General features: G+C 33.0%; 62 protein-coding genes (2 of these 62 running past the window's edge). 36 read left to right on the forward strand and 26 right to left on the reverse strand.

The genetic code is table 11. From position 1 onward, the window contains the following. From AC2H4K_RS16385 to AC2H4K_RS16420, 8 genes are all read left to right on the forward strand, one after another. On the forward strand, nt 1-1,075 hold the 3' portion of the coding sequence (locus AC2H4K_RS16385) for a DUF2891 domain-containing protein (RefSeq protein ID WP_281139458.1). Its footprint begins 38 nt before the window's first position; 1,075 of the gene's 1,113 nt are visible here — the last part of the coding sequence; its start codon lies off the left edge, out of view; its stop codon occupies nt 1,073-1,075. Continuing rightward, nucleotides 1,075-2,298: an Nramp family divalent metal transporter gene (locus tag AC2H4K_RS16390; RefSeq protein WP_281139457.1), complete on the forward strand. Its 1,224-nt coding sequence runs from the start codon at nt 1,075-1,077 to the stop codon at nt 2,296-2,298. The genes AC2H4K_RS16385 and AC2H4K_RS16390 overlap by 1 nt, the downstream gene beginning before the upstream one ends. Further along, nucleotides 2,295-3,035: a 5-oxoprolinase subunit PxpA gene (gene pxpA / locus AC2H4K_RS16395; protein WP_281139456.1), complete on the forward strand. Its 741-nt coding sequence runs from the start codon at nt 2,295-2,297 to the stop codon at nt 3,033-3,035. The genes AC2H4K_RS16390 and pxpA overlap by 4 nt, the downstream gene beginning before the upstream one ends. A 6-nt stretch (nt 3,036-3,041) precedes the next feature. Further along, a complete protein-coding gene (gene pxpB / locus AC2H4K_RS16400) occupies nt 3,042-3,761 on the forward strand; it encodes a 5-oxoprolinase subunit PxpB (protein WP_281139455.1) in 720 nt (239 codons plus the stop codon). Between the two features lies 1 nt (nt 3,762). After that, complete coding sequence (locus AC2H4K_RS16405) at nt 3,763-4,608, forward strand: 5-oxoprolinase subunit C family protein (RefSeq protein WP_281139454.1); 846 nt, start codon at nt 3,763-3,765, stop codon at nt 4,606-4,608. An 85-nt stretch (nt 4,609-4,693) separates the two neighbouring features. After that, on the forward strand, nt 4,694-5,197 hold the full coding sequence (locus tag AC2H4K_RS16410) for a hypothetical protein (RefSeq protein ID WP_281139453.1): 504 nt from the start codon (nt 4,694-4,696) through the stop codon (nt 5,195-5,197). Between the two features lie 12 nt (nt 5,198-5,209). Then, nucleotides 5,210-5,905: a hypothetical protein gene (locus AC2H4K_RS16415; protein WP_281139452.1), complete on the forward strand. Its 696-nt coding sequence runs from the start codon at nt 5,210-5,212 to the stop codon at nt 5,903-5,905. Further along, a complete protein-coding gene (locus tag AC2H4K_RS16420; RefSeq protein WP_281139451.1) occupies nt 5,857-6,675 on the forward strand; it encodes a sensor histidine kinase in 819 nt (272 codons plus the stop codon). The genes AC2H4K_RS16415 and AC2H4K_RS16420 overlap by 49 nt, the downstream gene beginning before the upstream one ends. Nucleotides 6,676-6,677: 2 nt before the next feature. Here the strand turns inward: AC2H4K_RS16420 and AC2H4K_RS16425 are convergent, their stop codons facing one another. From AC2H4K_RS16425 to panB, 3 genes are all read right to left on the reverse strand, one after another. Continuing rightward, nucleotides 6,678-7,382 carry an RluA family pseudouridine synthase gene (locus AC2H4K_RS16425; RefSeq protein WP_281139450.1) on the reverse strand — a complete coding sequence of 235 codons (705 nt, stop codon included), beginning with the start codon at nt 7,380-7,382 and terminating at the stop codon, nt 6,678-6,680. A 1-nt stretch (nt 7,383) separates the two neighbouring features. Beyond that, entirely contained in the window at nt 7,384-7,740 is a 357-nt protein-coding gene (locus AC2H4K_RS16430) for a four helix bundle protein (RefSeq protein ID WP_281139449.1), read from the reverse strand. A gap of 111 nt (nt 7,741-7,851) precedes the next feature. Continuing rightward, entirely contained in the window at nt 7,852-8,670 is an 819-nt protein-coding gene (panB, locus tag AC2H4K_RS16435) for a 3-methyl-2-oxobutanoate hydroxymethyltransferase (protein WP_281139448.1), read from the reverse strand. A 108-nt stretch (nt 8,671-8,778) separates the two neighbouring features. Between panB and AC2H4K_RS16440 the strand changes: the two genes are divergently transcribed. Continuing rightward, complete coding sequence (locus tag AC2H4K_RS16440; protein WP_281139447.1) at nt 8,779-9,234, forward strand: nuclear transport factor 2 family protein; 456 nt, start codon at nt 8,779-8,781, stop codon at nt 9,232-9,234. Between the two features lie 77 nt (nt 9,235-9,311). Here the strand turns inward: AC2H4K_RS16440 and AC2H4K_RS16445 are convergent, their stop codons facing one another. Beyond that, the gene (locus AC2H4K_RS16445) at nt 9,312-10,736 is read right to left on the reverse strand and encodes an L-serine ammonia-lyase (RefSeq protein ID WP_281139446.1); all 1,425 of its coding nucleotides are present in this window, start codon (nt 10,734-10,736) and stop codon (nt 9,312-9,314) included. Nucleotides 10,737-10,854: 118 nt separating this feature from the next. Beyond that, nucleotides 10,855-11,358 (reverse strand): dihydrolipoamide dehydrogenase, encoded by a 504-nt coding sequence (locus AC2H4K_RS16450; protein ID WP_281139445.1) that lies wholly within the window; start codon nt 11,356-11,358, stop codon nt 10,855-10,857. A gap of 190 nt (nt 11,359-11,548) precedes the next feature. On the opposite strand from AC2H4K_RS16450, the gene dnaK reads away from it, so the two are divergent. From dnaK to AC2H4K_RS16475, 5 genes are all read left to right on the forward strand, one after another. Further along, nucleotides 11,549-13,468, forward strand: a complete 1,920-nt coding sequence (gene dnaK / locus AC2H4K_RS16455; protein ID WP_281139444.1) for a molecular chaperone DnaK — start codon at nt 11,549-11,551, stop codon at nt 13,466-13,468. A 229-nt stretch (nt 13,469-13,697) separates the two neighbouring features. Beyond that, nucleotides 13,698-14,219: a lipocalin family protein gene (locus tag AC2H4K_RS16460; RefSeq protein ID WP_281139443.1), complete on the forward strand. Its 522-nt coding sequence runs from the start codon at nt 13,698-13,700 to the stop codon at nt 14,217-14,219. A gap of 96 nt (nt 14,220-14,315) precedes the next feature. Next, entirely contained in the window at nt 14,316-15,545 is a 1,230-nt protein-coding gene (locus AC2H4K_RS16465) for a class I SAM-dependent rRNA methyltransferase (protein ID WP_493742628.1), read from the forward strand. Between the two features lie 155 nt (nt 15,546-15,700). Further along, nucleotides 15,701-16,486, forward strand: coding sequence for a glucose 1-dehydrogenase (locus AC2H4K_RS16470; RefSeq protein ID WP_493742629.1), 786 nt, complete (start codon nt 15,701-15,703; stop codon nt 16,484-16,486). A gap of 138 nt (nt 16,487-16,624) precedes the next feature. Further along, nucleotides 16,625-17,572 (forward strand): NAD(P)H-dependent flavin oxidoreductase, encoded by a 948-nt coding sequence (locus AC2H4K_RS16475; protein ID WP_493742630.1) that lies wholly within the window; start codon nt 16,625-16,627, stop codon nt 17,570-17,572. Here AC2H4K_RS16475 and AC2H4K_RS16480 read toward each other — a convergent pair. Then, nucleotides 17,561-17,935, reverse strand: a complete 375-nt coding sequence (locus AC2H4K_RS16480; protein ID WP_281139439.1) for a hypothetical protein — start codon at nt 17,933-17,935, stop codon at nt 17,561-17,563. The two genes, AC2H4K_RS16475 and AC2H4K_RS16480, sit on opposite strands and share 12 nt — an antisense overlap. 188 nt (nt 17,936-18,123) lie before the next feature. Between AC2H4K_RS16480 and AC2H4K_RS16485 the strand changes: the two genes are divergently transcribed. The 4 genes from AC2H4K_RS16485 to AC2H4K_RS16500 all read left to right on the forward strand — a co-directional run bounded on the left by AC2H4K_RS16485 (nt 18,124) and on the right by AC2H4K_RS16500 (nt 21,423). Then, a complete protein-coding gene (locus AC2H4K_RS16485; protein ID WP_281139438.1) occupies nt 18,124-19,401 on the forward strand; it encodes a hypothetical protein in 1,278 nt (425 codons plus the stop codon). Nucleotides 19,402-19,595: 194 nt separating this feature from the next. Then, nucleotides 19,596-20,039: a hypothetical protein gene (locus tag AC2H4K_RS16490; protein WP_493742631.1), complete on the forward strand. Its 444-nt coding sequence runs from the start codon at nt 19,596-19,598 to the stop codon at nt 20,037-20,039. 331 nt (nt 20,040-20,370) lie between these two features. Next, nucleotides 20,371-20,958, forward strand: a complete 588-nt coding sequence (locus AC2H4K_RS16495) for an ester cyclase (protein ID WP_493742632.1) — start codon at nt 20,371-20,373, stop codon at nt 20,956-20,958. Nucleotides 20,959-21,102: 144 nt separating this feature from the next. Then, complete coding sequence (locus tag AC2H4K_RS16500; protein ID WP_493742633.1) at nt 21,103-21,423, forward strand: YtxH domain-containing protein; 321 nt, start codon at nt 21,103-21,105, stop codon at nt 21,421-21,423. Between the two features lie 188 nt (nt 21,424-21,611). Here AC2H4K_RS16500 and AC2H4K_RS16505 read toward each other — a convergent pair whose 3' ends face one another. Beyond that, the gene (locus AC2H4K_RS16505) at nt 21,612-22,187 is read right to left on the reverse strand and encodes a GNAT family N-acetyltransferase (RefSeq protein ID WP_281139434.1); all 576 of its coding nucleotides are present in this window, start codon (nt 22,185-22,187) and stop codon (nt 21,612-21,614) included. A 141-nt stretch (nt 22,188-22,328) separates the two neighbouring features. Continuing rightward, nucleotides 22,329-22,967: an alpha/beta hydrolase gene (locus AC2H4K_RS16510; protein ID WP_281139433.1), complete on the reverse strand. Its 639-nt coding sequence runs from the start codon at nt 22,965-22,967 to the stop codon at nt 22,329-22,331. Between the two features lie 53 nt (nt 22,968-23,020). On the opposite strand from AC2H4K_RS16510, the gene AC2H4K_RS16515 reads away from it, so the two are divergent. The 5 genes from AC2H4K_RS16515 to AC2H4K_RS16535 all read left to right on the forward strand — a co-directional run bounded on the left by AC2H4K_RS16515 (nt 23,021) and on the right by AC2H4K_RS16535 (nt 27,720). Further along, complete coding sequence (locus tag AC2H4K_RS16515; protein ID WP_493742634.1) at nt 23,021-23,446, forward strand: PaaI family thioesterase; 426 nt, start codon at nt 23,021-23,023, stop codon at nt 23,444-23,446. A gap of 2 nt (nt 23,447-23,448) precedes the next feature. Continuing rightward, entirely contained in the window at nt 23,449-24,564 is a 1,116-nt protein-coding gene (locus AC2H4K_RS16520; RefSeq protein ID WP_281139431.1) for a chorismate-binding protein, read from the forward strand. A 32-nt stretch (nt 24,565-24,596) separates the two neighbouring features. Beyond that, nucleotides 24,597-26,357, forward strand: coding sequence for a 2-succinyl-5-enolpyruvyl-6-hydroxy-3-cyclohexene-1-carboxylate synthase (menD, locus tag AC2H4K_RS16525; RefSeq protein WP_493742635.1), 1,761 nt, complete (start codon nt 24,597-24,599; stop codon nt 26,355-26,357). Nucleotides 26,358-26,461: 104 nt separating this feature from the next. Then, nucleotides 26,462-26,800: a DUF2853 family protein gene (locus AC2H4K_RS16530; protein WP_281139429.1), complete on the forward strand. Its 339-nt coding sequence runs from the start codon at nt 26,462-26,464 to the stop codon at nt 26,798-26,800. A gap of 86 nt (nt 26,801-26,886) precedes the next feature. After that, nucleotides 26,887-27,720 (forward strand): CvfB family protein, encoded by an 834-nt coding sequence (locus tag AC2H4K_RS16535; RefSeq protein ID WP_281139428.1) that lies wholly within the window; start codon nt 26,887-26,889, stop codon nt 27,718-27,720. A gap of 3 nt (nt 27,721-27,723) precedes the next feature. Here the strand turns inward: AC2H4K_RS16535 and AC2H4K_RS16540 are convergent, their stop codons facing one another. After that, on the reverse strand, nt 27,724-28,155 hold the full coding sequence (locus AC2H4K_RS16540) for a hypothetical protein (protein WP_493742636.1): 432 nt from the start codon (nt 28,153-28,155) through the stop codon (nt 27,724-27,726). A gap of 110 nt (nt 28,156-28,265) precedes the next feature. On the opposite strand from AC2H4K_RS16540, the gene AC2H4K_RS16545 reads away from it, so the two are divergent. From AC2H4K_RS16545 to AC2H4K_RS16560, 4 genes are read left to right on the forward strand one after another with little or no spacing between them, the layout of a single operon-like run. Further along, nucleotides 28,266-29,105 carry a 1,4-dihydroxy-2-naphthoyl-CoA synthase gene (locus tag AC2H4K_RS16545; RefSeq protein ID WP_281139426.1) on the forward strand — a complete coding sequence of 280 codons (840 nt, stop codon included), beginning with the start codon at nt 28,266-28,268 and terminating at the stop codon, nt 29,103-29,105. Between the two features lie 15 nt (nt 29,106-29,120). Continuing rightward, nucleotides 29,121-30,026, forward strand: coding sequence for a 1,4-dihydroxy-2-naphthoate octaprenyltransferase (gene menA / locus AC2H4K_RS16550; RefSeq protein ID WP_281139425.1), 906 nt, complete (start codon nt 29,121-29,123; stop codon nt 30,024-30,026). A gap of 36 nt (nt 30,027-30,062) precedes the next feature. Then, nucleotides 30,063-30,740 carry a metal-dependent hydrolase gene (locus tag AC2H4K_RS16555; protein WP_281139424.1) on the forward strand — a complete coding sequence of 226 codons (678 nt, stop codon included), beginning with the start codon at nt 30,063-30,065 and terminating at the stop codon, nt 30,738-30,740. Between the two features lie 20 nt (nt 30,741-30,760). After that, nucleotides 30,761-31,969, forward strand: a complete 1,209-nt coding sequence (locus AC2H4K_RS16560; RefSeq protein WP_281139423.1) for an immunity 26/phosphotriesterase HocA family protein — start codon at nt 30,761-30,763, stop codon at nt 31,967-31,969. Nucleotides 31,970-31,989: 20 nt separating this feature from the next. Here AC2H4K_RS16560 and AC2H4K_RS16565 read toward each other — a convergent pair whose 3' ends face one another. Together AC2H4K_RS16565 and AC2H4K_RS16570 are read right to left on the reverse strand one after the other, a co-directional pair. Next, entirely contained in the window at nt 31,990-32,781 is a 792-nt protein-coding gene (locus AC2H4K_RS16565; RefSeq protein WP_281139422.1) for an SDR family oxidoreductase, read from the reverse strand. Beyond that, nucleotides 32,778-33,674: a sterol desaturase family protein gene (locus AC2H4K_RS16570; protein WP_281139421.1), complete on the reverse strand. Its 897-nt coding sequence runs from the start codon at nt 33,672-33,674 to the stop codon at nt 32,778-32,780. The genes AC2H4K_RS16565 and AC2H4K_RS16570 overlap by 4 nt, the downstream gene beginning before the upstream one ends. A 58-nt stretch (nt 33,675-33,732) precedes the next feature. Here AC2H4K_RS16570 and AC2H4K_RS16575 point away from each other — a divergent pair, with 58 nt between their 5' ends. From AC2H4K_RS16575 to AC2H4K_RS16585, 3 genes are read left to right on the forward strand one after another with little or no spacing between them, the layout of a single operon-like run. Then, nucleotides 33,733-34,767: an o-succinylbenzoate synthase gene (locus tag AC2H4K_RS16575; protein WP_281139420.1), complete on the forward strand. Its 1,035-nt coding sequence runs from the start codon at nt 33,733-33,735 to the stop codon at nt 34,765-34,767. Continuing rightward, nucleotides 34,764-35,729 carry a CPBP family intramembrane glutamic endopeptidase gene (locus AC2H4K_RS16580; RefSeq protein ID WP_281139419.1) on the forward strand — a complete coding sequence of 322 codons (966 nt, stop codon included), beginning with the start codon at nt 34,764-34,766 and terminating at the stop codon, nt 35,727-35,729. The genes AC2H4K_RS16575 and AC2H4K_RS16580 overlap by 4 nt, the downstream gene beginning before the upstream one ends. After that, nucleotides 35,730-36,812: an AMP-binding protein gene (locus AC2H4K_RS16585; protein ID WP_281139418.1), complete on the forward strand. Its 1,083-nt coding sequence runs from the start codon at nt 35,730-35,732 to the stop codon at nt 36,810-36,812. It abuts the gene before it with no gap. An 85-nt stretch (nt 36,813-36,897) separates the two neighbouring features. On the opposite strand, the gene AC2H4K_RS16590 is transcribed toward AC2H4K_RS16585, so the two are convergent. The 3 genes from AC2H4K_RS16590 to AC2H4K_RS16600 form a co-directional block, all read right to left on the reverse strand. After that, on the reverse strand, nt 36,898-37,755 hold the full coding sequence (locus tag AC2H4K_RS16590; protein ID WP_281139417.1) for an OmpA/MotB family protein: 858 nt from the start codon (nt 37,753-37,755) through the stop codon (nt 36,898-36,900). Nucleotides 37,756-37,860: 105 nt separating this feature from the next. After that, the gene (locus AC2H4K_RS16595; RefSeq protein WP_281139416.1) at nt 37,861-38,853 is read right to left on the reverse strand and encodes a glycosyltransferase family 2 protein; all 993 of its coding nucleotides are present in this window, start codon (nt 38,851-38,853) and stop codon (nt 37,861-37,863) included. Next, entirely contained in the window at nt 38,854-39,378 is a 525-nt protein-coding gene (locus tag AC2H4K_RS16600) for a type I restriction enzyme HsdR N-terminal domain-containing protein (RefSeq protein WP_281139415.1), read from the reverse strand. Between the two features lie 30 nt (nt 39,379-39,408). Here AC2H4K_RS16600 and holA point away from each other — a divergent pair, with 30 nt between their 5' ends. After that, on the forward strand, nt 39,409-40,416 hold the full coding sequence (holA, locus tag AC2H4K_RS16605; RefSeq protein WP_281139414.1) for a DNA polymerase III subunit delta: 1,008 nt from the start codon (nt 39,409-39,411) through the stop codon (nt 40,414-40,416). Nucleotides 40,417-40,431: 15 nt separating this feature from the next. Here the strand turns inward: holA and AC2H4K_RS16610 are convergent, their stop codons facing one another. The 9 genes from AC2H4K_RS16610 to AC2H4K_RS16650 form a co-directional block, all read right to left on the reverse strand. Beyond that, on the reverse strand, nt 40,432-41,523 hold the full coding sequence (locus tag AC2H4K_RS16610) for a T9SS type A sorting domain-containing protein (protein WP_493742637.1): 1,092 nt from the start codon (nt 41,521-41,523) through the stop codon (nt 40,432-40,434). A 37-nt stretch (nt 41,524-41,560) separates the two neighbouring features. Then, nucleotides 41,561-42,085 (reverse strand): GNAT family N-acetyltransferase, encoded by a 525-nt coding sequence (locus tag AC2H4K_RS16615; protein WP_281139412.1) that lies wholly within the window; start codon nt 42,083-42,085, stop codon nt 41,561-41,563. Between the two features lie 96 nt (nt 42,086-42,181). Beyond that, nucleotides 42,182-42,928: a YebC/PmpR family DNA-binding transcriptional regulator gene (locus tag AC2H4K_RS16620; RefSeq protein WP_281139411.1), complete on the reverse strand. Its 747-nt coding sequence runs from the start codon at nt 42,926-42,928 to the stop codon at nt 42,182-42,184. An 81-nt stretch (nt 42,929-43,009) separates the two neighbouring features. Next, the gene (locus tag AC2H4K_RS16625) at nt 43,010-44,035 is read right to left on the reverse strand and encodes an LIC11966 family surface protein (protein WP_493742638.1); all 1,026 of its coding nucleotides are present in this window, start codon (nt 44,033-44,035) and stop codon (nt 43,010-43,012) included. A gap of 13 nt (nt 44,036-44,048) precedes the next feature. Then, complete coding sequence (locus AC2H4K_RS16630; RefSeq protein WP_281139409.1) at nt 44,049-46,091, reverse strand: S41 family peptidase; 2,043 nt, start codon at nt 46,089-46,091, stop codon at nt 44,049-44,051. 11 nt (nt 46,092-46,102) lie between these two features. Continuing rightward, the gene (locus AC2H4K_RS16635; RefSeq protein WP_281139408.1) at nt 46,103-46,390 is read right to left on the reverse strand and encodes a 4a-hydroxytetrahydrobiopterin dehydratase; all 288 of its coding nucleotides are present in this window, start codon (nt 46,388-46,390) and stop codon (nt 46,103-46,105) included. A gap of 47 nt (nt 46,391-46,437) precedes the next feature. Further along, nucleotides 46,438-47,268 carry a sugar nucleotide-binding protein gene (locus AC2H4K_RS16640; protein WP_281139407.1) on the reverse strand — a complete coding sequence of 277 codons (831 nt, stop codon included), beginning with the start codon at nt 47,266-47,268 and terminating at the stop codon, nt 46,438-46,440. A gap of 26 nt (nt 47,269-47,294) precedes the next feature. Beyond that, a complete protein-coding gene (gene gcvT / locus AC2H4K_RS16645) occupies nt 47,295-48,377 on the reverse strand; it encodes a glycine cleavage system aminomethyltransferase GcvT (RefSeq protein ID WP_281139406.1) in 1,083 nt (360 codons plus the stop codon). A gap of 63 nt (nt 48,378-48,440) precedes the next feature. Beyond that, nucleotides 48,441-48,950, reverse strand: a complete 510-nt coding sequence (locus AC2H4K_RS16650; RefSeq protein WP_281139405.1) for a DUF421 domain-containing protein — start codon at nt 48,948-48,950, stop codon at nt 48,441-48,443. A 165-nt stretch (nt 48,951-49,115) separates the two neighbouring features. Here AC2H4K_RS16650 and AC2H4K_RS16655 point away from each other — a divergent pair, with 165 nt between their 5' ends. Both AC2H4K_RS16655 and AC2H4K_RS16660 read left to right on the forward strand, forming a co-directional pair. Continuing rightward, entirely contained in the window at nt 49,116-49,433 is a 318-nt protein-coding gene (locus tag AC2H4K_RS16655) for a four-helix bundle copper-binding protein (RefSeq protein ID WP_281139404.1), read from the forward strand. 11 nt (nt 49,434-49,444) lie between these two features. Further along, on the forward strand, nt 49,445-50,971 hold the full coding sequence (locus tag AC2H4K_RS16660; protein WP_281139403.1) for a GH3 family acyl-acid amido synthetase: 1,527 nt from the start codon (nt 49,445-49,447) through the stop codon (nt 50,969-50,971). Here the strand turns inward: AC2H4K_RS16660 and AC2H4K_RS16665 are convergent. Next, nucleotides 50,968-51,531, reverse strand: coding sequence for a hypothetical protein (locus tag AC2H4K_RS16665; protein ID WP_281139402.1), 564 nt, complete (start codon nt 51,529-51,531; stop codon nt 50,968-50,970). The two genes, AC2H4K_RS16660 and AC2H4K_RS16665, sit on opposite strands and share 4 nt — an antisense overlap. A gap of 199 nt (nt 51,532-51,730) precedes the next feature. Here AC2H4K_RS16665 and AC2H4K_RS16670 point away from each other — a divergent pair, with 199 nt between their 5' ends. Continuing rightward, a complete protein-coding gene (locus AC2H4K_RS16670; RefSeq protein WP_281139401.1) occupies nt 51,731-52,993 on the forward strand; it encodes a putative DNA modification/repair radical SAM protein in 1,263 nt (420 codons plus the stop codon). Next, nucleotides 52,994-53,767 carry a TIGR03915 family putative DNA repair protein gene (locus AC2H4K_RS16675; protein ID WP_281139400.1) on the forward strand — a complete coding sequence of 258 codons (774 nt, stop codon included), beginning with the start codon at nt 52,994-52,996 and terminating at the stop codon, nt 53,765-53,767. It begins immediately after the preceding gene. Here AC2H4K_RS16675 and AC2H4K_RS16680 read toward each other — a convergent pair. Together AC2H4K_RS16680 and AC2H4K_RS16685 are read right to left on the reverse strand one after the other, a co-directional pair. Further along, a complete protein-coding gene (locus AC2H4K_RS16680; RefSeq protein ID WP_281139399.1) occupies nt 53,764-55,485 on the reverse strand; it encodes an FAD/NAD(P)-binding protein in 1,722 nt (573 codons plus the stop codon). The genes AC2H4K_RS16675 and AC2H4K_RS16680 overlap by 4 nt on opposite strands. Nucleotides 55,486-55,551: 66 nt before the next feature. Beyond that, nucleotides 55,552-56,046 (reverse strand): hypothetical protein, encoded by a 495-nt coding sequence (locus AC2H4K_RS16685; protein WP_281139398.1) that lies wholly within the window; start codon nt 56,044-56,046, stop codon nt 55,552-55,554. A gap of 141 nt (nt 56,047-56,187) precedes the next feature. Between AC2H4K_RS16685 and AC2H4K_RS16690 the strand changes: the two genes are divergently transcribed. Next, nucleotides 56,188-56,740: the start of an FAD-binding and (Fe-S)-binding domain-containing protein gene (locus tag AC2H4K_RS16690; RefSeq protein WP_281139397.1), read on the forward strand. The gene runs 2,375 nt beyond the window's last position; 553 of the gene's 2,928 nt are visible here — the first part of the coding sequence; its start codon is at nt 56,188-56,190; its stop codon lies off the right edge, out of view.

The following is a 56,740-nucleotide window of genomic DNA, read 5'->3' on the forward strand; positions in this document are numbered from 1 at the left end:
TCTTAATTGTCAAAATTCTCATGAAACAAAAAGGGATATCGAAGTTGATACTAAAATCACTAAGGTTGAATCCCCAAAATTAAATTTGGAGCAAGCCAATCGCTTAGCACAATTGCCAATTCACTGTATCAATACTGAATATCCAAACAAGTTAGGGCAGACTATAGGAAGTGATGAGGATTTAAAATCACCTCAAGAATTGCATCCAGCGTTTTATGGTTGTTTCGATTGGCATTCTGCTGTTCATGGGCATTGGAGTTTAGTAAAACTGTTGAAGGAGTTTCCAAAGTTGAATAATCGTGATGAAGTCATTCAAAAATTATTAGCTAACATTTCAAAAGAAAATATTCAGCAAGAAGTTCTTTATTTTCAAGGAAAGCACAATACATCATACGAACGTACTTATGGTTGGGCTTGGTTGCTTAAACTGGCAGAAGAATTACATACTTGGAATCACCCTGAAGCTAAGGTTTTAGAAGAAAATCTTCAATCTTTAACAGATTTAATAATACAACGTTATTTAGAATTTTTACCAAAGCTAAATTATCCAATTAGAGTAGGAGAGCATCCTAATACTGCTTTTGGGTTAAGTTTTGCTTACGATTATGCGGTAGCCGTAAATCATGTAGAACTGAAAAACTTAATAGAAAAACGTGCTAAAGATTTTTATACAGAAGATCAAGATTGTCCTTTGGAATGGGAGCCGAGTGGTTTTGATTTTTTGTCGCCTTGTTTAGAGGAAGCTGCTTTAATGAGGCGCGTATTACCAAATGAAGAATTTTTAACTTGGGTAAACGATTTTCTTCCAGAGCTTAAAGATGAAAGCTTCAATATTGAAGTCGGTAGAGTTTCGGATAGAACCGATGGGAAATTGGTGCATTTAGATGGGGTTAACTTTTCAAGAGCATGGAGTTTAAATTATATTGCGAAAGACTTACCTGAGTTTGCTCATCTTCAAAATTTAGCAAACAAGCATATTAATTATTCCTTGCCAAGCATTGTTGGTGATAGTTATGAAGGAGGTCATTGGCTCGGAAGTTTTGCTATTTATGCTTTAAATTCAATAGGAAACTAATGAAAAACTGGTTCCGAAATATTGGACCAGGACCATTAGTTGCAGCAGCTTTTATTGGTCCAGGTACCGTAACGGTTTGCACTTTGGCAGGTGTTAATTTTGGTTATGCATTGCTTTGGGCAATGGTATTATCCATCTTTGCAACCGTAGTATTACAAGAAATGGCGGCGAGATTAGGTATAGTATCTCAAAAAGGTTTGTCTGAGGTTATTCGAGAAGAGATTAAAAACCCAATTATAAAAAGCTTTAGTGTTGTTTTGATTCTTAGTGCTGTTGTGGTTGGAAATGCAGCTTATGAAGCTGGAAATATCAGTGGAGGCGCTTTAGGATTAGAAACGATATTAGGAAGCCTTTCGGTTTCAATCGTTGGTTTGGAACTTAAAATTTTACCATTGTTGATTGGTTTAGTTGCTTTTGTGCTGCTTTACTTGGGCAATTACAAGGTAATTGAGAGAGCCTTGGTGGCTATGGTGATTTTAATGAGCTTATCATTTTTGATTACAGCAATAATGACGAAACCAAATTTATCAGCCGTATTCAAAAATATGGTTTTACCCAATTTTCCTGAAAAGAGCATTTTGACTATAGTCGGAATAATAGGTACAACCGTTGTGCCTTATAATTTGTTTTTGCATGCCTCGCTATCTAAAACTAAGTGGCACTCAAAAAGTGATATTACTTTCGCGAGAAAAGACACGATTATAGCTGTTGTGCTAGGAGGTATTGTTTCTATGTGTGTCATTATTTCTGCTTCAGCAATACAAACCGAGGATATTGCAAACGCAGCAGATTTAGCTAAAGGCTTAGAGCCGCTCTTTGGAGTAAATGCTAAATATTTTTTATCCATTGGCTTGTTTGCGGCAGGCATTACAAGTTCTATTACTGCTCCACTTGCTGCAGCTTATGTGGCAACAGGTTGCTTAGGATGGAAAGCCGATTTAAAATCGTTACCTTTTAGAGCGGTTTGGATGTTTATCGTTTTGCTTGGAGTGGTATTTTCTTCCATAGGTTTTAAATCTATAGAGATTATAAAGTTTGCTCAAGTAGCTAATGGATTGTTGTTACCTATCATAGCTGGTTTTTTATTGTGGGTGGTGAATAAGTCTTCGGTTTTAGGTGCTTATAAAAACTCAAAAGTTCAAAATCTATTAGGTGTCATTATTTTGTTTATTACTATATTTTTGGGAATGAAAGGAATATTAAGTGTTTTTAATGTTATATGAATTCAAAAACTATTGATATAAATGCAGATGTAGGAGAGGGATTAGGTAATGAAGCTGGTTTAATGCCTTTTTTATCCTCATGCAATATTGCTTGTGGTGGTCACGCAGGAGATATAGAGACTATGACTGAAGTTATGCGCTTAGCAAATAAGCATTATGTAAAAATTGGCGCACATCTTTCGTTTCCTGATAAAGAAAACTTTGGAAGGGCTATAATGAAATTGTCATCTACAGACTTGTACAATAGTTTGAAAGCGCAAATTAGAAGTTTGCAGAGTGTGCTTCAGAAAGAAAAAGCTCAATTACATCATGTTAAACCTCATGGAGCTTTATATAATCTTGCGGCTAAGGATGAAAAAACGGCAAAAGTAATTGTTGAGGTTGTAAAGCGTTTAGAGTTGTCATTATCGATATATGCTCCTTTTAATTCCGAATTAGCACGAGTAGCAAAACAGGAAAATATAGAAGTGGTTTTTGAGGCTTTTGCGGATAGGAATTATAATGATGATTTATCCTTGGTGTCTCGGCAAAATAACGATGCTGTTATCTCTGATAAGGTTGAAGTTTTGAACCATATATTATATATGAAAAACCATGAAAAAGTAAAGACTGTAAATGGGGCAGAGGTGTCATTAAAGGCATCAACGTTTTGCGTTCATGGAGATACTGAAAACGCTCTAGAAATTTTACGTTTTTTAAATGAGGAATTGCCAAAAAAGAATATCAAAATTCGTTAGTGATTTATGAATTACGATTTGAAATTTTCACTTTATAATGAGCGTTCAATTCTTATTGAATGGCCATCATTTATTGATGAAAATATTTTAAAAAGTATACTTAGTTATAAAGAACGACTTCAAAAGATTTATATTAAACAAAAAGTTGAAATAATAAATACATATAACTCAATATTAATATTTTATAATTTTACTATAGATAATTTCAATGATGAAATTTTAAAGCTAAAATCACTTAAAAATCGTCATTTAAGAAATGAAATAGCAAAAGCTAAATTGTGGGAGATCCCTGTATGTTACGATGATGAATTTGGTATTGATTTAAGTGAATTTTCAATGCGAAAAAAACTAACAAAATCAGAAATAGTTAAGTTGCACTCAGAAGCTATTTATACGGTTTATTTTATTGGTTTTTTACCTGGCTTTTTATACTTGGGAGGACTTAATTCAAAGCTACATTTTAATCGTAAATCAACACCAAACCTCAATATAAAAAAAGGGTCGGTTGCTATTGGAGGAATGCAAACAGGAATCTACCCACAAAACAGTCCAGGCGGTTGGCATATTATAGGTAAAACACCAATCGATTTATTTGATGCCAAAATGAATCCTCCGTGTTTTATTTCTGCTGGAGATAAGGTTAGATTTAAATCTGTTGATTTAATTGAATATTCGGAATTAGAGCAAAAAGTAAAATCTGAAAGTTTTTTCTTAAAATCAGTTTAGGATGCTTAAAATATTAAAAGCAGGATTTTACACTTCAATACAGGATATTAGTAGGTTTGGTTTTAGGGAATATGGAGTGCCAATTTCTGGTGCTATGGATTCCTATTCTGCTAAGTTTGCAAATTCACTTTTGGGTAATGATGCTAATTGTGCGGTTATGGAGATGACGATGATTGGTCCAAAGTTATTATTTCAAGAGCCTACGGCAATTGTTCTTTCCGGTGCAAATATATCGCCTAAAATCAATAATGTTGAGGTTGAAATGGATTCGGTCTTATCAGTGAAAACAGGAGATATATTAACCTTTGGAAGGCTTCAATCAGGATTGAGAACTTATTTAGCTATAAAAAATGGTTTTCAAAGTGAAGAAGTTCTCAAAAGCAAAAGTATGTACAAAGGAATTACTCGAGATTCAAATTTGAAAGATCATGAAACAATCAAATTTATGCCATTCTCACATAAAGACTCAGCTAAACATGCTTCTGTAAAGTATGATGAATCTATGCTGTTTCATAACGTTTTAGAGACTTTTAAAGGACCTGAATTTGATAAACTTTCGCCAAATCTTCAAGAGTCGTTACTTAATTCTGAATTTAAGGTTTCAATTCATGATAGAATGGCATATCAGCTAAAAAGTCTAGGTAGAAATAATTTAGATCAGATTTTAACGTCTCCAGTTTTACCTGGCACAGTTCAGCTAACTCCTTCTGGAACTTTGTTGGTGTTAATGAGAGATTGTCAGACAACAGGAGGTTATCCAAGGGTTTTGCAATTAACAGAAAAGGCTATAAATATTTTGAGTCAAAAAAATACAGGAGCACAACTTAGATTTAGATTAAAAGTATAGTTTTGTAAGAAAATAAATTTAAAAGTTTTTTATAAGCATAAAAATCAATAAATTGGAAAGCTATTAATTGATTAATACTACTCTTATGAAAAAAGTTTTGCTCTTTATTTTTGGTCTTGCTATAGGTATTTTAGCAACCTATTTATTTTTAAACCCTATTGAAAATTCAGAAACAATGACAGATCCAAAAGGATTAATTAGTCCAGAACAAATCAAAAAATTAGATCAAGCTTATAATAGTAGGCATACTTTAATAAGTGATTCGTTAATAGATACGCCAGATAACAGATCTTCTTGGTACTCTATTGAAGAGATAGAATCCTATATAGAGTATGCAAAAAATCAAGCATCTGAATTAGGTTACACTTTAGATGGACTTAGGCTATATGCAGGTGCGTATCCAGATACTGAGGAAGGTCCAGGACTAATGACAATGTTTTTTGTGCCAACTGGGGTGAAAAATATGTCTGAAGGCTCTACGATACCTATCGCTCAAGGTGGAGGTGGAAAAGGCGAAGATATTGATGGTGGTGATGGATTGAATCATGGAAGTGAAGGTGTTCCTCCAGAAGCTAATTATCCACAGTAAATAAAAATTTAAATGCCTATTTCTATAGTAGCTATACACATTGTGGAATTAATAGCTGCTCTTGCGGGAACTTACTACTATTTAAGAACCAAAGATAGTCAAATGAGAATATTCATTTGGTATCTGTGGTTTGTGGTATTCGTAGAGACTTTAGGAATGTATGCGTATTTATTACGTAATAACTACGATTATTATTGGTATATATGGCTAAAAAACAGTGTGATATGCACTAATACTTGGTTGTACAGTATATATGATTTTGTTAGTATTATTATTTTTGGAAAGTTTTATTTGAGGATAATTGAAAGTCAATCTTCAAAAATAATCATTAAAGCCATAATACTTCTATATGCTACTTTTACTATTTTATATTTTTTAATTAGTGGTACTTTCTTTGAGAAATCAATACCTTATGATTTTTTATTGGCAACATTTACTGTTCTTATTTTTGTTATTTTATACTACAAAGAACTGCTGAGTAGTAATAAAGTACTATTCTTTTATAAGTTGCCTAACTTTTATATAAGTTCAGGTTTACTTCTATTTTTTTTAAGTACATCACCTTTGTTTACTTTTGATACTTACTTTTATGAAGTTAACAAAAGTTTTGTTGAGTTTAGATACACGTACATGTTAATAGTTAATACGTTTTTATATTCATGCTTTACATTTGCTTTTTTATATACAATTCAATTCAAAAAAGAATAACAGAAGAGGAGATTGCATTGATTGTCTATGTTGTCTTTTTTGTTTTAATTATTGTTGTTGTTTTTGTAACTTTTTTTGTAACTTTTCAAAAACGAAAAAACCAATTATTACTTGAAAATATTGAGCAACAAAAAAAGTTTGATGAAGAACTTCTCTTAACTCAGCAAGAAATTCAAGAAGAAACCCTTAAAAATGTTGGTAGAGAACTGCATGACAATATTGGGCAGCTATTAGCTTTTTCAACTATGCAGATGAATGCTGTGGCTAAAGCTGTACCAGATGAAGTGAAATCAAAAGTCAGCAATGCTTCTGATAGCTTGAAAGAATCTTTAGCTGCCGTACGTTCATTATCAAAATCATTGAATAATGATGTGTTGAGTACGCTTAGTTTTGAGTCTGTTTTGCAAAATGAAGTAGAAAGACTAAATAAATCGGGATTAATAGAAGTAGAGTTGAAAATTTCTGGTTGCGATGAGAATTTTGAAAACAAAAAAGATCAAATCATTTTGTTTAGAATGATACAAGAGTTTTTTTCTAACACACTCAAGTATGCACAAGCAGAGCATATAGATGTTCTTTTGAATTATAACGAACAAGAGCTATCAATTAACATAAAAGATGATGGAGTTGGCTTTGATATCAATAAAGCAGAGAAAGGCTCTGGTTTAATTAATATTCATAAAAGAGCCGAGCTCATTAATGCTAAACTGGAACTAAAATCTCAATTAGAACAAGGGACAAGTCTACATATTTTGTATCCTTATCGTTAGGTTTAATGTTCACAGGCTTGCCATAATGCGTCTTGAGGAACAGGAGCAATAATCTTGAGAGCTTCTTTTTTTACTGGATGTATAAACTCTAGGGTTCTAGCATGTAAGCTTATACTGGCATCTTTATTACTTCTATCAAAACCATATTTTAAATCACCTTTTATTGGGCAGCCAATGGATGATAGTTGTACTCTAATTTGATGATGTCTACCAGTTTCTAAATCTACTTCTAGTAAATAAAAGTTGTCAAGCTTTTTTAATACCTTATATTTTAGAATAGCCTTTTTACTATTATCAACTTCATTAGGAAAGGCTGTAGATTTATTATTCTTTGGATTTTTGCGCAGCCAATGAATGAGCTGATCTTCAGTTTTTGGAGGTTCATTTTTCACAAGTGCCCAATAGGTTTTTTTAGCAGATTTTTCTGAGAAAAGTTTATTTAATCTTGGTAATGCCTTACTGGTTTTGGAGAATAAAACAATGCCTGTTGTAGGTCTGTCTAGTCGATGTACAACTCCAAGATACACGTTGCCAGGTTTGTTATACTTGTCTTTTAAATAAGACTTAACAACTTCACTTAAAGGCTTGTCTCCAGTTTTATCTCCTTGTACAATATCACCAGCACGTTTGTTGACTACTATAATGTGGTTGTCCTCGTATAGGACTTGTAAGTTAGATTTGTTAGATCGTTTAGACTTCTTAGACATTTTAGGTTTTTAGAGAGGATTTAAATTTTGAAATCATTTTTATAATTTCATTTAAGTCATTGATTACTTCCTTTAACTCTTGCTCTGAGATAAATTTTAAATCATAAGCAATTAATAACTGCGTTTCTATTTCGTAAGCAGAACCTATTGATATGGTTAAGAATCGCGTAAAATCTTTATTAGAAGATCTTGATGAGCCCTCGGCTATATTTGAAGGAATAGAAACTGATGCTCTTCTCAATTGATTAACTAAACCAAATTTTTCTGTTTCAGGGAAGTCAGCTGTTAATTTGTAGATTACAGAACAGAAAGCTCTACTTCTTTGCCATATTTGAAGTTCTTTAAATTTATGAGCCATAGAAATTAATTTAGTTTAAAAAAGCAATCTACTTAGTCTAAAAATCTAACAGTCTAACAATATAATCATGTCTAAAGCTTCTAACTAGTCTAATGATCTAATTAGTCTAATTTAATACTGTTCATTCTTGTTTGGAAAATCCTGAATTTTCACATCCTCAACATATTGACCAATAGCTTTGGTCATATCGTCAAAAAGATTCATATAACGACGTAAAAATCTTGGGTTAAATTCATGTGTCATACCAACCATATCATGAAGAACCAAAACTTGTCCGTCTACACCATCACCAGCACCAATACCAATGATAGGAATTGATACACTTTCAGCAACTTCTTTTGCAAGCTTAGCAGGAATTTTTTCAAGAACAATAGCAAAACAACCTGCTTTTTCTAGCATTAAAGCATCTTCTTTAAGCTTTTTGGCTTCCTCTTCTTCTTTTGCTCTAACAGTATATGTGCCAAATTTGTAAATGGATTGTGGTGTTAGACCTAAATGCCCCATCACAGGAATTCCAGCATGTAAGATTCGTTTCAATGATTCTTTAATCTCTTTTCCACCTTCAATTTTTACGGCATGTCCGCCAGACTCTTTCATTATCCTGATGGCTGAACGTAGAGCTTCTTTAGGGTCACTCTGGTAAGTTCCAAAAGGTAAATCTACAACGACGAGAGATCTGTCTATAGCTCTAACTACGGATGAAGCATGATAGATCATTTGATCTAAAGTAATCGGTAGTGTGGTTTCGTGACCAGCCATAACATTACTGGCAGAATCACCAACAAGGATAACATCAACACCAGCACCATCAACTATTTTTGCCATAGTGTAGTCATAAGCTGTTAGCATTGATATCTTTTCGCCTCTAGATTTCATTTCTACTAGGCTCTTTACAGTGATTCTTTTATATTCTTTTTTTGCTGTTGACATTGTGTTTTTATTATTGAAATGTAAAAATACTGAGATTTAATAAACTTTTCTTTACTTTAAGTGCTAAATACTATCAAATCTTTAATTTGAACTAATATTCCAATAATTATGAAACAGTTACTATTAATTTTTTCTTTTCTATTCGTTTTATCTCTACAGGCGCAAAATCCCGAAGAAAAAGCTGCCAAACAAGCTGTCGTAAAATTCTTTGAAGCTTTTCATAAACAAGATACTATAGCTTTAAGAGCCATGACTAAAGGAGATGTAAGATTGCAATCTATCTCTGTTGATAAAGAAGGTAAATCAATTTTAAACGAAAGTAAATATGGTCAATTTTTGAAAAATATAGCCAGTATTCCAAAAGACAGAACTTTTGAGGAGAAGCTTCTAGACTTTAATGTTCAAGTTGATGGAAATATGGCAAATGTATGGACACCATATGAATTTTGGTATCAAGGAAAGATGAGTCATTGTGGAGTGAATTCCTTTCAGCTAATGAAAGAAGGTGATAGCTGGAAGATTATTTATTTAGTAGATACTAGACGAAGAGAAGGTTGTAAATAAAGTTCCAAAAACTAAATTCCAAATTCCAAAAAACATTCGAGTTAGAGTTCCTTCCCTTTGGGAAGGTTAGGATGGGTCTAACAATCACTCAAATGAACACCAACAGCCAATCCACCTTCAGAGGTTTCCTTGTATTTAGTATTCATATCCTTAGCGGTTTCCCACATCGTATTTACAACCTTATCTAAAGGTACTTTTACGTTGTTTGGGTCAGTATCTAAAGCTAGTTCAGCGGCATTGATAGCTTTTATGGCTCCCATAGAGTTACGTTCTATACAAGGAATTTGTACCAAACCACCAATAGGATCGCAAGTTAAACCTAAATGATGTTCCATAGCAATTTCAGCAGCTACTAAGACTTGCTCTGGTGTACCACCTAACAATTCACAAAGTGCACCAGCAGCCATAGCTGAAGATACACCAATTTCGGCCTGACAACCTCCCATGGCAGCACTTATAGTTGCTCCTTTCTTAAAAATACTGCCAATTTCTCCTGCAACTAACAAGAATTTTTTGATGTGTTCAAAATCAGCTTCATGATTTTCAATCACCATATAATACATTAACACAGCAGGAATAACACCAGCACTACCGTTAGTTGGTGCTGTTACTACGCGTCCAAGAGAAGCATTAACTTCATTAACAGCCAGTGCAAAACAGCTTACCCATTTTAGGATTTGCCTAAACTTAACTTCAGTTTTTCGGATGGTTTTTAACCATTCTTGTGGACTTTCGTAAGTAAAGTCACCAATTAAATTTTTGTGCATGTCAAAAGCACGACGACGCACATTAAGTCCGCCAGGTAAATTACCTTCGGTATGGCAACCAAGATACATACACTCTAGCATAGTATCCCAAATACGTTTTAGTTCAAAATCTATGTTATCTTCATCTCTAATAGATTTTTCATTTTCCAATACTACACCTGAAATAGGCAAACTAAGCTGGTGACAAAATTTCAACAATTCATCTCCGTAAGATGTTGGATAAGGAAATGTACAATAGAAGATAATTTTATTGGCTTTGGAAACTTTTCGTTCTTCCTGTACCACAAAACCACCGCCAATAGAGTAGTAGGTAGATTTGTAATTTCTACCATTAATTAATGCAGAAAATGATATACCGTTAGCGTGAAACGGTAAAAATTTCCGGTTGAATTTAATGTCTGTTTTAAAATCGAAAAACAAAGGTCTTTCATTATTAAACATTAGTGTATTTGTATTCTTGATAGAAGCAATTATAACGTCTATAGTATCAACAGGAATACGTTCTGGGTCTGCACCTGTTAAGCCTAAAAGAACAGCTAAGTCGGTAGCGTGGCCTTTTCCTGTTAAGGATAAAGATCCATAAAGATCTACTGTGATTTTTTCTACTTTTTCAAAACGCTTTTTATCCTTTAATTCTGTAATCCAGCGTTCTGCAGCACGCCAAGGTCCTAAAGTGTGCGAACTAGATGGTCCTACACCAATTTTAAGCATATCAAAAACAGAAATACATTCCATTCAATAATCGATTTAGTTATGACAAAGATATGAGTTGTTTGTTCAAAGCATAATCTTAAAAACAAAAAGTCCGAAAATTATTTTCGGACTTTTTGCTATATAATTTTAAAGTTATTGATTATTCCACATAATTCATAACTTCACCATAATTGTTAATGTCAATATCGTTACTGTTTATTAAATCAACAGGTAAAACTACAACTCTAAAGATCTGGTTTATTCTTTCGTCATCCAAGACTAAATTATAGTCAAATGTAGGATGAGATTCAATAAAAATAGTTACAAAGTCAAAGTTGTGTTCAAAATTATACTGAAATTCTTCAGTGTCATTTACATAAACGGTCTCTGGAAGTGATTTCCAAACGTCATAGCCGTCCACCACATCTACAAGTCTATATACTAAAACCATATCAGATTCATATAAATCAATATCTAATGGAATTTCAACAGTTTCAGCATAGTTATTTGAAGAAGTGAAGTCTAAATTCACCTCAAAGGATTGCCCTACAAAGTTGACACCATTTTGTCCACTTGAACCAGGAGGTCCTGGAGGGCCTGGATCACCTTCACAAGCCGTTAGTATAAAAGTAAGTGATAATAGTAGAAAGGTTATTTTTTTCATGGTAAAAAGTTTTAATTAATAATACTAAAGTACTTCTATTATATCAAAGCATGTACCAAAAACTGTTAAACGAAAAATTAATTTAAATTTTCTATGTGACATCATGTCATATTTTTTGTCATGGCATAATCATTGACTAATACAAATCGAGTTTAAAATTTAATAACACAACAAAACATACATATTAATTATGAGTAAGATTATAGGAATTGATTTAGGTACAACCAACTCTTGCGTTTCTGTAATGGAAGGTAATGAGCCAGTTGTAATCCCAAACGCTGAAGGAAAAAGAACAACTCCTTCAGTTATCGCTTTTGTTGAAGGCGGTGAAATTAAAGTTGGTGATCCAGCAAAAAGACAAGCAGTAACTAACCCAACTAAAACGGTTTATTCTATAAAGCGTTTTATGGGTAATAAATATTCTGAATCTAAGAAAGAGGCAGAACGCGTACCATATAAAGTGGTAAAAGGTGATAACGATACTCCAAGAGTAGATATTGATGGTCGTTTATATACACCTCAAGAATTATCAGCTATGATTCTTCAAAAAATGAAGAAAACGGCTGAAGACTATTTAGGAGCTGATGTTACTAGAGCAGTTATTACGGTTCCTGCGTATTTTAACGATGCACAGAGACAAGCTACTAAAGAAGCAGGTGAAATTGCAGGTCTTAAAGTAGAGCGTATTATTAACGAGCCAACAGCAGCGGCTTTAGCTTACGGATTAGATAAAAAATCATCAGATCAAAAAATTGTTGTTTTTGACTTTGGTGGTGGTACACATGATGTTTCTATCCTTGAGCTTGGTGATGGTGTATTTGAAGTATTAGCTACAGATGGTGACACGCACTTAGGTGGTGATGATGTTGATGAAAGAATCATCGATTGGTTAGCTGAAGAGTTTATTGCAGACGAAGATATGGACTTACGTAAAGACCCAATGGCTTTACAACGTCTTAAAGAAGCTGCTGAAAAAGCAAAGATTGAATTATCATCTTCTGCACAAACAGAAATCAACTTACCTTACGTAACAGCTACTGCTAGTGGACCAAAGCACTTGGTACGTACATTAACACGTTCTAAATTTGAGCAATTAATTGACGATTTAGTAAAACGTACTATTGAGCCATGTGAGTCTGCATTAAAAGCAGCTGGTTTATCTAAGAGTGATATCGACGAGATTATCTTAGTTGGTGGTTCTACGCGTATTCCTGCAGTACAAGCAGCAGTTGAGAAATTCTTCGGAAAAGCACCAAGTAAAGGTGTAAATCCTGATGAAGTTGTATCTCTAGGTGCTGGTATCCAAGGTGGAGTTTTAACTGGTGATGTAAAAGACGTTCTTTTATTAGACGTAACACCATTATCACTTGGTATTGAAACTATGGGTAATGTAATGACAAAGTTGATTGAAGCTAATACTACGATTCCAACTAAGAAATCGCAAGTATTCTCAACAGCAGCAGACAATCAGCCATCGGTAGAGATTCACGTATTGCAAGGTGAGCGTCCAATGGCAGCAGATAACAAAACAATTGGTCGTTTCCACTTAGATGGTATTCCACCAGCAAGAAGAGGAACTCCTCAGATTGAAGTAACTTTTGATATTGATGCAAACGGTATCATCAAAGTATCTGCTGAAGATAAAGCAACTGGTAAAAAACAAGATATTAGAATTGAAGCATCATCTGGATTAACAGAAGAGGAAATCCAAAAAATGAAAGCTGAAGCAGAAGCAAATGCTGATGCAGATGCTAAAGCAAAAGAAACTGCTGATAAATTAAATCAGGCAGATGGAATGATTTTCCAAACTGAAAAACAGTTAGAAGAATTTGGTGATAAATTATCTGATGATAAGAAAAAGCCAATAGAAGAAGCTTTAGCTGAATTGAAGAAAGCTTACGAAACAAAAGATATCGCTGTTATCGATCCTGCTTTAGAGAAAATCAATGAAGCTTGGAAAGTAGCAAGTGAAGAAATGTACAAAGCACAAGCAGAAGCTCAAGGTCAAGGTGAACCACAAGCCGGACCAACAGATGCAGGTGCAGGTGCAAAAGGACAAGCTTCTGATGAAAGTGATGTTGAAGACGTAGATTTCGAAGAAGTCAAGTAATAAATAGTCATTTTGAAATGTCACACTGAGTTTGTAGAAGTACTGTTTCAGAATTTCAATAATACTAAAACGCAATCATTAATTTGATTGCGTTTTTTTTATTTGTTGTAAATGTTGCTCATATTTGGTTTTAATAACTAATATTCCAGCGAGTTACTTTATCCGTTAAAGCTTGTTTTGTAAGAAAAATAATCTATTTTTACAAACTTTAACAAAAAACTCAAAAAAAATGAAAAAATTAAGCTTATTGTTTGTTGCCTACTTATTTGTTCTAACATCTTGTTCTAGTGATGATAGTGATTCTTCTAGTAACATTTCTGGAGATATTCTAGGAACTTGGGTTGGTGTTGACGTTGATTATTATGGTGATACAGTAACTGAGGCTGGTGGACAAACAGTAACATCCGACTTCGTAGGTGAGGCTTATGATGTTGATTATACCTTAACTTTTACGGAAAACCCTAATGAATTAGTTTCAGAAGGATCGTATAGTGTAGAGTTAACTACGACTACACTAGGTCAAACACAAGTCGATAATATTGAAAATTTAGAGTTTTTAGAAGATGGTACTTGGACACAAGAAGGGAATCAACTTACTATAACTAATAATGGTGTGTCTTCTCAAGGTACAATTTTAGAGCTTACAGACACTAGTTTAGTATTAGAATTAAATCAAGAAACTGATTTGTCACAACCAGGTTATTCAATTATTAATACAGTAAATGTAATTACTACCTTTACAAGAATGTAATTAAAAGAAAAAATAAACTTTCGAGAACGCAATCATTAATTTGATTGCGTTTTTTGATTAAATAAACCTTTAACTTTGTGGCTTTAATTTTTATTAATGCAATTCTCAACTCATATAAAACCTAAGTTTCAACCCAAACGTTTAGCAGTGAAACTCAATGCTAAAGGAGAACAATTTGTAGTAAAAGGTCATCCTTGGGTGTTTTCCAATAGTATCGTAAAGATTAATGATGATGCCAAAACAGGTGATTTAGCTATCATTTTTAGTAAGAATAAAAATAAGGTCGTTGGTATTGGATTGTATGATGCAAAATCACCAATACGAATCAAAATCATCCATGATGCGTCTACAAAAGCAGAAATAAATGCTGAGTTTTTTCATCAGAAAATAGAAGCCGCTTTTGATAAACGGGAAGAATTGCTACAGACAAACACAAATAGTTATAGACTATTATTTGGTGAGAATGATGGTTTTCCTGGGTTGATTGCTGATGTTTATGATACTGTTCTAGTCGTAAAATTGTATTCAGAAATTTGGTTGCCTTATTTAGAGCCTATTTTAAACAGTTTACAGCAAGTTTCTAGTGCAAAAACCATTGTAATACGTTTGAGCAGAAGTTTGGAAAACAGTACAAACCATTCCTTAAATGATGGAGATGTCATTTTTGGTACTTTAGATAATGAGGTGGTGAAGTTTGTAGAGCATGGGGTTAATTTTTCTGCTAATGTCATTAAAGGTCATAAAACGGGTTACTTCTTAGATCACAGAGCTAATAGAAAAAGAGTAGGTGAGTTGAGTAAAGGAAAAACGGTTTTAGATGTGTTTTCTTATGCAGGTGGATTCTCAGTACATGCTTTGGCTAATGGTGCCAAAGAAGTCACGAGTTTAGATATCAGTAAACAAGCTTTAGATATTGCCAGAGAAAACGGAAAGCTTAATGAATATTCTGGACAACATAAAACCATTTCTGGTGATGCTTTTGAAGAGATGAAAAATTTAATCTCTAAAGGTATTACGTACGACGTTGTAGTTATAGACCCACCAAGTTTTGCCAAACAACAATCAGAAGTTGAGTTAGCAAAGAAAAAATATGCACAACTGGCAGAATTAGGTGTGCAACTTACAGCAAAAAAAGGCCTATTGGTTTTGGCATCTTGTTCGTCACGAGTGACTGCACAAACCTTTTTTGATATTAATACACATACCTTAAATGCTCAATTAAGGTTGTATGAAACTATTCTAAAGACCAAGCACGATATAGACCATCCTGTGTCCTTTCCTGAAGGTGCTTATCTAAAATGTGGATATTATCAATTTAAGGAGTAATAAAATTCTTTCATTTATTGATTAAATACAAGTTAAATTTATTCCCAAGATAAGGTTAAAGTTGTTCTTAATTTTAGCTTTGTTTTAATAGTAATAATTATTCCCTAACGAGCGGTATTCGTAACTTTATAGTATATAAAAAACACAAAATTATCATGAAAAATAAAGTTATAATTATCACAGGAGCTGCGATGGGATTAGGTTTTGCAGCTGCCAAAGAAATTGCCAAAAAAGGCGGAAATTTAGTTTTAGTAGATTTCAATGAAGAAGCCTTGCAAAAATCTGTAAATGAGTTAAAAGATGAATTTCCTGATATAGAAATTATTTCAGTAATTGCTGATGTTTCTAACGAAGAACAGGTTAAAAATTATATTGATAAAGCTGTAGAGAAATTTGGTAGAATCGATGGACTTTACAATAATGCAGGTATTGAAGGAAGACAAGCTCCATTAACCACATACGACATTAATGTATTTAAAAAAGTAATTGACATCAACCTTATGGGAGTGTATTATGGTCTTAAATATGTTATTCCGGTAATGCAAAAGCAAAACTATGGACGTATAGTTAATGTTGCTTCTGTAGGTGGTATTAGAGGTGTACTAAATCAAACTCCATATGTGGCAAGTAAACATGCTGTATCTGGTATGTCTAAACAAGCTGCTGTTGAATATGGTAAAGATGGAATTTTAACTAATGCTATTGCACCTGGTGCTATATTAACACCTATGGTAGCCGAAGCTTTCAAACAAGTGAATCCAGATGACCCTAAAGCTGCTGAAGCAGAATACGCAAAACGTAACCCAACAAGAGCACTAGGTGACCCTCAAGATGTGGGTAAATTAGTGGCTTTCCTAATCAGTGAAGAAAATGGTTATATTAGTGGGCAAACTATTGCTATAGATGGTGGTGAATCTAACATGTACGGTAACGCAGAGTAATTTTACATTCTATAAATGATTATATTAGTCCTTAACGTTGTTAAGGACTTTTTATTGCTGTTAACATAAAATATTATGCACGCATAATAAAAATAAGTATATTTACAATCTAAATAAAACACTAATAATTGTAATCACATGAGTACTAAACTTACCGAATTACTAAATATAAAACACCCAATTATCCAAGCACCAATGTTCTTGGTATCTAATGTAGCTATGGTTACTGAAGCTATGAAGTGTGGTATTGCTGGCTGTATTCCTGCTTTAAATTATAGAACTTTAGAAGAATTAAGAACTGCAATTAAAGAACTGAAAGCTAACAAGGTAGAAGGTGGTGCTTTTGGTTTCAATTTAATCGTGAATAAATCGAATCCTAAAGCCAAAGATCAGTTGAGAGTGATTTGTGAAGAAGGTTGTGATTTCATTTTGACTTCATTAGGAAACCCAGAGGAAACCATTAGAGAAGCACATGCCGTTGGCATAAAAGTATTTTGTGACATCACGAATTTACAATATGCACAAAAAGTTGAAAGTTTAGATGCTGATGCTGTTGTAGCTGTTAATAATCAAGCAGGTGGTCACCGAGGTAACTTATCTCCACAAGATTTAATTGCTACACTTGTTGAAAACTTAAAAATTCCTGTAATCTCAGCAGGTGGAGTAGGACAAAAATCTGACATTGATAAAATGCTAAGTTATGGAGCAGTTGGTGTATCGGTTGGTAGTCCTTTTATAGCCTCAGAAGAGGCGAGTGTTACTGATGAATACAAACAGGCTTGTGTAGATTACGGAGCTAATGATATTGTAATGACCGAACGCATTTCAGGAACTCCATGTACAGTCATCAATACTCCTTATGTTCAAAAAATAGGAACAAAATCCACTTGGATAGAAAGTATCTTGAATAAAAACAAGAAACTGAAAAAGTGGGTAAAAATGATTCGGTTTTCAATAGGTATGAAAGCGACCGAAAAAGCGGCTAAAAAAGCCACTTACAAAACCGTTTGGGTTGCTGGGCCAAGTATTGAACATACTAAAGCCATTCTACCAACCAAAGAGATTATTAAGCGCTTAATTACTTAAGACAATTAAGTCCTCTTCTTCAGTAATCGTTTCCTTTTTACGTTTATTCTTTCCCGTAAAGATATTAAACGTGTAACTCGCTGTTAAGCCACCAGCGACAGTAGATACAAATTCACCTGTGTCAAATTTACCGCTAATGATGTAGCCATCATAGATTTCTTTAGATAATCCTGCCAATGATGAAAGCGCAAGGCTATACCAAAACGCCTTTTTCTTATTCTTAGTTTTAGAATATACAATCGCGTAAGTTCCGCTAGAAATTGCAGCACCAGTTATAAAGTGCAAACCATCATCACCAAGAGTGAGTTGTGCATGGCTAAAACTAAACCAAATAATGGCAAAAAAAGTCAAAAATAATTTCATGTTAGTTAGGATTGGTTGGGTTTAAAGTATAAAAATCTTAAAGCGCATTCCTAGTATAATCGTCTATGATTGTAGTTTTTACGATTAAATGACCTTAAGAAATATGAATGCAGCAATGATTACAATCTTTTAAGTCAATTTTCCTGTTAGATAATTTCTAATTTTAAGCTGAAGAATTACACCTCATTATGCTGAAACGAATTTTAATAGGAATTGCACTTATAATTATTATTTTTTTCGGGTTGTTATACTGGTCTACCCGAAATACAGAAGACGTTTTTTCAAAATCAGTAGTGTATAATGTAGATACTAAAACGGTTGATTTTAAAAACTACGATTCGGTGGAAATTGTACCAAGCAAGTTTTACGATGCCAATGCCATTAAAGAATTGTTTCAAGGTGAGCAGTATAGAGATGTTTGGTCTACAAAAATTAAAGTACCAATCGTGTTTTTAGATACTTTGAAAGGTGGAATGCAAGTCGTTGAAAAGGGTGGAGGTAAGCAGACCCATTCTTTGGAACTCTTGGGAGTAAAAGATAGTGTCTCTTACACCATTAGAAGTGTTAATAAAGATCCTCAGGCTTTAGTACCAGAATTCGTTAAAACCTTAGGGTTAGAAAACCTTATTGAAGATGGTATTTCTGCGCAACATCCCTATGCAGCACTTTTGGTGGCAGAACTTTCCGATAAAGTAGAGCTGTTGCATACCAAACCACAATTAATTTTTGTGCCCAAACAAGAGGTTTTAGGAGAATTTAATGCCGAATATGGCAACCGACTATTTTATTTTGAATGTGAAACCAAAAGCGATAAAAACTGGACACACCTAAATAACGTTACGCATATTATAGACACCGAAGATTTACAAGAATTAAAGCTAGAACTGAAAGACCGTTTAAAAATCGATAAAAACAACCTGATAAGACATCGTTTGTTTGATTTGATTATTGGTGACTGGGATCGTCATACCAAACAATGGGGTTGGGCTGTACAAAAAAAGGATAGTACGTATTCAGCAGTTGCCATTGCGAGTGATAGAGATAATGCTTTTTTTAATACAGAAGGTTTAATTCCATCCGTTTTGTCTCATAAAAATGTGGTTGAAGAATTACGACCGTTCCGTGAAGATATAGACTATATGGAAGGTTTGGTGTATCCTTTTGACCAATACTTTTTATTAAACACACCAGAAGCCGACTTCATAGCTGAAGCAAAATATTTACAAAACACTTTAACTGACGATGTACTTAACAAGGCTTTAAATGTTTGGCCAAAACAAATCTCAGATTTGGATGGAGATGCTATTATTAACAAAATGAAGGAGCGTAGAGACGATTTAGTTGAGTATGCCAAAGCTTTTAAAATTATAATAGACGATAGAGGCAAACTCTCAGAACAACTCAAAGGCACAGACAAAGAAGAAGTGGCTAAACATTTGTTGGAATGTTTTGAGTGTTTGAAATAGCAAAGACATCATCCATACTTCAATACTTTACCTAATTATAATACTTTATAATTAAGGATTTTAAGTTGAAAAAATGTTTAAAACTACGTAAAGTTACGTATTGAAACTGTGCTAGGAAAAAGCTAACTTCGCTTATCAATCGATATAGTTCATTAAAACGGAACTATATCTTAACGTTGGCTGTAATTTGAAAAATGATTGAGATTGAGTATAAAATAGTGGGAAGTGGATGGGCAAATGGAAAAATTGGCAATGGAAAAAAACGGAAGAAATTTGCTGTTTCCTATCTAAACGATTCCTTAAAAGAACTTGCTGAATCGGCAATTGAAATTCGTGAAAAGGATTTTAAATCTGTTGTGTTTATGGAAGAACCAGGAGAACACGTGCTAATTTTGAATCGTAAGGACGAAAATAAAATTGATTATGAATTAAGGTGGTATAAAGACTGGTGGAGTTGGAATCTGATTGACGAAAATAATTTTAAATCTGTATTTAAAGGAGAAACAACAGTCCCAAAATATATAAATCAAGTCAGAAACGTACTGAATGGAATAATGACTGAACTTGGACCAGATAATTATCGGGAAAAATGGATTGAACACGACTTTCCGATAGCAGAATATGAAAAACTGAAATAAAAACTACAGCCAACATCATATATAAAAAATTGCTGGTGTTTGGCTTAAATAATGGTAGTTGCTTGTTTTGCTCACTCTGATTTTCCTACGGAAAATCCTCGGACACAAAACCGCAACTTTCCATATACAAACCGATAAGCGCAATATTCAAAAAAAACTAACAAAGTCTCAAACTCGCATTAGAATTACACACTACTTTTCATAAGTAGTTAACAGCCGTTTTAATTTCCTAAAACTAATATATTACTTCCTAAAAGTGTAAACAAGATAGCTACCATTCTCATCACCTTTGTAGTATAAAAACATTCTATAACAAATTAACTTAAAAGTGATGAAAGTAAATTTTAAAAAAACAGTTAGAATTGGCCTTATGTTAATTGTCTTAATAGGACTTTTTTCAAGTTGTTCAGACAGTAATCTATCAGATTTACAGGCTAAAATCAATGAATTAGAAACTGAGCTAAAAACTTATAAAGAAGCAGAAACTGTAACACAACAACGTTTGGTAGCGTTTGATTCTTTAGACTACGATTTCTACACTAACCAAAAATGGGATAAGTTTAGTCATAGTCATACAGATGATATTGTTGTGTACAATGCAGATGGAAGTATTACAGAAGGCCTTTATCCTGCACACATTAATGATTTAAAACCAATGTTTGTATTTGCGCCAGATACACGTATAGAAAAGCATCCGGTAAAATTCGGAAATAAAGATTGGACAGCTGTTATTGGTGAGTTACAAGGCACCTTTACAGAGCCAATGCCTATTGGAGAAGGTAAAACCATTCCGCCTACAGGTAAAAAATTCAAATTAAGAATGGCTACCATTGCACATTGGGAAGGTGGTAAAATGACAGAGGAATATTTGTTTTATGACAATCAAGACTTCATGAAACAAATCGGTTTAGCGCAATAATATTAATAACCTATAAAGTCTTACTGTAAGTTTAAAACTGAAAATTATATTTTCAAAGACCTGACAAACAATCCATTTGTAACAATTCACAGCATTTTACTACTAATAAGTAAACAGAAGTTTAACTATTAAAAAGGGAACGTTATGATTCATAAAGGAGCTTTAGCATTAGGTGTTATTTTAGGTGCTGCTGCAGGTGTATTGTTAGCACCAGATAAAGGCAGTGTTACCAGAGAAAAACTAAAAAAAGAAGGTAAGACTATAAAAGATCAGTTTGTAGAGGACTTTACGGAGGTAAAAGACGATTTATCTAAAGCCGCTAAGTCTGGCAAGGATAAGTTTAAAGAAGATTTAAAAGATTTTGCGTCTAAAGCAAGCTACAAAACTGAAGATGCCATTACTTTTTTAGAAAAGCAATTATCAGTTTTAAAAGAGAAAAACAAAAACTTGCAGAGAACAAGTTAGTAATAGTTGTCATTCTGAATTTATTTCAGAATCTGAAACAAGTTCAGATTGACAACTTATTTTAGTTTCGTCAGTTCGAGTGAATTTTGTGAGTGAAAGGAATAAAATTTGTATCGAGAACAAGTATTAAATAAACTTCTCGATACAATTTGCTCGTTCCTCGCAAATCACTCGAAGTGACGTTACTATTATCCAATAACAGCAAGCAACTTTTCTTTGACCTCTGGCCATTCAGCTTTCAAAATACCATAACAGCACGTGTTACGTCTGTAGCCATCCTTCATAAGCTTATCACTTCGTAAAACACCTTCTAAAGTAGCACCAAGTTTCTCAACCGCTTTTCTAGATTTCTGATTTCGGTCATCAATCCTAAACTCTACTTTTTCAAATTCCAGCGTTTCAAAGGCATATTGAAGCATCAGGAATTTCATGTTGGTATTGAGTCCTATACCTTGAAATTCGTACCCAATCCAAGTCCAACCAATATGCAACACTTTGTCTTTCCAACTGATCAGTCCATAACGTGTTGAGCCTGCATAATTTTTAGAAATTTTATCAAAGACAATAAAAGGAATAGTGTTTTTGTGATAATAGCCATCAACCGCAGTTTGCACGTAAGCCTTCAATGCTTCAGGAGTAGAAATATCGGATGGAGAATAATAAATTAAATCCTTCTGCTGCGCGATGGATTCTAAATGTGTGTAATTGCTTAAGTCTAGTAAACTTAGTTTTACACGGTTGTTTTCTAGGTTTGGAATAGTCATAATTTTGTTTTGTCATTGCGAAGCTGACTTTTTTCGTCAGCTGTGGCAATCTTTTCAATGTAAGCTTTAATTATGAGATTACCACGTCATTCGTACCTCATTCCTCGTAATGACACAAATCACTCGAAGTGACGATACTTATTATACCAAGTCATTTATATAATCCACATTAACCACATGCTTACCTTCAAAAGGTAAAATAGTGATGTTATTCCCAAAGAGTTTGTGAGCTCTTTCTGTTTCTTCTTTTATACGTGCTTCATCCAAATACTCATCTTCGGTACCATAAATCAGTTTTACGTTGGTGCTTTCAGAGAGATATTCAAAATCTTTAGCGGTTAATTCTTTCGGAATTCCACCAGAATGTAACACCAATTGCGCACATTGTAACTGTCGTTTAGCTAAATAACGCATAGCTACACTCACACCTTGCGAATAACCAAAAACGATAAGATTAACGTGCTCTGGAATGTTTTCAGCTTCAAACACACTATCAAAATAATTGAGTATGTTTTGCATTCCTGCTTCGGTATCTACTTTAGTCAGCCAATTGGCTCCAACATGCATTTTGGGTTGCATATAGTACTTACTCGGTGCTTGTGGCGCAATGATATAATTATCGTTTGGGTCTAATGCTTTAAAATACTTCAAAAAATAGCGACTTAGATAGCCCATACCATGACACACAAACCACACATTTTTAGTTTGTTTGGTAAGCACGTTTAACGTAGAGTAGGAGTTGCTTGTGGTATAGGTGATTTCTTTCTCTTGCAAATTCATTATTCTTGGTAGTTTCAGTATTTTTGTAATCGACAATAAAAATAAGCTTTATAATGCAAATGTCTAAAGAAGATTTCTTAGCAAGAGCCAATGCAGCGAGTAAAAATACACTGATGGAAACTCTAGAGATAGAGATGGTAGATTTTGGTGATGATTTTTTGGTAGCCAGAATGCCAGTAACACCAAAAGTACATCAACCAGACGGTGTTTTGCACGGAGGAGCCACAGCAGCCTTAGCTGAAAGTGTTGGTAGTTTTGCATCTCATATATTTATAGATACCGAAAATTTGTTTGTTAGAGGATTAGAGATTACCGCTAATCACCTAAAGAGTATTAGAGAAGGTTTTGTTTATGCGAAGGCAACTTTTCTGCATAAAGGTAGAACCACGCAACTTCTAGATATTAAAGTGACGGACGAAGCGAATAATGTGATTTCTATTTGTCGTTTGTCTACAATTTCACTTCCAAAAAAGAAATAAGCATGACTGAAGATTCATTTTTTGAAGCTTTAGAGCAGCAATATGCCCAAAAATTACCATTTGTAGTATATCGAAGACCTGTAAACTCTGTTGTTAAATCGTGGTTACAAAAAGATGATGCACTGCATAAAACAAAGGACTTTAGCGAAAGTGGGTTTGTGTTTGCACCTTTTGATTTATCTGAAGATAGTATTCTATTTCCGCAAGACGACTGTAACATGTCAGAGCTTGACATAGTAACCTTAACGTCGGATGATTTATTAGATGAAAACACAGTAGAAGCTACAGGAAAGGAAGTGCACGAAACTTTAGTGCAAAAAGGTGTAGAAACTATTCAGCAAGGAGACTTGAAGAAAGTGGTATTATCTCGTGTTGAAGAAAAAGCTTTAGCTGATGAGAATCCTTTTGTGATTTTTAAAAGGCTGTATAACAAGTACAGGAATGCTATGGTGTATTGTTGGTACCATCCCAAAGTTGGTCTTTGGCTTGGCGCAACACCAGAATTACTTTTAAAAGTAGAAGGAAAACAATTAACAACCATTGCTCTGGCTGGTACGCAACCATATGGTAGAACGACCAATGTCACATGGAAAGATAAGGAGATTGAAGAACAGCAAATCGTTACCGATTATATAAAACAGCAAATAGAACCATTTACGGATAAAGTCAATATTTCAGAAGTTGAAACTATTAGAGCAGGAAGTTTACTGCACCTAAAATCGAGAATTACTTGTGTGATTGAATCGGCCGAAAATTTATATCCTGTTATTGAAGCCTTGCATCCAACACCAGCAGTTTGCGGTTTTCCAAAGCAAAAAGCCAAGGAGTTTATTTTACAACACGAAAACTATAACCGTGAGTATTACACTGGTTTTTTAGGAGAATTGAATCTTAAGCAAAGTAGAACCCGAAATACAAATAGGAGAAACGTTGAAAACAATGCTTACGCTGTAGTGAAAACACATTCTAATTTTTATGTAAACCTACGTTGCATGCAATTGAAAAATGAAACCGCTTTGATTTATATTGGAGGTGGTATTACCAAAGATTCCGACCCTGAAAAAGAGTGGGAGGAGACGGTAAATAAAACCAAAACAATAGGTAATGTTTTAGGTTAAGTCCATAGAGATTTTCTTATCTTTGTTTTTTGATGAAACACTCTAAAATTCCCTTATCACAGACCGTTGTAGCCTTATGTAAGGCACACAATATAAAACACATTGTAATTTCTCCAGGAAGTAGAAATGCACCTTTAACCATCGGTTTTACTCATGATGAGTTTTTTAACTCATATAGTATTGTAGATGAACGTTGCGCAGCCTTTTTTGCGCTTGGTATGGCACAACAATTAAAAACACCTGTAGCAGTAGTTTGTACTTCTGGTAGTGCTTTGCTTAATTATTATCCTGCAATTGCCGAAGCTTATTACAGTAATATTCCATTAGTGGTTTTATCAGCAGATAGGCCAAAGCATTTAATAGGTATTGGTGATGGACAAACCATTATGCAAAAGAATGTTTATGGTGAGCATGTGTTATATAGTACGAATCTAAAATTGGATCTAAAAGATGAACAACGCTTACCTGCTGAAGACGATATTCCTATTTTTAAGAATATTGAAAGTAGACTAGAGCGTCTTTTAGGTTTTCAGAAAGACATACAGGAAAATAATGAGACTGAAACACATAATGCTTTATCTATAGCGACTTTGAGATCAGGACCAGTTCATATTAACATTCCATTCGACGAACCCTTGTATGAAATGGTTGATGAACTCACCATTGAGCTTGAACCTTATAAAATTCAGACTAGAGTAGAGAAAGTCGATAATTTTGAAATCAAAAGTTTACTGGATATTTGGCATGATGCCAAGCGCAAAATGATTTTAGTCGGCGCTCTAGAACCTAATGCTGTAGAACAACAATGGATTTTGGAAATAGCAGATGATGATAGTATTTTGGTATTTACAGAAACCATTTCGAATTTTCATCATCAAGATTTTTTCCCAGGTATAGATAAGATTATTGCGCCATTGGGTGAGGAAGAATTTAAGGAATTACAGCCAGATATTTTATTGACGTTTGGTGGACTCATTGTCTCAAAGAAAATAAAGGCTTTTTTAAGACAATACAAACCTGAGCATCATTGGCATGTTGGTTTGCATCATGCAAATGATACTTTTTTCTGTTTGGAAAAACATATTAAACTTTCTCCAAACACATTCTTTAGTGAATTTTTGCCGCAGGTAACACATCATACCAAAAGTACTTACAAGTCCAAGTGGTTAGAAGTAAGACAAAAAAGAAGAAAACTGCATGAATCATATTTAAAAACGATTCCTTATTCAGACTTTTCAGTATATAGTACAATTCTAAAAAGCTTACCAAAACAAAGTCAGCTTCAAGTCAGTAATAGTTCTACAATTAGATACACACAATTATTTCAGCTAAGAAAAGATATCAGCGTATTCTGTAACCGAGGAACGAGCGGTATTGATGGAAGTACAAGCACAGCAGTTGGTGCTTCTGTAGTTTCAAAAGAACGAACCACCTTTATCACTGGTGATTTAAGCTTTTTTTACGATAGTAACGCGTTATGGAATAACTACATTCCAAAGAATTTCAGAGTTATTGTTATCAATAATAAAGGAGGTGGTATTTTTAGAATTTTGCCAGGTCATAAGAATACAGAAAACTTTGACCAATTTTTTGAAACCAAACACAATTTAACGGCAAAACTGCTTTGCGAAATGTATGGTTTTAATTATGTAATGGCAGACACGGAGGCCTCATTAGATAAGGCTTTAAACTCTTTTTACGATAATGCCAAACGACCAAAGTTGTTAGAGGTTTTTACACCTTCTCAAGTAAATGATGAAGTATTGTTAGACTATTTTAAATTCATAAAATAGTTGTAAGATTAAGTCTTTGTAAATAGTGACTTAGGTACTTTTAGTGTGTCTAAAAAATACGTACCTTTAAAGAACAATTTATATAATCTAAAAACTTAAATAACATGAGTAAAAGAGACGACCTAATCGTTAAGTATGCAGCTGACTTAAAAGACAAATGCGGAGTTAATCCAGATATGGATTTACTAACAAAAGTAACAGTTGGTTTAGGACCTTCTATTTATAATGCTGATTCTTCTACAGTTTCAGGTTCTGATGAAAAGGAGCTTGCAACGGTAAAAAATAACTTTTTGATTAAGAAATTAGGCTTATCAGAAAGTGACGATTTAGATGGAGCTATCGCTTCAGTTATGGAAACTTATGGAATGTCCAACAGAAACAAGTACAGAGCGGTTGTTTATTATCTTTTAACAAAGCATTTCAAAAAAGAATCGGTTTACTAAGAATCGATTTTGAAGAATTTATAAGGCGTTATAATTATTAGTAGTTATAGCGCTTTTTCTTGTTTTAATATGAATATCTTTGCAGCATGATACATTTAGGCGAATACAATACACTCGAAATTTTAAGAGATACAGAACCAGGATTATTTCTAGGTGATGGTGAAGATAATGAAGTTCTATTACCGAATAGATATGTTCCTGAAGTATTTGATATTGGTGATAAAATTGAAGTTTTCGTTTATTTAGATAATGAAGAGCGACCTGTTGCAACAACAGATCAACCTTACATTAAAAAAGGCGACTTTGCTATGTTGAGGTGTAATCAAGTGACTAAATTTGGCGCCTTTTTAGATTGGGGTTTAGTAAAAGAATTGTTTTGCCCATTTAAAGAACAAGCTTTTAAAATGAAGTCAGGCGGATGGTATTTGGTATATTGTTACTTAGATGAAGAAACCGAACGTTTAGTAGCTTCAAGTAAAACAAATCGTTTTTTAGATAATAAAGAATTAACCGTTTCTCAGTTTGATGAGGTGGAATTAATCGTTTCCCATCCTTCAGAAATAGGGATGAATGTCATTGTAAACAAAAAGCACTTAGGTTTGGTGTTTAATGATGATATTTATAAGGATATTAGTGTTGGCGACCGTTTAAAAGGTATCGTAAAGAAAGTAAGACATGATAATAAGCTAGATATTTCACTTAGCCAAATAGGTTATAGAAACATTGAGCCAAATGCAGAGCTTATTTTAAAAGAGCTAGAAGACAATAGTGGCTTTTTGCCTATTCACGATAAATCGAGTCCTGAAGAAATCAAAGACATGCTTCAAATGAGTAAAAAAACCTTTAAAAAGGCTATAGGCTCTTTATACAAAGACCGTTTGATAACTATTGAAGAAAACGGAATTAGACTTAATAAATAGAATTTAATCTGTAAAATCAGATAAGCAACCTTCAACCCATTCAATAGCATCTTTTATATTACTAAAAGACTTTCGGTTAGATGAATTCCCATTGGCATCGAAAAAATGATTTTCAATCTCAAAAATTTGTCTAGACATAGGTTTGTGCACTATAACAGCATAGGCTTTGACATTGTTGACACTGTTGTTGAGAAGTTTTGAATCAGATAAATCTATTGAATAAGAGTTGACACGATTCGCAATAACACCTATAGGTATATTTCCGTAATATGCATTGATTGCTTCGGAAACTTCTTTAAAATTCTCAAAGGTTACATTTTCACCTTCATTGAATTCTGTTACTAAATAATTTTCAAAAAAATACAAGTCTCCAAGGCTTACTGTTAGGACTTTGTATTCTTTTTTTTCGGTCAGGGTCGGGATATAGGTTTTCATAAAAAAAATACGTGGTAAATATATTAGGCTTCAATAAAAAATCAAAACAATAATTTGGTATAGTTCATTATTATTAATTCCGTATTTTTGCACCCAAAATAATATCAAAAATGAGCCATATAGATTGGAAAGTTGCCAAATCATATGAAGATATAACATATTCTAAATGCAACGGAGTTGCAAGAATTGCTTTCAATAGACCAAATGTTAGAAATGCCTTCAGACCAAAGACAACATCAGAGCTTTACGATGCGTTTTATGATGCTAATGAGGACGTTAATATAGGTGTTGTATTACTAAGTGCAGAAGGACCATCAACTAAAGATGGTATTTGGAGTTTCTGTTCTGGAGGCGACCAAAAAGCCAGAGGTCATCAAGGTTATGTTGGTGATGATGGTTATCATCGCTTAAATATTCTAGAAGTACAACGATTAATTCGTTTTATGCCAAAAGCTGTCATTGCAGTAGTGCCAGGTTGGGCTGTTGGTGGCGGACATAGTCTGCATGTGGTTTGTGATTTAACCTTAGCAAGTAAAGAACATGCTATATTTAAACAAACCGATGCCGATGTCACCAGTTTTGATGGTGGTTATGGTTCTGCTTATCTAGCAAAAATGGTTGGTCAGAAAAAAGCACGTGAAATTTTCTTTTTAGGTAGAAATTATTCAGCGCAAGAAGCATACGAAATGGGAATGGTAAATGCGGTTATTCCTCATGCTGATTTGGAGCAAACGGCTTATGAATGGGCTCAAGAAATATTAGCAAAATCACCAACTTCTATAAAAATGCTAAAGTTTGCTATGAATTTAACAGACGATGGTATGGTAGGTCAGCAAGTGTTTGCAGGTGAAGCAACAAGACTCGCTTACATGACAGATGAAGCCAAAGAAGGGCGTGATGCTTTCCTTGAAAAAAGAAAACCTAACTTCCCTAAAAAGTGGATTCCATAAATTAGAGTGGCATAGATGAAAAAAATTAAACCGTGGCTCTCAGCCATGCGCTTAAGAACGTTACCGTTATCTGTTTCAGGTATAATTTTAGGAAGCTGTTTTGCTTATTATAATGGAAAATTTGATTGGTTGGTTTTTCTATTGGCTATTCTCACAACAGTAAGCTTACAGATTCTTTCTAATTTAGCTAATGACTATGGTGATGGAGTAAAAGGCACTGATAATGATGAGCGTGTTGGCCCTCAAAGAGCCATTCAAAGTGGTGTCATTACTCCAGATGAAATGTTTGATGCTATAAAGTTCAATATAATTGTAGTTATTATTTTAACTATATCACTCATTTTAGCAGCTTTTGGACCAGCTAATTTACTCTTCTTATTGATTTTTGTGTTTTTGGGTGGAGTTTCTGTTTATGCAGCGCTTAATTATACCATGGGCGATTCGCCATATGGTTATAGAGCTTTAGGTGACGTTTTTGTTTTTATCTTTTTTGGCTTGGTAAGTACTATTGGTAGTTATGTATTGTATATACATGCTGTAGATCATGTCACTATACTTCCGGCCATTTCATTAGGACTTTTAAGTGTTGGTGTACTCAACCTTAATAATATGAGAGACATTGAGTCTGATATTAATGCAGGTAAAATCACCTTAGCAGTAAAACTAGGCTTAAAACGAGCTAAACAATACCATTATTTTTTAATTGGTGGCGCTATGCTGTTAGCAGTTGTTTTCTCAGTGTTATATTATGTAGAGCCTTATAATTACTTATACCTCATTGCTTTTGTGCCTTTAGTTTTTCATGTGAAAAACATTAAAAAAGCTAAACTTCCAGATGATTTTGATAGTCAGTTAAAAGTATTGTCATTATCTGCTTTTCTATTCGCGTTACTGTTAGGTATTGGTTATATTTTGTATTAATTTTAGGGAAACTATTTCTTAAAAATTAATATTGAAATGAAAATCACATTTTACGGTCATGCCACATTGGGCATACAGATTAAAGATATCCATATTTTAGTTGATCCTTTTATTACAGGTAATGAAAAAGCTTCAGCAATAGACATAGAGAAATTAAAAGCCGATTATATTCTATTAACACACGCTCACCAGGACCATACTCTTGATGTTGAAGCCATAGCCAAACGAACAGGAGCAATCATAGTTTCTAATCATGAGATTGTTACTCATTATCAAAATTTAGGTTTTGAAGGTCACCCGATGAATCATGGAGGTTCATGGGACTTTGAATTTGGTAATGTAAGATATGTTAACGCCATTCATACTTCATCTTTTCCTGATGGAAAATACGGAGGACAACCAGGTGGTTTTATAATTGAAGGCGAACACAAAAATATATACATAGCAGGAGATACTGCATTAACTATGGATATGAAATTGATTCCATTACGGACAAAACTAGATTTAGCTATTTTACCAATTGGAGATAACTTTACTATGGGAGTTGAAGATGCAATCTTAGCAAGCAATTTTGTAGAATGCGATAAAGTATTAGGCTATCATTTTGACACTTTTGGATATATAGAAATAGATCATGAAGAAGCCAAACGTAAATTCTTTGAAAAGGATAAAGATTTGATGTTGTTGGAAATTGGTGAGAGTGTAGAGTTGTAAGAGTTGAGTGTTAAGTATATATGTTTGAATTAACAAATGACCAAAGGCTATATTTTGGTCTAGAATCTATAAAAGACACTTGGGTAAGAAAAGAACTACCAAAAGAAACTGATAGTATATTATATTTTGAAGGTGATACCATCAAGAAACTAATTATTTCTAATGAAAATGAATATTTAGAATATCAATATGATGAGGATACTGATAATAAGGATTTTCTATTGCCTAAAACAAAAAAAGGAAAGTCTAAAAGGTTAACACTATCTACATTATATTCGAGAAAAGCGATAGGTATTTATTTAAAAGTTAGATCTAATGGAAGTTTAATGATTGGCAATTATACTTCTCAAAAGATGTTTTATTCACGAGATTGGGAATGTAGTCTATCAAATGGTGAATTATTTTCTTTAGAAGAAATGATAACTGATTTTATAGAGAAATCACCTTTAAATCATTTGTCATCAATAAAAATATTCAGAGAGGACAAAAGAAAAAATGTAAAATACAAAGCTGGAGACTTTTTTGCATTTAAAATAAACAGAACGGAGTATGGTTTTGGACGTGTTTTACTAGATATTAACAAAATAAGAAAGAAAAAATTGATAGCCGAAAATCATGGATTGCAGTTATTAATGGGCCCAGCGGTGTTAATTAAAGTTTATGCTTTTAAGTCAGAAAACAAATCTGTAAATATTGAGGAGTTGAGGGAATTAAAAGCATTTCCTTCAGAGTATATAGTAGACAATGTATTGTTTTATGGTGAGTATGAAATTATAGGTAATTTGCCTTTAGAAATAAAAGAATTGGATTTTCCAATTTCCTATGGAAGAAGAATTGACCAGACTCCAAATGTATTTTTGCAATGGGGCTTAATTCATGAAGAACTCTCAGTTAGTAAGTTTAGTAAATATATGTCTGGCATAAACGACAATTTACCTGAAAATAACCCTTCAAGATTTATGAGAAATCCATATGGTAATTATGGAATAGGTTTCAGATCTAGCTATAGTGCTTTGGAAATTGACCGTTTAATAAATAGTAAGGATAAATTTGGTTTTTCTTCTGGAGAAAATTATTTATTACAGAGGGATTTGAGAAACCCGATCAATGAGGTGATTCGTAATGAGGTTTTATCGAAGTTTGGATTAGATTTTAATAAAAGTTATCTTGAAAATTCAGTTACAAAAGGAACTTTAAATGTTCTCGATTTAATTGAAAATATCAACTAAAATTAATTGTTAGAGTAAACTTACCGTACTTGACTTCTCAAAACAACCTTGTGTAATAACTTAGGAAAAAGGCGTTTCAAGTAGACGCCTTTAGTTTCGCCTTTGCCAATGTAAGCTTCAAACTTTTCCTTTTTAATGGCTTTTAGCATACGTTTGGCAAATACTTCTACTTCTAAGCCGTTTTCGGTTGCGGAATCTTGTTCGTTTTGAGTTGAGCCATCACCAATTAAAGCATTGCGCGCAACGTTAGTGTTCACAAAACCTGGACAGATCATGGTGACTTTTATGTTATCCTTGTCGTGTTCTAATCTAAGAGCATCAAAAAAGCCATGTAAGGCATGTTTGGCTCCGCAATAAGCTGAACGGTATGGTGAGCTGAATTTCCCCATTAAACTTGTAACGGTAACAAAATGTCCTGATTGTTTGGAAATAAAATGAGGAAGTAAGGCTTTAGACAAAGCAACTGTTCCCAAATAATCAATATCCATAAGTTTTTTATCCACTTCTATATCAGTATCTATGATTAAAGAACGTTGACTAATGCCACCATTGTTGATAAGAATATCAACGTTTCCAAACAACGAAATAGCTTTTTCTACAGTTGCAGGCATCGTTTTATAATCAGCTAAATCTAAAGGGAGGACTTTGATGTTTTCAGGTTGTTGGCATTCGTTTTTAACGGTGTTTAAAACTGTTTCTCTTCGAGACGATATGATGAGTTTGCAGTTTTGTTTCGACAATTCCAATACTAAGGCTTTCCCAATGCCACTCGAAGCACCAGTAATCCAGACGACTTTATTTTCAAAGGTCATAGTTGTTTTTTAGAGTTTAACCATTCTTCACGTAGATCATTACTCAATTTACCAGTACCATCATGTTTCCAGCCAGGTGGTTTAATCAAATATTGAAAACGATCTTTAAGAGATTTCTTTCCTGTAAAAGTATCTTTTAGCATGTTCCACCATTCAATAAAGGCAATCTTTACTGGGTTGTATGTCTTAATATTCGTCACTAAACCATACATTACTTTTTCATCATCTAATTCAGGCTGAAATGTGCCGAAGAGTTTATCCCAAATGATCAGTATTCCGGCATGATTACGGTCTAAATAAATCGGATTACTGCCATGATGTACACGATGGTGCGACGGTGTGTTAAATACAGCTTCAAACCAACGTGGCATTTTATTGATAGCTTCAGTATGAATCCAGAATTGATACAATAGGCTTATGGACATTTGTAACAAAATCATTGCAGGATGAAAACCTAAAAGCGGTAACCATAGCCAAAAGATAAAGGTGTAAAAACCGCCAGACCAAGTTTGTCGTAATGCAGTACTAAGATTGTAGCGCTCAGAAGAATGATGCACTACATGAGATGCCCAAAACAAACGACATTCATGCGACACACGATGAAACCAATAATAGGAAAAATCATCGGCAAAGAACAGTAATACAAACGACCACCATACTATCGGAATAGTAAACAATCTGAAGTTATCATAGATCCAAAACAAAGCTAATAACACCAATGCCTTACTTGCAAAACCCAAAATAACATTGCCCAAACCCATAGCAATAGAAGAAAAAGCGTCCTTAGTTTCGTAAGTATTAATATGCTCTTTTGTAGTTACATATAACTCTAGCAACATCGCCAAAATAAAAAACGGAATGGCGTACAAAATTATGTTCGGAAAATCGGGCATTTTGATTGTTGTTTGACTCCTAAAATACAAAATTATTTAAGTATTTTTGAAAGAGATTATGAAGGCGACTTATCAACGATATGTATTAAATTTTAAAAGACCAAGCGGAACGTCTCGTGGCGTTATGACTACTAAAGAAACTTGGTTTATAAAACTCAATTCAGGAGATAAAATTGGTGTAGGTGAGTGTGGTATTCTAAGAGGTTTGTCCGTTGACGACCGACCAGATTATGAAGACAAACTAAAATGGACATGTAACAATATTGATCTTGGATTAGATAGTCTTTTATCTGAGTTAAAAGAATTTCCAAGTATTCAATTTGGTATAGAAACAGCTTTTAAATCTTTAGAAAGTGAAGGTCCCTTTTTGTTATTTCCTTCTGCATTCACAAAAGGTTTTGATAATATTCCGATTAACGGATTGGTTTGGATGGGAGATGAAGCGTTTATGAAGACACAAATTAAGGAGAAAATTGAAGCTGGTTTTGATTGTATAAAAATGAAAATTGGAGCCATAGATTTTCAAACTGAATTAGATATTTTGAAGTCTATACGGGAGGAATTTTCAGTTTCAGATATAGAATTACGGGTTGATGCTAATGGAGCTTTTAGTTCAAGTGAAGCTTTAGAAAAACTGAGTCAATTGTCAGAATATCAATTGCATTCCATAGAGCAACCAATAAAACCTAAGCAGTTTGAGGTAATGGTTAAACTTTGTGAAGTGACACCTTTGCCAATAGCTTTAGATGAAGAGTTAATTGGTGTTTTTCATAAAGAAGAAAAGCAAGAATTGCTTCAAACTATAAAACCACAATACATTATTTTAAAACCAAGTTTAGTTGGTGGATTTCGAGGTAGTCAGGAATGGATTGATATCGCCGAAAGCTTAAATATAAAATGGTGGATTACGAGTGCGCTTGAAAGTAATGTTGGGCTCAATGCTATTTCTCAGTGGACATACAGTCTAAAAAATAACATGCCACAAGGTCTAGGAACAGGAAGTTTATTTACTAATAATTTTTCTTCCCCATTAACTGTAAAAAATGGTACTTTGCAGTACGATACAAAACACTTTTGGAAATTTAATTTATGAAGTTGAATTATATACAACAAGCCTACAAAGGCTTACATGAAGGCTGGAGATACATAGTCGGAGTTGTTATTATTATAGCATTTATAGTGGCAGGACAAATACCATTTACTGTAGCTGCAATTTTTAAGGCACAACAACAAGGTATGAATCTTTTTGAATTAGATGAAGCTGCTTTAATGGGAGTTTTAGAGTCTAACCTCAATTTGGCTTTAATGCTATTGTCTTTTGCTTTTGGACTTGTGGGTATTCTTGTAGTCAACAAATTTTTACACAAAATGTCGATAACACAGTTAACGACTACTAGACCAAAAATAGATTGGAAACGCTTTTGGGTCATCTTCTTTGCTTGGGGTATTTTTTCTTCAGGATTGGTGTTGTTAGATTATTTTATGTCACCAGAAAACTATGTATTGAATTTTGACCTCAATAAATTCTTAATATTATGTGTTATTGCCATAGCTTTAGTGCCATTGCAAACCAGTTGTGAAGAATATTTGTTTAGAGGTTATTTGATGCAAGGTTTGGGTATAGCAACTAAAAATAGATGGTTTCCACTCTTACTTACTTCTGTTGTTTTTGGGCTTTTACATATAGCTAATCCAGAAGTTGAGAAATTAGGCTATGTGATTATGGTTTATTACATAGGGACAGGGCTGTTTTTAGGAATTATGACTTTAATGGATGAAGGCTTGGAATTGGCTTTAGGATTCCATGCGGCTAACAACTTGTTTACAGCTTTATTGGTTACTGCGGATTGGACAGCCTTTCAAACACATTCAGTTTTAAAAGATATGTCAGATCCTACAAGTGCTGGTTTTGCTGATGTTTTTATGCCAGTATTTATAGTATTCCCAATAATTTTATTCATTCTTTCTAAAGTTTATGGTTGGAAAAACTGGAAAGAAAAATTATTTGGAAAAGTAGAAGAACCACCAAAAGAAGATTATAAAATCATAGAATAGATGACACCTCAGTACGACAAAATCCATAACCGCTTTAAGTTTAACGGTCTTCACTTTGATTTTGAAGACTTAAAAGAAGTTGCCTACAGCTTAATTAAAGAAGGTGCACCTTATGAAAAGGCAACTGGAAATTTTTTAATGGATTGGCTGAATAAAGAAGACTTTATTTATGTGAATACCTCAGGTTCTACAGGGCAACCAAAAGCTATTAAGTTAAAGAAACAAGCCATGGTTAACTCTGCTATTGCCACAGGTGATTTCTTTGGTTTAGAACCAGGAGATACGGCAATAGACTGTTTACCGAGTCATTATATTGCAGGAAAAATGATGTTGGTTCGTGCTATGATTTTAGGATTAGATATTGATTGTGTTGAGCCAAGTGCACATCCTATTTTTGATTATGAAAAGCACTATGATTTCTGTGCTATGATTCCGCTTCAACTAAAGCATACCATTAATTATACAAGCAATATTGACACCATCATTGTAGGAGGTTCTAAAGTTACAAAACCGTTGTTAGAGAAGATAAAAACCAAGACGTCTAAATTCTATGAGACTTATGGTATGACAGAGACCGTAACTCATGTTGCGGTGCGTCAATTACCTTCTAAAGGTCATAAAGGACAGTCTTTGTTTACAGCGTTACCAAATGTTGTTTTTGGACAAGATGAACGAAAATGTCTCACAATCAAAGCGGCTAAGCTTGTGAAAGAAACTCTAGTCACTAATGATATTGTCGATTTAAAATCCGATACCACTTTTAAGCTACTTGGCCGTTATGATAATGTGGTTAATTCTGCAGGAGTAAAGTTGTTTCCAGAGCAAATAGAGGACAAGCTACAAGCAATTATAGATGAACGCTTCATAATTGCTGGTGAAGAAGACGAAGCACTTGGAGAAAAGCTAATTCTAATTATTGAAAACCCTAGAGATTCCGTTGAAAGCTTTGAAAACCGTATAAAGTATCTTAAAGGTATTACTAGATATGAAATACCTAAGAAAATCTATTTCGTAGATAAATTCTCTGAAACAGTTAATGGTAAAATCCAACGAGATAAAACGATTGATGCTGTTATTGGGTAGACTTATTTTATTTTTTAAAATTTTAAAAAACAAAAAACCCAATGCTTTGCATTGGGTTTTTCTGTATTTTAATCTTAACTAAGGATTAGTTTCCTTCAGCTAAGTTTTTCATTTCTTTCTCTACCATTTCGTAGAACTGATCAATCTTAGGCATAACAACAATACGAGTACGTCTGTTTTTCGCTCTGTTTTCAGCAGTATCATTTTCTACTAAAGGTACATAGTAACTACGACCAGCAGCAATTAATTGTTGAGGATTTACTTCTAAGCTTTCTAAAACCCTTACAACAGAAGTTGCACGTTTTACACTTAAATCCCAGTTATCAACTAATGGTGGTTTGTTATATGGTACATTGTCTGTATGAGACTCTACCATAGCTTCAAAATCTGGTTTGCTATTGATAACCTTAGCAACTTTAGCTAAAATTTCTTTTGCTCTATCAGTTACAGTGTATTGTCCACTTTTGAACAATAATTTGTCAGCGATAGAGATAAAAACAACACCTTTTTCTACATTAATTTCAATATCTGGATCGTTGATACCAACTGCTTTCTTAAGACTTGTTACAACAGCAAGCGTAACACTATCCTTTTTAGTTAAAGCATCTTGAAGTCTAGATATTTTTAAATCTTTTTCTTTTAAGCTTTCTAATGATTTTTCAAGGTTTTCAGCACCTTTTTGTGTTAGAGTAGTTAAGTTACCTTTGGTATCAATTAAATCTTGATTGGCCTTACGTAAATCAGCTAACTGATCTTTCATGGTTTCAACTCTTGCATTAGCAGCAGCAGCGTCAGAAAGACATTTGTTTAATTTTACTGTGGCACTATTCAATAAATCTTCAGTTTCTTGATATTTTGCCTGAAGTGCAGCATGCTCTTTCTTAGAAACACAAGATGCTAGCAACACTAAAGAACAAACACTTAATAAAACTATTTTCTTCATAAGTTTCGTTTTAGTTTAAATTGTTAATTTTAACATTTCAAAATTAGAGAAAAGAAGACAGGCTTGTACAAGGATTAACAAAAATTTTAACAGTTTTGTAAACAATCAAAATGTTTTCTTTCCCTTGATAAAGTAACTCCATACAACGGAAGTTATTCTGTAATAACCAGCACGTTTTGAAGTCTTTTTGCGTTGGCTTAAAACCGTATTTAAATTCAAATAAAAAGCGCCATGTGCTTTTAAAATGGCTAAAAAATGATTGGGTTTTAGTTGTACTAAAAACATCAATCCAGCAATACCATCTAATAACATTCTAACGAATGCTTTTCCGAAAACATTACCATCGGCATTCTTAACTAAAGTAAATAGACTATTTCTAAAATTAAGATAGGTTTTCTTTGGATTATTAGTTTTTAAAGTGGCTCCACCAACATGGTAAACCGTTGAGTGGCCAACATATTTAATTTGGTGATTTTGATTGAAAGCGCGCCAGCATAAATCAATTTCTTCCATGTGAGCAAAATAGCTTTCATCAAAGCCGTTAAGATTATTAAAAACAGCATTGCGAATAAAAAAACAAGCACCAGAAGCCCAGAAAATATCAATGATATCGTTGTACTGTCCTTTGTCTTCTTCAACAGTATTAAAAATGCGTCCTCTACAATAGGGATAGCCATATCTATCTATAAATCCACCCGCTGCACCAGCATATTCAACTTTCGATTTGTCTTTATAATCTAAAATCTTAGGTTGAATAATTGCTGTCGATGGATGATCATTAAATTCTTTCAAAACAGGTTTTAGCCAGTCTTTTGTGACTTCAATATCGCTATTCACTAAACAAAAAAGAGATTCTTGAATCTTTTTTAGGGCGTCATTGTAACCTTTAGCATAACCACCATTATCTATGTTCTGAATAATTTTTACTGTTGGGAAATGTTCAGAAACAAAGCTTACAGAATTGTCTGTAGAAGCGTTATCGGCAACATATATTGTAGCATTTTCGGAATGCTCAATAATTGAAGGCAAAAACTGCTTCAATAAATCTTTGCCATTCCAGTTAAGGATAACTACAGCAATGTCTTTGGTGTCTAACATTTAATTCTGTTTGTAATCTGGTATATCTCTCAAAAACGAATATGCTTCAGCTTTCATATCCATTTCACAATAATAATGATTAATTCCGTTAGTCACCATCAAATATGTAGCATCTAAAACTAAATTGTAACGTGCAATTTGGTCAAACGTAAGTTGATTAATGTTGATTGAAGGTGCTTTGCATTCTACAATAAGGTGAATGCTACCATCTGAATTGAAAATGACAATATCATAACGTTTTTTCAACCCGTTGATAATAAGTTCTTTTTCAACATTGATGAGTGATTGTGGATATTTTTTATGGTTAATCAAATAATGGACACAATGTTGGCGTACCCATTCTTCAGGTTGAAGAACAATGAACTTTTTACGGATAACATCAAAAATAGAAACTTTATTTTCTGTACTTTTGAGTCGATAATCAAACTTTGGAAAGTTGAGATTTTGCAATGTGTTTTCGCTATTTTTTTCAAATTTAGTATAGAATAAAACAAAACCCAATTTTAGAATCCCAAATTCCATCATAGTTTATTTTATTTAGAAATTACACCACAATTGGACGACGTAAAAGCATTAGTATCAGCAATAAAAAAGGGTGACCTTAAACCTATTTATTTTTTAATGGGTGAGGAGCCCTATTATATTGATAAGATTTCGGATTTTATTGAAGGTAATGTTCTGGATGAATCTGAAAAAGGCTTTAATCAAATGGTGCTTTATGGAAGAGATGTTAGCATAGATGATATTGTCAGTAATGCCAAGCGTTATCCTATGATGGCTGAGCGACAAGTGGTTATTGTTAAGGAGGCTCAGGATCTCAGTAGAACTATTGAAAAACTGGTTCAATATGCCGAAAATCCACAACCAACTACTGTTTTGGTTCTAAATTATAAATACAAGAAATTAGATAAGCGTAAAGCCTTATATAAAGCGCTAAACAAAAGTGGTAATGTCGTTTATGAAAGTAAAAAGCTTTATGAAAACCAAGTTCCGGATTGGATTAGACGAGTTCTAAAAGGTCAAGGTTATGATATTTCTCCCAAAGCGGCTCAAATGCTTGTTGAATTTTTGGGTACAGATTTAAGTAAGGTTAATAATGAACTTAATAAGCTTAAAATTGTATTACCTGAAGGCACACATATTACACCAGAGCATATTGAGGAAAACATAGGAATTAGTAAAGACTTTAATAATTTTGAGCTAAGAAAAGCGGTTGGTGAGAAAGACGTTTTGAAAGCTCATAGAATTGCTAAGTATTTTGCTGAAAACCCAAAGGACAACCCAATGGTCGTTACCATAGCGTTGCTGTATAACTTTTTTTCTCAGTTGTTGCATCTTCATGGTATGTCTGATAAGAATCCAAGAAACGTTGCTTCAGCTTTAAAAGTGAATCCGTATTTTGTAAATGAATACATCACTGCGGCACGAAATTACCCTATGAAACAAGTGAGTTACATCATTGGTTTATTACGAGAATTTGATGTTAAAGGGAAAGGAGTAGGTGCTAACGCAGTACCTCAAGGCGACTTGCTTAAAGAGTTGTTGGTAAAGATGTTAGGTTAGTCTAGACTGGTTGTTTTAATCCTTGATGATTAGTTTTTTAGTTATAGTTTTCTTATTTGTTTCCGATTCAATTTTTATTAAATAAGTACCAGCTTCTAAATCAGAAATATTAATTTCTCTTTTAGTTGAAGATTTCATAAGTTGTCCATTAATAGCATAAATTTTGAAAGTGCTATTTTCTTCATTTATAATAATACTGTCCTTAGCAGGATTAGGGTAAAAAATAATATCATCTTCATCAAAATTTTCATTGGATAGTGTAGATGTATTGAAGCTAAACAACCCTGAAGCTGTTCCAAAAAATGCTTCAGAAGTGATGTAATAATCTGTTTCACCAAAAGTCGCTATACCTTCCGTTTGAAATGAATAACCCGTAGGTACCATAACCGAAGATTTCGTAATTGTACCATTAGTGAATAAACCAGAACTAAAACCAGAGAGTTCGGTTATGAAAGTTCCTTCTGCATCATATCCTATAAGCATAATATTATCATTAATGGTGTTATGTATTCCACCAGTAACTAAACCTTCACTGTCAAAAGAATCAATAATTGATATACTATGATTTCCAGGTGTTTTTGGTAATTGATAAATATTGGTTTGCCAATCAATCCAATTTTTGGAAAAAATATACAAGTTGTTGTTGTAGTGAACTAAAGCTTCAGCATCAAAATTTGTATTCATAGAACTAGGTGTAAAGTCCGTTTGATCACTGTAACTAAAATTAATAACATCTGCTGTTACGCTGGTGTTTGCAAAATAATCAGTAATTAATATTCTATAAATTTTTAAGTCAGTTCTACTACCTTGATTGTTCCCAAAATCAGCAATGTATATATACGTATCGTCATGAGATAAATCTTCCCAATCTACGTTTGTAGCGTTAGAGATGGTGACAGTTCTAGAGATATTGCCAGTAGAGGTATCAATTTCGTAAAGTTCGTTATTACCACCAGAGTCGTTATGAGTGATGAGTGTATTATTGAGATAAATTAACCCTGAGGATTCACTAACATTACTATCTAAAGGTGCTTCTAAAACCAATTGCTGTGCCTGAACTTGAGTTATTAGAAAAACGAGAATGAATAGATATGATAGAAATTTCATTTTAGTAGCTATTTTTAATAAATGTAAGCATTTAAAATTATTGATTTAGAACTTTGTGATAATGTAATAATTCTTCGCTGTCATTTGGTATGAATGTTTTACCTATTAATGAAAACCCTAGTTTTTCTAATAGTTTTCTAGAAGACGTGTTTTCTTCCAATGTATATCCGCTGAGTTCAGAGATAATAAAATCTGAATAAGCAGCCTCTATAAGCTTGTTAGCAGCTTCATAGGCATAACCTTTGCCTTCATGTTGTGGCAGAAATGCAAAACCAATATCTACAACTTCTAAGCCATCTCTTTTATACAATCCACAAGTGCCTAATTTTACATTATCTTCTTTTCTAATGACTACGTTATTTGAATAGCCATACTTCTCTAGATTAGGCAACATTCTTTCTGAAATGTATTGTTGAGCTTCTTCTGTAGAATTAATATTTCTATCACCAATGTACTTTTTCCATTTTGGTGAATTCATTAATTCCAAAATGAAATCAGCATCCTCTATAGAAATGGGTTTAATGATTAATCGTTTAGTTTGTAATGTTTTGTAATTAGTCAATTGATAGTTTTTATCTAAAATTAATCAATTTTTGAATTTATATAGAAACAAAAAAGAGGGTATAAAACCCTCTTTGTAAATTATATATCAGAAATATTATTCTTCTGATTCTTCCATAGTGTGATATACGTTTTGTACATCATCATCTTCCTCAAGTTTTTCTAAAAGTTTTTCAACATCTTCAGCTTGCTCTGGAGTTAATTTTTTAGTGACTTGAGGTATACGTTCAAAACCTGATGAAATGATTTCAATATTATGCTCTTCTAAATACGATTGAATATTGCCAAAACTTTCAAAAGGAGCATAAATCATTACACTGGTAACTTCGTTGCCATTTTCGTCTTCATCTGTGTCTTCAAAAATTTCTTCAACACCAAAGTCTATAAGCTCTAGCTCTAATTCTTCTAAGTCTAAACCATCACCTTTAATCTTAAAATTACAAGTGTGATCGAACATAAAAACAACAGATCCCGAAGTACCTAAACTACCATCTGTTTTATTGAAGTATGAACGCACATTTGCAACCGTACGTGTGTTGTTGTCTGTTGCAGTTTCTATAAGTACAGCAATACCATGTTGTGCATAACCTTCAAAAATCACTTCTTTATAATCACCTTGACTTTTATCTGAGGCACGCTTAATAGCACGTTCAATATTGTCTTTTGGCATGTTTACAGACTTTGCGTTCTGTATTACAGCTCTAAGACGCGAGTTACTGTCAGGGTCTGGACCACCTTCTTTTACAGCCATTACGATGTCTTTACCAATACGAGTAAAGGCTTTACTCATGGCAGACCAACGTTTCATTTTTCTTGCTTTCCTAAATTCAAAAGCTCTTCCCATGTATTAAAATATTTTTGTTTTCTTAATTAATTGAATGTATCTAAAATTGAAAATTTAGAATAACAAATTTAAATAAATCTATTAATCATTAGGAATATGTTTTTTCAAAAAGTTTTGATTGGTATTATTAAGGTTGTTTATAACAGTTTCTCTTTTGTTGTTCAATTCAGTGTTAATCTTGTTATAATCTTTTACACCTTTATTGTATTTATTCACTAGAGCATTATAGCCGTCAATTTGTTCTTGGGTACGTTTTTTTTGTGGTGTTTTTTCTAAAGCTGTTTGTGTCTTTTCTAAATCTTCTTTTGATACAAGAAAATCTACTAGAATAGGCATTTTATTATCTGCTTCATCAATAAAGAACTCAAATGCTTTTTTTGTAGCCATTACAATTGATTTATCATTTTTGTAGTTTTCAACACTTTTCAGTATTTCTAGACCTTCTTTGGCGCTCTCAGATAATGCGTTTGCATTTTGTTGTATAGCATTAGCATCATTGTTATTTAAAGCTTCCATTAAATACACTTCATTAATGTATACTTTAAAGTAAATGAGATAAAGCTTTTTGTAATAGCCAAAAACTTCATTTGATAAAGTCATCTTTTTTCCTAGGTCTGTTTCGCTCTCAACTATTTTTATATTGTGCTTATTAGCAAAGACATAATAATTAGCTTCATATTCTTCTTGAGTTTCTTCAAGCTTTTTATCTGCCATTTCTTGAGCCATCATGTAGGCTTCCATTAAATCGTAGGATTGTTCGGCAACTTCTTTCATATCAATAATTTTTGCATAATCATTATTGAGCAAGTTTTTGTTGAATCTTAAGCGATCTAAAAGCTGTCCTTTAAATTCGTTACCATCATAACCAGGTGCTTTTTTGATATTTTCAATGGCCTTATCTAGTGTTTTTAGTAGACTTTTTCTTTTGTTTTCAACATTTCGGTCACTTTTGCTGTGGGCTATTGCTTTAGTGTATTTCCACATTTTTTTTGTGATTCCTTCTTGTTGTTCACCTACAAATTCTAAATAATCTACAGCAGTATCGAACTTTTGAGCATTAACAGAGAAGGCTAATAAAAAAATAAAAATGATAAAAAAATGTTTCATGTTGAATGTTAATTTATTGATTTAGTATAGAGTTTGCAATATAATAAGCTTCCTGAATATAAGGGTCTTTAGCTATTGATTCTTTAAGATTTTTATTTAGTTCTTTATCTTCAGAATTGTATGATAATATTTCATTTGTAGAATCGGTATTTCTTACTTCATAAACAACTTTTGTTTTATCCATAGCTTCTTCATAATTACTGTAGGCTTCAAAATAATTTTGGTCATCATTAAAAATGAAATCTAATGAAAGTGGGTAAGAACCTTCTCTATAAACGTAATTGTTTATAAATACAGCATTAAAGTCTTTTATGGCTTTGAAAGCTATGCTTTTATTCACCCTTTCTTCACTTTGAAGTTTTATGCCGTCTATATTTTTTTTAGCCTTTACCTTTGGTTTCATGATGACATCAACAGTTGAATTTGGTAATGTGTAAGCCAAATATTCTTCTCTGGTTTTGTAACCATCGTAAATGTTTGGTAATGATATGTCTGGTTTTATTCCGATACCTTGATGACTTTTTCCTGTAACTCTGTAAAACTGACCCATGGTTAATTTTACAAAAGCTGTGTTTTCTGAGTTATTTAGCGGCATTATGGTTTGTGATGTTGCCTTTCCATGAGTTACTGAGCCAACAATAATAGCTCTATTATAGTCTTGCATAGCACCAGCAAAAAACTCTGAAGCAGAAGCACTAAACTGATTTACTAATATAACTATAGGTTTGCTGAAAATTGTACCTCTATTAGGATCTCTTATAGTATAATTGTTCTCATTTCTAATAGCAGATATTGCTACTGGTCCTCGGTCTATAAACATTCCAGATAAGTCAGCTGCTTCTTTCATAGAACCACCTCCGTTAAATCTCAAATCTAAGATGAGGGCTTCGATATTTTGTTTTTGGAGTTTGTAAATCTGTTTGGCAACATCATTACTAACTCCCAATCCGTTAATAGACTCTAAGTCTGTATAAAAACTAGGGATGTTAATATAGCCAATATTGTGAACTTCGTCTTTTATAATAAAGCCAGTTATGGTGTTTGCTTCAATATTAACAACATTTTTAACGAGTTTAATATTCTTTATTTCGCCGTTCTTTTTCTTAATTTTAAATGATACGGATTTGTTTTCTGAATTGTTTAAAAAGTTTAGTATAGTTTCGTTAGAAGTGCAATAGGTTTCAATGATTTCGCTTCCACTATCTAAGGAAATAATGATGTCATTAACTTCAAAGTTCCCGTTTTTAAAAGCTGAGCTACCTGCTGAAATATGTGCAATTGTAATATCTCCGTTACTCTTCTTGGTTGTGGTTATTCCGAAAGATAATTGAGAATTTCCGACAGATTGTTCAAACATATTCTTATCAGAACTACTTAGGTAAGCCGAATTAGGATCTTGATATTTTAATAAAGCATCTAAAAAAGCTTCTTCTACATAATTATATAAAGAGCCTTTAGTTTGTTCTAAATCGTTAAGAAGGCAGATTTCATTATCAATTACCTTTTGTTTTATTGATGATTCTAAAGATTTGAAGTTGGATGAAATATTAGAATAAATTGAATCATTTTCTACTAATTTTCTTAAGATTTTGTATCGAACTTTTTTATTCCAAAATTTTCTTTGAGCTTTTTCGTTTTTAAAATATGAATAATCTTTTTTAGAATAATAATGTAAGCTATCAATACCACTATAATCTAAATTAACGTTTCTAAGAGATTCCAATACGTCTCTAGAATCTTGGATTCTGCTTTTTAAAGTTGTATTGTATTTAGTTAAAAAAAGACAGTTTTTATCTTTGATATGGTCGTCAATTAAAAATTCATCTTTTTTAAAATCAGAGATGTCATTTTCGGTAAAGAAGTGTTTGTCTTCATCAATCTTGTCTAAAAAAAGATAAAAAACATGTTTAGATAAACTGTCGTTTAATGGCTTAGGACTAAAATGAGAGCTTTGTATGATGTCGTTAACTTTTATTAGCTCATTACAGAATTTATCATTTTGAGAAGTTGAAATAAAAAATGTGAAGCTAAATAAAAGAGCAAAAGTTTGTTTCATTTAGTAATCTTTTACTCTTCAACCTCTACAATAGCCTCAATAGCTTCAGCTAATTTAAAGTCCTTATCGGTAACACCGTCTGCATCGTGTGTGGAAAGTGAAATTTTAAGAACATTGTAAACGTTTGTCCAGTTTGGATGATGATTTTGAGCTTCACATTCAAAAGCAATTCTACTCATGGCACTAAAACAATCCTTGAAATTGTCAAACTCAAATTCGGCATGGATAGCGTTTTCAAAATATTCCCAATCTGGAAATCGAAGTAGTTTTTTTTCTATAGTTGCTTCGTCTAATTTCATAAAATAAGTTTATCGAAAAGTACTAAATATGAAGCGTATAGACAAGCTTATTTCTGAAGTTCTTCTAAAACCGTAGAACTGGTAATTTGTAAGTGTTTTGGTAATTTATTAAACTTTGGTAATACGGCTAAATATCGGTCTTCATTTGTGGTGTAGACTTGTTTTAGGATTACTTTTTTATCTGAAATAAAACTAAGTACATCTTTTATAAAGTCGTCGTGATGCACTAAATCTGTACTGCCCAAGTGAAAAACACCATGCTTATTTCTGTTAATGATATAATGAATTTGTTGTGTCACTTTTTTATCTAATGTCACATTCATTATAAGATTAGGAAATACTTCTATAGGTTCTTTATCGGAAATTAATTGTTTTATTTCTAGTATTCTTGGGCTTTTAGAACCAAAAACCATTGGTAATCTTAAAACAGCAACTTGCTTTTTGGGTAAGCGCAATAGCATGTTTTCTATTTTGATTTTGAAATGACCATAAATACTATGACTTAGCGTTTTGTCTAGCTCATAACTGGGGAATTTACTGTAAGCATCAAAAGCATTAGCAGAAGACAAGAATATAATTTTACATCCAGATTCAATAACATACTCCGTTATGTGTTGATGCGCAATGGTCTGTGCATGAAAATCACCACGAAGTGCTGAGATAATAATAGATGGTTTGCAGGCTTCCAATATTTCATAAACATCATCTTCTTCAACATTATATTGAAAAAACTGTTTATTCTTTTCAAACTCTTTTTTAGGTGTTCTATAAGTCCCAAAAGTTCTAAAGTAAGGTCCTAATTCTTTATATATAGCATTGCCTAAATAGCCACTAGCACCAAGTATAAGTATGCGATGTTTATTTAAATCCTGCTTCATTAATCAATCGACACTTAAAAATGACATTACCCTTTGTAAAATGGTAATTTCACAACAGTTGCAGGAATTGCTTTTTTACGAACTTGAATATGGATCTTGCTTCCAAAATCTGAAAACACAGGAGATACATATCCTAAACCGATGCCTTTTTTAAGAGAAGGAGACATTGTTCCAGAAGTTACTTTTCCTATTTGCTTCCCGTTAGAATCAACAATATCGTAACCTTGTCTTGGAATTCCTTTTTCGTCCAATTCAAAAGCTATCAATTTTCTGTTTAAAATATGTTTTTTCGATTCGGCAAGGTTATCAGAGTTGGTGAATTGCTTTGTGAATTTGACAATCCAGCCTAATCCAGCTTCAAAGGGTGATGTTGTATCATCTATATCATTACCGTAAAGGCTGTAACCCATTTCTAGACGAAGTGTATCTCTTGCAGCTAAACCAATAGGTTTTATGCCATAAGCAGCACCAGCTTCAAACACTTTATCCCAGATTTGTTTTACTTCAGAGTTTTTACAGTAAATCTCAAAACCACCACTTCCGGTATAACCCGTAGCAGAAATAATTACGTGCTCAATTCCTGCAAAATCACCAACTACGAAATTGTAGAATTTTATTTCAGATAAATCATGACTAGTTAATGCTTGCATAGCTTCTACAGCTTTTGGACCTTGAATAGCTAATAGAGAATAATCTTCGCTTAAATCTCGTAATGTTGCACCAACATCATTTTTAGAGCTTATAAAGTCCCAATCTTTTTGAATGTTACTTGCATTTACCACTAATAAGTAAGTGTCTTCTTTAACTCTGTAGACGATTAAATCGTCAACAATTCCACCAGTTTCATTTGGTATACAGCTGTATTGTGCTTTTCCAACCGTTAGTTTTGAAGCATCATTACTGGTTACTTTTTGAACTAGCTCTAGAGCATTTGGTCCTTCAACCAAAAATTCACCCATGTGAGAGACATCAAAAACACCAACAGCACTTCTTACCGTTTCATGTTCAATATTTACACCTTCGTATTGTACTGGCATATTGTAACCTGCAAAAGGAACCATTTTAGCTCCAAGAGCAATGTGAGTATCGGTAAGCGCTGTATTTTTCATTGTGATTATATTTTGATGACTAAAAAATTGATGCGCAAAATTAATGAATTTTATGAGGAACTTTTAAAAATCGAGCAACCAATCATCAACCTTTTTATCTTCAGAACCATGAAGCACTGATATATCACCTGTAGATTCAAATACAACAGCTTTAACTTCAGAAATCTGTATAACATTGGCTTCTCTAAGTTTGGCTTTTAAATCTGAAATAGTGACTTTACATTTCTTTAAGTTGTCTTCTAGAATCTCACCATTTTTCATTAATAAGGTAGGTTTATTGTCTGTTAGTTTTCGGATGGTTTCCCACCGTCTTCCATATGCAACACTTATTTGAATTATATATAATATCAGAAGACCAATAATACCATCTTGAAGCACAACAGATTTGGATAATATGGTTGAAGCTAGTATTGAACCAATTGCAACGGTAATCGCAAAATCAAAACTAGACATTTTGGAGAAACTTCGTTTACCGCTTAATCGTGTTAATAAAACGAGTGCAATGTAAATTCCTAATGCCGTTAATATTATAGCTGATAAAGTAATATTGTTTGTAGTAAACCATTCTTTCATTCTGAATTGATTTAAAAGTTAAAACATCTATGATTTTGTTTAATTTATAAAATTTCAATGAACAACACTTTGTATTTATTAAATGGGTCAAGAGTTTTATGGATAGTATTATCAATTGACAGTTTATCACTATAATTTCGTGTAGTATAACTAATCAAATATATTATGAATAGCGCATATCAAAAATGTATAGAAGCCTGTCAAAAATGTTTAATCGATTGCCAAAACTGTTTGGTTGAAATGGCAGGTATGGAAAGTATGAACGACTGTCCAAAATGTTGTGTACAGTGTGTTGATGCTTGTTATATTTGTATAAAGATGATGGCTGCAGATAGTGCTTATGCAAAGCAATATTCTTTGTTGTGTGCTGAAATATGTGAGTATTGTGCAGACCATTGTAGTGCACATCATCATGAACATTGTAAAGTTTGTGAAGAATCTTGTAGAGCGTGTGCAGAAGAATGTAGAAAAATAGCAGCTTAAAAAAATTCAAAATGGCATTTATCGGACATATCATTAAAGGAGCAATTTATCTCAAAGACTTTGTTTCGAAAGAGGTGAATCATGTTGAAGCTCAAAAAAATGTACTTAAAGATTTATTGACAAAAGCAAAAGATACCCAATTCGGTAAGCATTATGATTTTAAAACAATTTTAGAGTCTGATGAAGTTGAAACAGTTTTTGCGAAACAGATTCCATATTTTGATTACAATAAAATTAATGAGGCTTGGTGGCATAAGTTGCATGAAGGTGAGTCTGATGTTACTTGGCCAGGGAATCCTAATTATTTTGCATTGAGTTCTGGTACTACAGGAAAAACCAGCAAACGAATTCCTGTGACTGATGAAATGATTGAAGCCATTAGGCAAGCAGGAATAAAACAAGTTTTTGCTCTCAAGAACTTTGATTTACCAGCAGATTTCTTTGAAAAAGATATCATGATGTTGGGAAGCTCAACAGATTTACAGGAAAACAATGATCATCTCGAAGGAGAAATTAGTGGTATTAGTGCTAGTAATATTCCGTCGTGGTTTAGTGGTTATTATAAACCTGGAAAAGACGTTGCTAAAATAGATGATTGGGATGAACGTGTACAAACTATTGCGGAAAGAGCAGAGGAGTGGGATATAGGAGCGTTGAGCGGAATTCCGTCGTGGATAGAACTAATGCTTCAAAAAGTGATTGAACATCATGATTTGAAAAACATACATGAAATTTGGCCGAATCTTCAAGTTTATACTTCAGGAGGTGTCGCTTTTGGGCCTTATGAAAAAAGTTTTAATGCTTTGATGGGCAAACCAGTTACCGTCATAGATACCTATTTGGCTTCAGAAGGTTATATAGCAACTCAAGTGCGTCCCGAAACTGACGCTATGCAATTGAATACAGATAATGGTATTTATTTTGAATTTGTACCATTCAAACCTGAATATATTAATGAAGACGGCTCACTTACAGACGAAGCACCTTCGTTAACTTTAGCGGAAGTTGAAACGAATCAAGATTATGCATTAATTATAAGCACAGTGAGTGGAGCTTGGCGTTATCTTATTGGTGATACCATCGAATTTACAGATGTTGAACGTGCTGAAATCAAAATCACAGGACGAACTAAATTTTTTTTAAATACCGTAGGTTCGCAATTGTCGGTAAATAAAATGGATGCTGCTATGCGAGAACTGGAAGAGCAGTTTAAAACTAAAATTCCTGAATATACCATTTGTGCAAAGCGAAGTGAAGAGGATGGTGAATTTTATCATTATTGGTATTTGGGTTCGGAAATTGAAAATCCCGATGAAGAATCTGTGGCTAATGCTCTTGATGAAGCACTAAAAAACGCGAATAAAAATTACAAAGTAGCAAGAAGTAAAGCTTTAAAAGGAGTAAAAGTAAAAGTCATTTCGCCTGAAGTTTTTTACGACTGGAACGCACATAACAAAAAGAAAGGTGGACAAGTAAAAATGGAACGCGTTATGAATGAAGACAAATTCAAAGATTGGGAGGATTTTGTTAATAATTAATTGGCTTGAAGCAGGTCTTCTCGTTCTTTCACTAACTCTATAATTTCTTCAGGAGACAAATAATATCTTTTTATTCTGTCTTTATAAGTTTGATTAATATCGGCATTATTTAATATGAAATCTTTCGTTTTCAGAATGTAAGATTCCATACCTTGATTTACTGCAAAAGAATCCGCAGCTCTTTCTGCTTCAACAATATGATTTTGAGAGAGTAAGTAGTTAATTCCAAACCAAACTAGATTAAAATTACTTCTATTTTGATAATCTAAAATATGACCTAACTCATGACCAATCCAACCCACAAATATATCTGAAGGCATATCAACAGTTTTAAATTCTTTATCAGATATTTTGAATTTCTCACTTATTAAAATTACATAACGTCTATTCTTTTTACTTCTAAAGAAACTACCAAAAGTAGGTCTGGCCTGCATTGTAGATTTTTTTATGTTTTTTTTGAACTTGAATTCTATATGTGTGCTATCCAATTGCGGATAATAATCCAAAGCTTTGTTTACTTGTGTTTCAATATTTTTTGGAATTATATGCTGTGCACTCATAAAATTTAATGTCGATATTATAAAAAAGGTTAAAAAATGTAATCTCATAGTCTATCAATGAATATAAGGTTTTCAAGAGTTTTATACCAGTTTTTATGATATACTTTAACATTTGATTACTACAAATGTCAGCAATAAAAAACTATAATTGTTAGTATTTTTGTGTTGGTAGAAATTTATTCAATAAAGTAGTCTCAAATTGTCATTTCAGCGTATACAAGAAAAACTTAAAATCTTAGCCGATGCTGCTAAGTATGATGTTTCATGTTCTTCAAGTGGAAGTAAAAGAACAAATACTAACAAAGGTTTGGGTGATTCTTCAGGTATGGGAATTTGTCATTCTTATACTGAGGATGGCAGATGTGTGTCTTTGTTGAAAATTCTACTAACTAACCACTGTATTTTCGATTGTGCTTATTGTGTCACTAGAAAAAGTAATGACATTAAGCGTGCTGCTTTTAAGGTTCAAGAAGTGGTGGATTTAACTATTAATTTTTATCGCAGGAATTACATCGAAGGCTTGTTTTTAAGTTCAGGGATTTTTAAAAATGCCGATTATACAATGGAGCGTTTGGTAGCTGTGGCGAAGAAACTACGAAAAGAGGAAAATTTCAATGGCTACATTCATTTAAAATCTATTCCTGGAGCTTCTGATGAATTAATGCGAGAAGCAGGTTTGTATGCAGATCGATTGAGTGTGAATATTGAAATCCCAACAGAATCTGGTCTTAAAAAATTAGCTCCTGATAAGAATAGAGAGGATTTTATTAAACCAATGGCTAAAGTGAAAAATGAAATTATTCAATATAAAGCCGAAAAGAAAATCATAAGAAGCACTCCAAAATATGCTCCTGCAGGACAAAGTACACAGATGATTATTGGAGCAAGTGGAGAGAATGATTTTCAAATTATGCAAACCTCAAATCATTTTTATAGAAACTTTAATTTAAAACGGGTTTACTATTCGGGTTATGTCCCAATAAGTTATGATGATAGGTTGCCTAAAATAGGTAGTGAAGTGCCTATGCTTAGAGAAAATAGATTGTATCAAACTGATTGGTTAATGCGATTTTATGGTTTTGATGTTAGTGAAATTCTGAATGAACAACACCAACACCTAGACTTAGACATAGATCCTAAATTGAGTTGGGCTTTACGTAATTTACATGAATTTCCTGTAGATGTCAACACTGCTGATAAACGTATGTTGGCTAGAATTCCAGGTCTGGGCATGCGATCGGTTCATAAAATATTGAATGCAAGGCGCTTTAGAAGATTGAATTGGGAACACCTCAAAAAGATTGGTGTAGCACTTAATAGAGCAAAATACTTCATGGTTTGTGACAGCAATCAGTTTGAAAAACGAGATTTGACTTCTGAAAAAATTAAAGGTTATATTTTACAAAATTCAAATAGTAAATATAGAACAACGTTAAGTAATCAATTGAGTTTATTTGGATAGATGCAATCAAAAACTTTAATATATGACGGAACTTTTGATGGCTTATTGTGTGCTGTCTTTCATGTCTATGAGTATAAGTTAAAGGATGTAACTATTAAGAATAAATTTTCTGTGCAATCACAATTATTTTCTGATAATGAAAATATTATAACGGAAACTGAAAAAGCCAATCGTGTTTGGAATGGCATTAAAAATAAAACAAGCAGAACAGGTAGTTACCAATTGTACTATACTTTTTTGAGTGAAAGAGAAGGTGTTGAAAATATAATGTTAGATGCTATTCGATATATTCTTAGTTCAAGAATAAATAGCGACAAAGATTATTCTCATCCTTCTATTTTACAAGTAGCTCAAATTGCAAAAATGGTAGGAAGGGAAAAGCATAGAATGGAAGCATTTGTAAGGTTTAAACTGACTAAAGATCATATTTATTTTGCCAATATAGAACCTGATTTTAATGTGTTGCCACTTATCATTAAACATTTTAAAAGTCGATACGCAGATCAAAAATGGTTGATTTATGATATTAAGCGCGCTTATGGTATTTACTATGACTTAGAAAATGCTGAAATCATGAATATTGAACTGCCTTCTGGTTTCAATTTTTCAAAAACGGATAGCGATTATTTTTCAGAGGAAGAGTTTGAATTTCAAAAGTTATGGCAAGATTATTTTAAAAGTACCAATATAGAATCACGAAAAAACATGAAGTTGCATACACGACATGTGCCAAAACGCTATTGGAAATATTTAAGCGAAAAACAGCCTGATTAACTTTCTGACACCTTTTCAGAATAAGCTTTTGCCCAATTATCAATTCGAGATCCAAAACATTCCAAAATTGCATCGACACCAATAACACTACCTTTTGCTAAACGACCTAAAACGGCAATGTTGACTTTATTCTTTTTGTTTTCGGTTTCAACGTAAGCATTTTCATCTGTTTCTATACCGAGTTTAGAATGTATTGGTGAAATTAAATCGTGTTGTAAAAGGTTTGTGACTAAAGGTGAATTCACTTCCAATAGTTTTGGAGAATCGAGAACACTATTAATCATTATGTTTACATTCTTGCGGTCTTGACTTTCATTGGTAAGTCGCCAACCATGGTTTTCTAGCTCAATATCTGGATTATTAACAAAATTTAAATTTAAAATTCCAGCGTCCACCAAAGCCAATAGTTGTTGCATGCTTTCTATTGGTGGTCCATAAGAGTAGCGTTTACTTTGTTCGTCTTGAGCAATCACATCTTCTATGATTTCAGGTTTTAGATTTGCATAAGAAAAAGCATCATAGAGTGTTGGTTGGCAATGTCGCCAAACCTGACCAACACAATAGTCTAAAGTGATTTTAGTTTCACCCAAAGCCATTTCAATATAACTTTTAATAAGATTGTAAGTGCTGATATTGTTGTTTTGTAGTGTTGGGTGTTGATGGTCTTTGTTTTGTAACCAATTCAATACTACGGATTCAATTTCCTTTTTTTCATAATTATGACTTACAGCTTTGTCTCCTAAATCAAGAAAAACTCTGGAGCTAATTTCAGCTATAGGTTTTATCAAAAAGTCAATAGTATTAAAGTTTTTGCTGGTTTGTGCTACAGAAGTAATTGAAGTTTTAAAATATTCTAGTTCTTCATCTGTTGGTTTGTACCAATTATCAATATGTTCATTTAATGGTTTTGGAACTAGAGGTAAACCATCTAAAGAGAAAGGCACAATTTGAAGTTGTTGATCTTTAACTTTGTAATATAAGGTTTCAAAAGTCTGATCATCTGTGATTTTGAAATTACCAAAATCGTTTATGGTAAGGTAACGCATTACATCTATCAAAGAGAGTCCAAAACCTCTAATACCAATTGAAATGTTTGTTTGGTTCTTTATGTCTTTAAATAGAGATACTGGATATGTATTCTCGTAAACTTTGATCTCAGTGTTTGATTTTGAATGTTCAATCCATTCATTGAGCTGTTCAGAATTTTTTGTTGATTGATGACCAATGCTTAAAAGCACGTCATCTACTTTCCAAACTTTATTGTCTGATGATAGCGCTAGTTTATTGTTTTCTAAATCAATAGATTTAATGGAAGTCTTAAAGAGTTCAAAACCTGATTTAGATTTTAAAACATCAATTATTGAGTTGGCGCGTTCCGAAAGGTATTTACCCACTTTTTTTCTAGGAGGAAAGGTATCTGGCTCTAGTTCATTTTGGGAGAATTCACACCATTGATGATAAGAAGGAAACTGTGGAATTATAGTATTTCTATATACAATTTTAGGTCTTGACGGTAAGTCTACCAAGGCACGTTCTGTTATATTTATAAGATTGCTATTTGGTTGATCCTTGTTCCAAGCCGCACCTGTGCCTAGTTCTGTTTTACTTTCAAAAACTAAAATATTGATCTCTTGTTTTCTCATCGCTAAATGATAAACAAGACGTTCTAAAGCATAGAGTCCACGAGGTCCAAATCCAATAATAGTTAGTGCTTTCATATGGTATTAAAAGTAATAAAAAAACCACCTTGAATAAGGTGGTCTTAAATAATATATTTCAACTAATTAAAATTGATATCTTATTCCTAATGCGATGTCAAAATCTAGATCGTCATTATCGTAGTAATCATCTCCGAAACCTAACTCAGGTCTAAAATCTAAAGATAAGATTAGTGGAATGTCAAAGTTGTATTCAATACCAACATCACCTGCTATAAATACAAATGTTTCGCTGTCATCACGACCACTAGGTACATTATCGAAGCTATAAGACGCTAAACCACCACCAGCACCTGCGTACCAGTTAAAGTTACCATCTAAGTTCCAAACCCATTGATATAATCCTGCTAACTTAAAACCGTCATAATCACTTCCACTCCTAAGTCCTAAATCTAGTTCTAGTCTATTGTTTCCTCCAAGTCCACGTTGGTAGGAGATTTCAGTTCCAAATCCGTCACTATCTCCAATTCTTAGCCCAATAGCGTTATCAGCTATTTCTTGTGCGCTGGTTACGGTTGTGAAACCTATTAATAATGCACTTAATAAAAATAATTTTCTCATAAGTTTTAAAGTTTTAATTTCTATATTTCAAACAGCAAGTAATACTGTTAATTCTACAACGGCAAATTTATGTTAAAATTGAGTTAGCACATTTTACTTTAAGATAATATTATAACACATTTCCGACAAATTTTAACACAAATGCGCTCTCCAATAACAGATAAACTTCAAAAACTAAGCACCAATTTTGAAGGTGATTTGCATTGTGATGATTTAACCAGAAAACTGTATGCGACTGATGCTTCGGTATATAGAAAATTGCCGTTAGCTGTTGCTATTCCTAAAACAAATAAGGATATAAAGTTGCTAATTGAGTTTGCAAATGAGAATGAAACGTCAATAATTCCTAGAACAGCAGGAACATCATTAGCTGGTCAATGTGTTGGTGAAGGTATTGTTGTAGATGTATCTAAACATTTTACTAAAATTTTAGATTTTAATGAAAATGATAGAACAGTTACAGTGCAACCTGGTGTGGTTAGAGATGAATTGAATAATTTCCTAAAACCTTACGGATTGTGTTTTGGACCAAATACATCAACATCTAATCGTTGTATGATTGGCGGTATGGTTGGCAATAACTCTTCAGGTACAACGTCTATTCAATATGGAGTAACGAGTGATAAGGTTTTGTCAATAAAGACAATTTTAAGTGATTGGAGTGAAGTTGAGTTCTGTAATATATCAAAGCAAG

Source organism: Winogradskyella sp. 266wxhm (assembly GCF_058964685.1).

Coding starts and splice junctions, on each gene's coding strand:
- AC2H4K_RS16390 (WP_281139457.1), top strand. CDS start 1,075: ATGAAAAACTGGTTCCGAAATATTGGACCAGGACCATTAGTTGCAGCA.
- pxpA (WP_281139456.1), top strand. CDS start 2,295: ATGAATTCAAAAACTATTGATATAAATGCAGATGTAGGAGAGGGATTA.
- pxpB (WP_281139455.1), top strand. CDS start 3,042: ATGAATTACGATTTGAAATTTTCACTTTATAATGAGCGTTCAATTCTT.
- AC2H4K_RS16405 (WP_281139454.1), top strand. CDS start 3,763: ATGCTTAAAATATTAAAAGCAGGATTTTACACTTCAATACAGGATATT.
- AC2H4K_RS16410 (WP_281139453.1), top strand. CDS start 4,694: ATGAAAAAAGTTTTGCTCTTTATTTTTGGTCTTGCTATAGGTATTTTA.
- AC2H4K_RS16415 (WP_281139452.1), top strand. CDS start 5,210: ATGCCTATTTCTATAGTAGCTATACACATTGTGGAATTAATAGCTGCT.
- AC2H4K_RS16420 (WP_281139451.1), top strand. CDS start 5,857: ATGCTTTACATTTGCTTTTTTATATACAATTCAATTCAAAAAAGAATA.
- AC2H4K_RS16425 (WP_281139450.1), bottom strand. CDS start 7,382: ATGTCTAAGAAGTCTAAACGATCTAACAAATCTAACTTACAAGTCCTA.
- AC2H4K_RS16430 (WP_281139449.1), bottom strand. CDS start 7,740: ATGGCTCATAAATTTAAAGAACTTCAAATATGGCAAAGAAGTAGAGCT.
- panB (WP_281139448.1), bottom strand. CDS start 8,670: ATGTCAACAGCAAAAAAAGAATATAAAAGAATCACTGTAAAGAGCCTA.
- AC2H4K_RS16440 (WP_281139447.1), top strand. CDS start 8,779: ATGAAACAGTTACTATTAATTTTTTCTTTTCTATTCGTTTTATCTCTA.
- AC2H4K_RS16445 (WP_281139446.1), bottom strand. CDS start 10,736: ATGGAATGTATTTCTGTTTTTGATATGCTTAAAATTGGTGTAGGACCA.
- AC2H4K_RS16450 (WP_281139445.1), bottom strand. CDS start 11,358: ATGAAAAAAATAACCTTTCTACTATTATCACTTACTTTTATACTAACG.
- dnaK (WP_281139444.1), top strand. CDS start 11,549: ATGAGTAAGATTATAGGAATTGATTTAGGTACAACCAACTCTTGCGTT.
- AC2H4K_RS16460 (WP_281139443.1), top strand. CDS start 13,698: ATGAAAAAATTAAGCTTATTGTTTGTTGCCTACTTATTTGTTCTAACA.
- AC2H4K_RS16465 (WP_493742628.1), top strand. CDS start 14,316: ATGCAATTCTCAACTCATATAAAACCTAAGTTTCAACCCAAACGTTTA.
- AC2H4K_RS16470 (WP_493742629.1), top strand. CDS start 15,701: ATGAAAAATAAAGTTATAATTATCACAGGAGCTGCGATGGGATTAGGT.
- AC2H4K_RS16475 (WP_493742630.1), top strand. CDS start 16,625: ATGAGTACTAAACTTACCGAATTACTAAATATAAAACACCCAATTATC.
- AC2H4K_RS16480 (WP_281139439.1), bottom strand. CDS start 17,935: ATGAAATTATTTTTGACTTTTTTTGCCATTATTTGGTTTAGTTTTAGC.
- AC2H4K_RS16485 (WP_281139438.1), top strand. CDS start 18,124: ATGCTGAAACGAATTTTAATAGGAATTGCACTTATAATTATTATTTTT.
- AC2H4K_RS16490 (WP_493742631.1), top strand. CDS start 19,596: ATGATTGAGATTGAGTATAAAATAGTGGGAAGTGGATGGGCAAATGGA.
- AC2H4K_RS16495 (WP_493742632.1), top strand. CDS start 20,371: ATGAAAGTAAATTTTAAAAAAACAGTTAGAATTGGCCTTATGTTAATT.
- AC2H4K_RS16500 (WP_493742633.1), top strand. CDS start 21,103: ATGATTCATAAAGGAGCTTTAGCATTAGGTGTTATTTTAGGTGCTGCT.
- AC2H4K_RS16505 (WP_281139434.1), bottom strand. CDS start 22,187: ATGACTATTCCAAACCTAGAAAACAACCGTGTAAAACTAAGTTTACTA.
- AC2H4K_RS16510 (WP_281139433.1), bottom strand. CDS start 22,967: ATGAATTTGCAAGAGAAAGAAATCACCTATACCACAAGCAACTCCTAC.
- AC2H4K_RS16515 (WP_493742634.1), top strand. CDS start 23,021: ATGCAAATGTCTAAAGAAGATTTCTTAGCAAGAGCCAATGCAGCGAGT.
- AC2H4K_RS16520 (WP_281139431.1), top strand. CDS start 23,449: ATGACTGAAGATTCATTTTTTGAAGCTTTAGAGCAGCAATATGCCCAA.
- menD (WP_493742635.1), top strand. CDS start 24,597: ATGAAACACTCTAAAATTCCCTTATCACAGACCGTTGTAGCCTTATGT.
- AC2H4K_RS16530 (WP_281139429.1), top strand. CDS start 26,462: ATGAGTAAAAGAGACGACCTAATCGTTAAGTATGCAGCTGACTTAAAA.
- AC2H4K_RS16535 (WP_281139428.1), top strand. CDS start 26,887: ATGATACATTTAGGCGAATACAATACACTCGAAATTTTAAGAGATACA.
- AC2H4K_RS16540 (WP_493742636.1), bottom strand. CDS start 28,155: ATGAAAACCTATATCCCGACCCTGACCGAAAAAAAAGAATACAAAGTC.
- AC2H4K_RS16545 (WP_281139426.1), top strand. CDS start 28,266: ATGAGCCATATAGATTGGAAAGTTGCCAAATCATATGAAGATATAACA.
- menA (WP_281139425.1), top strand. CDS start 29,121: ATGAAAAAAATTAAACCGTGGCTCTCAGCCATGCGCTTAAGAACGTTA.
- AC2H4K_RS16555 (WP_281139424.1), top strand. CDS start 30,063: ATGAAAATCACATTTTACGGTCATGCCACATTGGGCATACAGATTAAA.
- AC2H4K_RS16560 (WP_281139423.1), top strand. CDS start 30,761: ATGTTTGAATTAACAAATGACCAAAGGCTATATTTTGGTCTAGAATCT.
- AC2H4K_RS16565 (WP_281139422.1), bottom strand. CDS start 32,781: ATGACCTTTGAAAATAAAGTCGTCTGGATTACTGGTGCTTCGAGTGGC.
- AC2H4K_RS16570 (WP_281139421.1), bottom strand. CDS start 33,674: ATGCCCGATTTTCCGAACATAATTTTGTACGCCATTCCGTTTTTTATT.
- AC2H4K_RS16575 (WP_281139420.1), top strand. CDS start 33,733: ATGAAGGCGACTTATCAACGATATGTATTAAATTTTAAAAGACCAAGC.
- AC2H4K_RS16580 (WP_281139419.1), top strand. CDS start 34,764: ATGAAGTTGAATTATATACAACAAGCCTACAAAGGCTTACATGAAGGC.
- AC2H4K_RS16585 (WP_281139418.1), top strand. CDS start 35,730: ATGACACCTCAGTACGACAAAATCCATAACCGCTTTAAGTTTAACGGT.
- AC2H4K_RS16590 (WP_281139417.1), bottom strand. CDS start 37,755: ATGAAGAAAATAGTTTTATTAAGTGTTTGTTCTTTAGTGTTGCTAGCA.
- AC2H4K_RS16595 (WP_281139416.1), bottom strand. CDS start 38,853: ATGTTAGACACCAAAGACATTGCTGTAGTTATCCTTAACTGGAATGGC.
- AC2H4K_RS16600 (WP_281139415.1), bottom strand. CDS start 39,378: ATGATGGAATTTGGGATTCTAAAATTGGGTTTTGTTTTATTCTATACT.
- AC2H4K_RS16610 (WP_493742637.1), bottom strand. CDS start 41,523: ATGAAATTTCTATCATATCTATTCATTCTCGTTTTTCTAATAACTCAA.
- AC2H4K_RS16620 (WP_281139411.1), bottom strand. CDS start 42,928: ATGGGAAGAGCTTTTGAATTTAGGAAAGCAAGAAAAATGAAACGTTGG.
- AC2H4K_RS16625 (WP_493742638.1), bottom strand. CDS start 44,035: ATGAAACATTTTTTTATCATTTTTATTTTTTTATTAGCCTTCTCTGTT.
- AC2H4K_RS16630 (WP_281139409.1), bottom strand. CDS start 46,091: ATGAAACAAACTTTTGCTCTTTTATTTAGCTTCACATTTTTTATTTCA.
- AC2H4K_RS16635 (WP_281139408.1), bottom strand. CDS start 46,390: ATGAAATTAGACGAAGCAACTATAGAAAAAAAACTACTTCGATTTCCA.
- AC2H4K_RS16640 (WP_281139407.1), bottom strand. CDS start 47,268: ATGAAGCAGGATTTAAATAAACATCGCATACTTATACTTGGTGCTAGT.
- gcvT (WP_281139406.1), bottom strand. CDS start 48,377: ATGAAAAATACAGCGCTTACCGATACTCACATTGCTCTTGGAGCTAAA.
- AC2H4K_RS16650 (WP_281139405.1), bottom strand. CDS start 48,950: ATGAAAGAATGGTTTACTACAAACAATATTACTTTATCAGCTATAATA.
- AC2H4K_RS16655 (WP_281139404.1), top strand. CDS start 49,116: ATGAATAGCGCATATCAAAAATGTATAGAAGCCTGTCAAAAATGTTTA.
- AC2H4K_RS16660 (WP_281139403.1), top strand. CDS start 49,445: ATGGCATTTATCGGACATATCATTAAAGGAGCAATTTATCTCAAAGAC.
- AC2H4K_RS16665 (WP_281139402.1), bottom strand. CDS start 51,531: ATGAGTGCACAGCATATAATTCCAAAAAATATTGAAACACAAGTAAAC.
- AC2H4K_RS16675 (WP_281139400.1), top strand. CDS start 52,994: ATGCAATCAAAAACTTTAATATATGACGGAACTTTTGATGGCTTATTG.
- AC2H4K_RS16680 (WP_281139399.1), bottom strand. CDS start 55,485: ATGAAAGCACTAACTATTATTGGATTTGGACCTCGTGGACTCTATGCT.
- AC2H4K_RS16685 (WP_281139398.1), bottom strand. CDS start 56,046: ATGAGAAAATTATTTTTATTAAGTGCATTATTAATAGGTTTCACAACC.